This is a genomic window from uncultured Merdimonas sp., from assembly GCF_963929015.1.
Lineage (GTDB): Bacteria > Bacillota > Clostridia > Lachnospirales > Lachnospiraceae > Merdimonas.
Window position 1 is genome coordinate 1 of sequence record NZ_CAWVHE010000007.1, and the last position, 44,594, is coordinate 44,594.

Below are 44,594 nucleotides of genomic sequence, written 5' to 3' on the forward strand. Positions count from 1 at the left end.
ACACTAGATCGCGTGTTATATTGAGCGGATCACAGATAAAAAAAGAGACTATATGGAAATGCTGCTTCTGGCCGATCCGCAGGAAAGTATGATTGACAGATACCTGGATCAGGGCGAGATGTATGTGCTCTACGATCAGGGACGGGCGGTCACGGCTGCTGTGGTGACGGATCTTGGCGGCGGGAAGTGTGAGTTGAAAAATCTATCCACCATACCAGAAGAACAGCGCAAAGGATATGGCAGGTACATGATCCATTTCCTGTGCGAACATTACAGCGGCCGGTATGATCTGATGTATGTGGGAACCGGCAACAGTCCGGACACCCTGGGATTTTATCATGCCTGCGGGTTTGTGAATTCCCATATTGTGGCAAATTTCTTTGTAGATAACTATAAGGAACCTATTTATGAAAACGGGATCCGCCTGACGGACATGATCTATCTGAAAAAGAAGCTGGATTCAGAACTGGACGTCAAGAAGGTGGTGGATCTGGCGGTAGAGGCGGGCCGTATCCTGTTAAAGAACGGAGCCGAGATCTTTCGTGTGGAAGAGACCATGGATCGGATCTGCAAGAAATTTCATGTGGATTACGTGGATACCTTTACTTTGAGTCATGCCATTTTTATTACGGCGGAAAAAGGAATGAATGAAGTTTATACAAAAGTAAAGAATGTTCCACTTTCCGGCGCGCATCTGGGAATCGTCACCGAAGTCAATGCGCTTTCCAGAGAGATCAGCGCAGGGAAGATTGGAATCGATGAGGCGTGGGAGAAATTGCGGCAGATTGAAAAGATCCCGCCGAAAAAAGGATATTTTCAGGTCCTTGCAGCCGGCGTGGGCAGTGCGGCGTTCGGATACCTTCTGGGCGCATCAGTGAACGAAAGCCTTGTCGCGTTTGGGATCGGATGTCTGTTGTATCTCTGGGTATTATTTGCAAAGAAGCTGCACATGTCAAAGATTATCGTAAATATCGTGGGCGGCGCGCTGATCACTTTGCTGGCGGTTCTTGCGCTGCACATACCGGCTTTTGGAGTCGCAAGGCTGGATGGTATGATCGTGGGCGCGATCATGCCTCTGGTGCCTGGGCTTGCGTTTACCAACGCGATCCGGGATATTGCGAACAGTGACTTTTTGTCGGGTACCGTGCGGATGATCGACGCCCTGATGGTATTTGTGTACATTGCGGTCGGCGTCGGTACGATGCTTAGCATTTATAATAATATGATCGGAGGGATAGCAGTATGATGGGAAATGCAGTCGCGAACCTGATCTGTCCGTTTCTTGGAACGGTTGCTTTTGCCGTACTGTTTAATGTCCCGAGAAAATATTATCTGGCAGGAGGACTGACCGGAACGGCAGGATGGCTGGCATATATTTCTATTTTGCATTTTGCTTCCGCTGCGATCGCGTCTTTTGTCGGAGCGTTTGTGGTGGTGTTTATATCCAGGATGCTGACTGTGCGGATGAAGTGCCCGATCACGGTATTCCTGATATCCGGTATCTTTCCTCTGGTGCCGGGAGCCGGTGTTTATTATACGGCCTATTACCTTGTGACCGACCAGATTGCTCTGGCAGGGGAAAGAGGGCTGGGGGCTCTGAAGATCGCCTTTGCGATCGTCCTTGGCATAGCATTTGTGGTTTCCATTCCAAGAGAGGTCTTTCAGGGACAGTATTGGAGAAATAGAAAAACAGAAAAGATGAGAACAGGAGAGAAACAATGAAAAGAGTAAGAACAAGATTTGCGCCCAGTCCGACAGGACGGATGCATGTGGGAAATTTAAGAACAGCGCTGTACGCGTATCTGATCGCAAAGCACGAGGGAGGAGACTTCATTCTCCGGATTGAGGATACCGATCAGGAGCGTTTCATGGAAGGGGCTCTGGATATCATCTATCATACGCTGGAAGAGACAGGACTCGTTCATGATGAGGGACCGGACAAAGACGGCGGCGTGGGACCTTATGTACAGAGTGAGCGAAATCAGTCCGGCCTGTATCTGGAATACGCAAAGCAGCTGATCGAACAGGGAAATGCCTATTACTGCTTCTGCGACAAAGAACGTCTGGATTCCCTGAAAACAAAGGTGGCGGACGGAGAAGGCCCGGAGATTGTAGTATATGACAAACACTGTCTGGGACTTTCCAAAGAAGAAGTAGAGGCAAATCTGGCGGCAGGCAAGCCCTATGTAATCCGTTTTAACATGCCGACAGAAGGAGAGACCACTTTTCACGACGAGATCTACGGAGACATCACGGTTCCCAACAATGAACTGGAGGATCTGATCCTGATCAAGTCCGACGGATATCCGACCTATAATTTTGCCAATGTTATTGACGATCACCTGATGGGCATCACCCATGTGGTGCGGGGAAATGAATACCTGTCCTCCGCGCCCAAGTACAACAAGATCTATGAGGCGTTCGGCTGGGAAGTGCCGGTTTATGTACACTGTCCGCTGATCACCGATGAGACTCACAAGAAACTGAGTAAGCGCTGCGGACATTCTTCCTATGAAGATCTGATCGAGCAGGGATTTGTAACAGAAGCAGTGGTAAACTATGTGGCTTTGCTTGGCTGGTGTCCGGAAGGAACAAAAGAGATCTTTTCTCTGGAAGAACTGGTGAAAGAATTTGACTACCGCCACATGAGCAAGTCTCCGGCTGTCTTTGATATTGTGAAACTGAAATGGATGAACGGCGAATATCTGAAAGCCATGGATTTTGACCGTTTCTACGAAATGGCAGAGCCTTACATCAAAGCTGTAGTAAAAAGAGACTGTGATCTGAAGAAAATCGCGGCGCTGGTAAAGACCAGGATTGAGATCTTCCCGGATATTACCGAACAGATCGACTTTTTTGAAGAACTGCCGGATTATGACGTGTCCATGTACTGTCATAAAAAGATGAAGACCAATGAGGAAAATTCTCTGAAGGTATTGCAGGATGTCCTGCCGCTTCTGGAAAACCAGGAAGACTTCAGCAACGACGCGTTGTTTGAACTTCTGAAAGGATATGTGGATGAGACAGGGGTAAAGACAGGATTTGTAATGTGGCCGGTGCGGACCGCTGTGTCCGGCAAACAGAATACGCCGGGCGGCGCGACAGAGATCATGGAGATCCTTGGAAAAGAAGAGTCTCTTAGACGGATCCGCAAAGGCATTGAATTATTGACAAAGTAAGGGGAATTTCATGAGTTTAAATCAGGCTCAGACAGAGGCGGTCGCCCATCACCGGGGACCTTGTATGGTCCTTGCCGGTCCCGGTTCCGGGAAAACTCTTACCATTGTAAAAAGAATTGAATATCTGATCCAGACGTATAAGGTAAGGCCAGAAGAAATTCTGGTCATTACCTTTACGAAGTATGCAGCCAGGGAGATGAGGGAGCGTTTCATCGCCCTGAAAAAAACCGGGCAGGGAACGGTGACCTTTGGCACCTTTCACGGGATCTATTATGGCATCCTGAAGTGGGCATACGGGATCCGGCAGATGGATCTTCTGCCGGAGGACCAGAAGGCGGAACTGATCCGTCTGGCTATGGAGGACGCCGGATGGGAAGAAACGGGCGAAGCGGAATCACAGAAAGAACAGATTCGGGAACTGGCAGAGGAGATCGCTTCTTTGAAGAATCAGGCGGTCCCGGCAGAATCCTTTTCTCCGGCATCCTGTGAAAAAGACAGGTTTCTTAAGATCTACCAGGCCTATGAATCCAGAAAAGACAGCTGTCATAAGATCGATTTTGAAGATATGCTGATCCGCTGCAGGGATCTTTTCCTGCAAAGACCGGATATCCTGAAAAAATGGCAGGAAAAATTCCGGTACATCCTGGTGGATGAATTTCAGGATATCAATCAGGTACAGTATGACGTGATCCGTATGCTGGCTTCGCCGGAGGATAATCTCTTCGTGGTGGGAGACGACGACCAGTCCATCTATGGGTTCCGGGGAGCCAGGCCCGGCGTGATGCGGCAGTTTATGAAGGATTATCCGGGGGCCAGAACCGTTCTTCTGGATATCAATTACCGTTCTACCGGTAATATTGTAAAAAGCGCCCTCCGGGTGATAGGAAGGAACCAAAACCGGTATGATAAGAAGATCCGGGCTCTGGCGGGAACCGGGGAAACAGTCCATGTGCAGGAGGTAAAAGACCCACTGGAAGAAAGCAGATATGTGGCGGAGGAGATCAAAAAACGGCTGGAGCAAAGCATCCGTCCCTCCCGGATCGCGGTCCTGTACCGGACCAATGTAGACGCAAGGGCTTTATCCGAGACACTGACGGAATATCAGATCCCTTTTTTCATGCGGGAGAAGATCCGCAATATCTATGACCATATGACTGCCGTTGATATCAGCAGTTATTTTCATCTGGCAATGGGAGACCGGCAGAGGAAATATTTCCTGCAGGTGGCAAACCGTCCCAACCGCTACATCGGGAGAGACGCCATGAAGGAACCGGACATTTCCTATGAGTCGCTCCGGAACTTTTACTGTGACAAAGAGTGGATGATGGACCGGATCGACCAGTGGGAGTGGGACATGAAGATGCTGAACGGGGAAAACGCCGTTCGCAGCCATTCAGTATATCCGCAAAAGCATAGGATATGATGAATTCCTGAAAGGGTATGCAGAGTTTAAAGGACTGGATAAAGAGGAGCTTTTTGGGGCGCTGGATGAGATCCAGCAGGCCGCGAAGCAATACAAAGATTTGGAAAGCTGGTTTGCCCATGTGGAAGATTACCGGAAAGCGCTTGGAGCGCAGAAGCAGGAAGGGGCTGACGAAAACAGCATCCGGCTGATGACGGTCCATGGCGCGAAGGGGCTGGAATACGATACTGTGTTTCTGATCCATGCCAACGAAGGGTGCATTCCTTATAAAAAGGCAAAAACACCGGAAGAGATTGAAGAAGAGCGGAGGCTTTTCTATGTGGCCATGACAAGGGCCAGGAAGAAACTGACCATCAGTTATGTGAAAGAAAAAAACGGAAAGGAACAGCGTCCTTCCCGTTTCGCAGAGGAATTATTCCTCGTCTAAGTCTTCAAACTCCTGGGTGTCCATCCACTCGTCAAACGCATCAGCGACGGCTTCGTATTCGTCGTCATCCTCGATGTTCTCAAGCTCCGGCTCTTCTTCGCCGTGGTCGATGTAGCGGTAAAGATATACATCGCCATCCTGCGGTTCGCCGTCGGCTCCCAGGGGAAGAAGGGCGATATAATCCTTTTCGCCTGCGGAAAAGATGGTGAGGACGGCGCATTCCACTACTTCATCGTTATCCAGAGTCAGTGTGACTGTCATATACTCATCCATGGTATGAATCTCCTTTGTTTTGTAGATACTCTTAATGTAACAAAGGAACGGAGAAAAAGCAAGAATGAAGAGTGGTAAATTTATCGAAAATAGTGTAAAATAACCATAAGTATGTGCGGCAGATGCACAGGGAGGAATCGAGATGTTAAAAAAAAGAATGTATATGGTCCTGGCGTTAATACTCGCCTGTGTGTTTCTTTTTTCCGGATGTAAACAGAATGTAGGAACACCGGAGGACAATGCTCTGCCGGAAGAAGAGCAGGGGACAGAGGATGGAGACGAAGAAAGCGAAGATACATATGTCTTTGGTTTTACTGCCATTGATATGGAGAATCCTTACTTCATCACACTTGAGGCTGCCATCCGGGAAGTGATCGAGGAGCATGATTATCAGATGATTACCAAGGATCCTGCTTCAGATCCGGAACTTCAGGCTTCCCAGATACAGGAAATGATCCGGGAAGGCGTGGACGCAGTATTTGTCTGCCCCGTGGACTGGGAGCAGATCACGCCCTCGCTGGAAGCGCTGAAAGAAGCAGGCGTTGCCATCATCAATGTAGATACGCAGGTGAAAGAGATGGGGTATGTAGACGCCTATGTAGGATCGGACAACTACGAGGCCGGCTATATCTGCGGTCAGGATCTGGTGGAAAAGTGTCCGGATGGAGGGACTGTTGCGATCTTAGAATGTCCGACCCAGAATTCCATCAATGACCGCATCACCGGATTTGAAGAGGCGCTGGCGGATGCAGACAGTGGATTTGTGGTTGTTGCAAGGGAAGATACCAATGGAGAATTTGAGAAAGCGCTGGAAGCTTCCAAACAGATCTTTGAGGAGTATCCTGATGTGACTGCCGTGATGTGCGGCAATGACCAGCTGGCAGTAGGCGCCAAGACCGCGGCGAATCTTGCAGAGTTAAACCAGGTGATCATCTATGGAGTGGACGGTTCACCGGATATTAAAAAAGAGCTGAAAAAGGCAGGAAACCAGATTGCAGGAACTGCGGCTCAGTCTCCCATTAACATGGGAAAGACCGCCGCGCAGACCGGGATCAACATACTGGAAGGAAAAGATTATGATACAGAGATTTATGAAGAAGTGTTCATGATCGATGCAGAAAATGTAGATATGTATGGCGTAGACGGATGGCAGTAGAAAAGATACGAAATGACGGAACAGAGAGGGCAGACAGATGAGAGCAGAGAAAGGAAAACCATTACCGCTTGGCGTTAGTGTTTCGGAAGGAGAAGTGAATTTCTCCATTGCAGTTCCTGAAGGGAAGCGGTGTGAGCTGCTTCTTTATGAGGCGGGAAGGAACAGACCCATCCGGTGCTTTGAGATGAACGAGTCTATTGGAGAAGTGCGTTTCCTGAAGCTGACCGGACTGGATCCGGAGAATTATGAATATAATTACCGGATTGAGGATGAGATTGTAACAGATCCTCTTGCACGCGCGCTTGCCGGACGGGAAACCTGGGGAAAAGAGAGGAGCCTGGCTAAGCATGAGATCCGGGGCGTGCTGGGAGAGAAGGAATATGACTGGGAAGGGGACAGGCCTTTGCATCTGCCGGAGCATCTGGTGGTTTCCTACAGTCTCCATGTCCGTGGATTTACCAGACATTCTTCCTCTCTGGCAAAGTACCGGGGCACTTTTGAAGGGGTCGTGGAAAAGATCCCTTATCTTGTGGATCTCGGGATCAATCAGATCCACTGCATGCCGGTATATGAGTTTGAAGAAAACGGGGAAAAGACCAATTACTGGGGATATGGTCCGGCCTGGTTTTTTGCGCCCAAAAGTGCTTATTCTGCCTGCGGAGACGGACGGAAATCTTTAAAAGACATGGTAAAAGCCTGTCATACGTCCGGAATTGAAGTTATCCTGGAGATGCCTTTTACCGGCGATATGCAGGGACAGCTCATGACAGAGTGTCTTCGATACTATTGCCTGGAATATCATGTAGATGGATTTATCCTGAATCCATATACGGCGCCTGTGGAAGAAATCCTTGCCGACCCTCTTCTGAAAGGAACCCGTATCCTGACTCACGATTCCGGTTATCAGACCGTGATGCGCCGGTTCCTGAAAGGAGACGAAGGGATGGTCCGTGATGTGATCTACTGGCTGAAACATCAGTCACAGAAAGACGGCCATTTTAATGCAGTCACAGAACAGTGCGGTTTTACGCTTCAGGATCTGGTTTCCTATGATGGAAAACACAATGAAGCAAACGGGGAAGATAATCAGGATGGCCCTGATTATAATTACAGCTGGAACTGCGGGGCGGAAGGTCCTTCCCGGAAGAAGGCGGTGACAGAACTGCGGAAAAATCAGGTGAGAAACGCCTTCCTTTTGCTGCTCACTTCACAGGGGGTTCCCTGCATTCTGGGCGGCGACGAGTTCGGAAACAGCCAGATGGGCAACAACAATGTATATTGTCAGGATAACCCGGTGGGATGGCTGAACTGGACGGGATGGAAAAGTCATCCGGAACTGCCTGCGTTTGTAAAAGAACTGATTGCGTTTCGGAAAAGGCATCCGGTTCTTTGTCCGGAGAAAGAGATGACAGGGATGAGCTATGGGAATAAAGGCGTCCCGGATGTGTCTTATCACGGAGAGAATGCCTGGAAAGTCCCGGTTGAAATATCCAGCAGACAGCTGGGCGTGTTCTATAACGGGAAGGACAGGAACGATCAGGAAGAGAGTCTGTTTATCGCTTATAATATGCACTGGCTGGAACATGCCTTTGCGCTGCCGGCTCTTCCAAAAGGGAAAAAATGGTATCGGGCGGTCTCTTCCGGCGAGGGTGTGCTGGAAACACCTCTGGAGGTCGAAGACCAGAGGATCACAGAGATCCAGGCAAGGACCATTGCTGTTTTTGTAGGAAGGTAAATAGTAAATGAAAAAGATGGAAAAAATCGCCTGTCTGAATGGATTTCATCTGAAATGTATTGCCATCCTGTCGATGGCGGTGGATCACACAGGGGCGGTTCTGTTTCCCGGAGAACTGTGGTTTCGTTATGTGGGGCGTCTTGCATTTCCTGTTTTTTGTTTTTTGATCGTAGAAGGCTTCCGGCATACCCATGATGTATACAGATATATGACGCGGCTCGCAGTGTTTGCGCTTTTGTCGGAAATACCATACGACCTGGCTTTTCGGGGTATTTTTCTGGAAGGAGATTACCAGAATGTATTTTTTACCCTGCTGATAGGTATTGGCATGATGAAACTCTTGTCCATGACAGCTCTTTGGCCGGAGAAGGTGGTTATCGTCCTTTTTGCCATGTGGCTCTCTGTGATCGTGAGAAGTGATTATAACTATCGGGGGATCCTTCTGATCTTTATGTTTTATGTATTTCGGGAACAAAGAGTTTTTGCCGCTGCGGCAGGCGGACTCTGGAACTTTCTGTACCAGGGCGTCATTCAGAGATACGGCGTTATATCTGTCATTCCGATCCTTCTTTATAACGGGAAACCGGGAAGACGGATGAAATATTTCTTTTATATTTTTTATCCGGCTCATCTTTTGCTGCTTTATGGGATCAGCAGAGTGGTTGCCGGATCATGGCAGTGAGGAAAGGACGGATGGATATGAAGGCAATTTCACACCTGCGAACCATCAATCATCACAAGTGGCTGGTTATGAAGGGATGTTTCCGGGTCGGTCTGTACAGACAGGGACTTCTTCATGACCTGTCTAAATATTCTCCGTCAGAATTTCTGGTGGGATGTAGGTATTATCAGGGGAATCGAAGCCCCAATAATGCAGAGCGGGAAGCCACCGGATATTCCAGGGCCTGGCTCCACCATAAGGGGAGGAACAAGCATCATTACGAATACTGGATTGATTACAGCGCTGACCCGGGCGAGGGGATTGTCGGGCAGAAGATGCCGGTTAAATATGTGGTGGAAATGTTTATAGACCGTGTAGCTGCTTCTAAGACTTACAAAGGAGAAGTTTATAAAGACCAGGATCCTCTGATTTATTATGAGCAGGGCGCGGCGCGGCTTGGCAAGATGATCCATCCGGATACGGCTGCGCTTCTTCGTTTCCTGTTGCAGATGCTGGCAGATACGGGAGAGGAGAATACTTTCCGATACATAAAACAGAATATTTTGAAAAAGCATAGAAAAAACCCTTGAAAAGCTGTGCTTTCAAGGGTTTCATTAAAATATCAGATGCGGAAGATGGGACTTGAACCCACACGGCACGAATGCCACAAGATCCTTAGTCTTGCTCGTCTGCCAGTTCCGACACTTCCGCGAACCGGACTTAAAAACTGTCCGAAAAGTATAATACTATAACAGAAAATAAAAGTCAACACTTTTTTAAAAAAACATAAGGAGGAGGGATTGTATGCTTGAGAAAGTGGATTTGGAGAAAAAGATGGAAAAAGAAGAATACCGGAAATATATGGATATTCTGACTCCAAAGCTTGGGAGGCTGCAAAGAGAGTGCCAGGAAAGAAAGATTCCGGTTATGATTGCTTTTGAAGGCTATGGAGCGGCGGGGAAAGGCGTGCAGATCGCAGAACTGATCCAGGGTCTGGATCCCAGAGGGTTTCAGGTCTATCCGGTGAAAAACGAGACGGAAGAAGAAAAGATGCATCCCTTCCTGTGGAGGTTCTGGACAAAGATGCCGGCAAAAGGCCGGATCGCCATCTATGACAGCAGCTGGTACCGGAAAGTACTGGTTGACCGGTTTGACGGAAATACAACCGAAGAAGAAGTGGAACGCGCGTACCGGTCGATCTGTTCCTTTGAAGAACAGCTGACTGCAGATGGGATGATCATCATTAAGATTTTTCTTGCTATTGATAAAAAAGAACAGAAGAAACGTCTGGACAAGCTTCTGGATTCCAGGGAAACGGCCTGGAGGGTCAGTAAGGGGGATCTGGAAAGAAACCGGCATTTCCGAACATACCAGGAGATGAATGAGGAGATGCTTTTACGCACAGACTCTGCTTATGCGCCCTGGCACATTGTGGAAGCGACGGACCGTAAGTTTGCTACAGTAAAAATATACAGTATCGTAACACAGGTACTGGAAAGTAAGATTAAGGAAGCAGAGGAAACTATCAGAAGGGCGCAGTCCTGTCAACTGACAGTTAAGGAAATGGAGGATCGTGTGCCTTCTGTATCTGTGGAAGAACAGGCGTTAAAAGAGTCTGTTCTGACCAAAGCGGATCTGACCTTGTCATATACAAAGGAAGAATATAAAGAAAAGCTTCCGAAGCTCCAGAAAAAGCTGAAAAAGCTTCATGGAGAGCTGTACCGGCGCAGGATCCCTGTGGTCCTTGGATTTGAAGGATGGGATGCCGGAGGGAAGGGAGGCGCCATAAAAAGGCTGACACAGAAAATGGATCCCAGAGGATATGTGGTCCATCCCACCGCGTCTCCGAATGATATCGAAAAGGCACACCATTATCTGTGGCGCTTCTGGACGGATATGCCAAAGGCAGGACATGTGACCATTTTCGACCGGACCTGGTATGGAAGAGTGATGGTGGAACGGATCGAAGGATTCTGCAGTAAGGCGGAATGGCAAAGAGCCTATAAAGAAATCAACGATATGGAGCGGGATCTGGCAGAGGCAGGAGCGATCGTGCTGAAGTTCTGGATGCAGATTGATAAGGATGAGCAGGCCAGAAGATTTAAGGAACGGCAGGAGAATCCGGAAAAGCAGTGGAAGATCACAGATGAAGACTGGAGAAACCGGGAGAAATGGGAGCAGTACGAAGAAGCGGTGAATGAAATGCTGATCCGTACGTCTTCTCCACATGCACCCTGGATCGTGGTGGAGGGAAACTGTAAATACTATGCCAGGATCAAAGTGTTGGAAACCGTAGTGGAAGCGATTGAGAAAAAACTGGAGGAAAAGAAATCATGACAATACGGGAGCAGATGGAAATCCGGGAGACGCAGCTGTTAAGTCCATACGCTGCGTTAAGCAGCAGGTCTGCCGGTCGGGAGCGCAAGGAAGAAGAGTGCGATATCCGCCCCGTGTTTCAAAGAGACAGAGACAGGATCCTGCACTGCAAGGCTTTTCGCAGGCTGAAGCAGAAGACTCAGGTGTTTCTTCTCCCAAAGGGAGATCATTACAGAACCAGACTGACGCATACGCTGGAAGTGTCGCAGAATGCCAGAACCATTGCAAAAGCGCTGCGCCTCAACGAGGATCTGACAGAGGCCATTGCCCTTGGCCATGACCTGGGGCATACGCCTTTTGGCCATGCAGGAGAGCGGGCGCTGGATCAGATCTGTCCTTCTGGATTCCGGCACAATGAGCAGAGCGTGCGGGTGGTAGAACGGCTGGAACGTCAGGGCGAGGGCCTGAATCTGACATGGGAAGTAAGAGACGGCATCCGCAATCACAAGACAAGCGGGACGCCGCATACACTGGAAGGACAGATCGTACGGCTGTCCGATAAGATCGCTTATATCAATCATGATATTGACGATGCGATCCGGGGCGGCATCTTAAAAGAGACAGACATTCCCCGAAAGATCCGTAAGGTGCTTGGGGATTCCACAAAGGTGCGGCTGGATGCGATGGTACATGATGTGATCACTTCCAGTATGGAACAGCCGGAGATCCGGATGTCGCCGGAAGTGTCAGAAGCCATGATGGACCTTCGCAGATTTCTGTTTGAAAGTGTGTATCAGAACCCGGTGGCCAAAGGGGAGGAAAAAAAGGCCATCCATATGATTAAAAACCTTTATGAAATTTATGAGGCCCATCCGGAATATCTTCCCGAACAGTTCTTAAAAATGGCCGGTCCGGACGGAGAATCAAAAGAGCAGATCGTATGTGATTATATTGCCGGCATGACGGATACGTATTGTGTAAAAAAGTTTGAAGAATATTTTATCCCGGAATCCTGGAAAATTTAAAGGAAATGAGACGGTTTTGTCGAATTATATATAAGGGAGCATTTGTCATCGAAGGGAAATGAGCGTTTAAAATGTATTACAGCGATGAAATTATCGAAGAAGTGAGATCCAGAAACGATATTGTAGATGTGATCTCCTCTTATGTGAAACTGCAGAAGAAGGGAAGTTCATATTTTGGGCTTTGTCCTTTTCATAATGAAAAATCGCCGTCTTTTTCGGTCAGCAGACAAAAGCAGATGTATTACTGCTTTGGCTGCGGGGCAGGAGGCAACGTATTTACATTTTTGATGGAATATGAAAATTTTACGTTTGTGGAAGCGCTGAAATATCTTGCAGACAGGGCGGGAGTAGAGCTCCCAAAGCCGGAATATTCTGCAGAAGAGCGCAGGAGAGCGGATGAAAAGGCGATCCTTCTGGAAATCCAGAAAAAAGCGGCGCAGTTTTATTATGTACAGCTTAAAAGCGAGCAGGGGCAGCAGGCAATGAAGTATCTGAAGGGGCGCCGGCTGGATGATGAGACCATTAAGGCGTTCGGACTTGGGTATTCCAGCAAATACAGCAACAGTCTGTATCAGTTTCTGAAATCACTGGGATATCAGGACGACATGCTGGCCCGGTCAGGGCTGATCACCATGGATGAAAAACAAGGCCCTCACGATAAGTTCTGGAACAGGGTTATGTTTCCGATCATGGATGCGAATAACCGGGTGATCGGATTTGGGGGGCGCGTCATGGGAGATGCCAAACCCAAATATCTGAACTCTCCGGAGACGCCTGTCTTTGACAAGAGCAGGAATCTATACGGACTGAACCGGGCGAGGACGACCAGAAAATCCTATTTTCTTCTCTGCGAAGGATATATGGATGTCATTTCTTTGCACCAGGCAGGATTTACAAATGCAGTGGCGTCACTGGGCACTTCGCTTACGCCGGGACATGCGTCCCTGATCAGAAGGTATGTGCAGGAGGTGTACCTGACTTATGACAGTGATGAGGCAGGTACAAAGGCTGCTTTGCGTGCGCTTCCTATCTTAAGGGATGCAGGCATCACAGCCCGTATCATTCGGATGGAGCCTTACAAAGATCCCGATGAGTTCATAAAAAATCTGGGCGCGGCTGCGTTTGAAGAACGGATAGAAAAAGCGCGGAACGGATTTATGTTCAGTCTGGAAGTGCTGGAAAGAGAGTATGACCTGAAATCTCCGGAGGGAAAAACTGCTTTTATGAATGAAGCGGCCCGGAGACTGGGGAGGTTTGAAGAAGAGATCGAGCGCGGCAATTACATTGAGGCTGTGGCGGAAAAATACCGCGTAGGCGTGGAAGAACTCCGAAGGCTGGTCGGGAAAATGGCGATCCGGGACGGACTTGCCAATCCGGCAAAACGGCCGAAACCGGCAGGAATGAAGGAGAAAGAGGACGGGATCCTAAGATCCCAGAAGATCCTGCTTACCTGGCTGCAGTCGGATGAGCGGATATTCCGGCAGATTGAGCGGTACCTTTCTCCGGAAGATTTTTCGGAAGGAGTGTACCGGGAAGCAGCCAGGCTCCTGTTTGAGCAGTATCGGCAGGGAGAAGTGAATCCTGCACGGATCATGAATCATTTCACCAATGAAGAGGAACACCGGGAGGTGGCGTCCCTTTTTCATACCAGGATCGAAGAACTGACTTCCGAGCGTGAAAAAGAAAAGGCATTAAAAGAAACGCTGATCCGTGTGAAAAACCACAGCATCGAAGAGGCCGGCAGTCATCTGGATCCCACTGATATGGGCGGGCTGCAGCGTCTGATGGAGGCCAAGAGAAATCTGCAGGAGCTTAAGGAACTGCATATTTCCATTAATTAAGGATAAAATATAAACAAGCTATGAGAGGATGGGCACTACATGGAAGAAAACATCAAAAAATTTGAGGAGAAACTAAAAGAACTGGTAGCGTCGGGGAAAAAGAAAAAAAGTATCCTTGAGATCCAGGAAATCAATGATTTCTTTTCAGATATGGAACTGGAACCGGATCAGATGGAGAAGGTGTTTGAGTATCTGGAAGCCAACAACATTGATGTACTGCGGATCAGTGCGGATACTCCGGATGATCTGGATGACCTGGATGATTCGGACATCGTACTTACAGATGAAGATGAGGTGGATATCGAGAAGATCGATCTGTCAGTACCTGACGGGATCAGCATCGAGGATCCGGTCCGTATGTATCTGAAGGAAATCGGGAAAGTGCCGCTTCTGACTGCGGACGAGGAAGTGGATCTGGCAAAGCGGATGGCTGATGGGGACGAGGACGCGAAGAAGCGGCTGGCCGAGGCAAATCTTAGGCTGGTTGTCAGTATCGCAAAGCGCTATGTCGGACGGGGGATGCTGTTCCTTGATCTGATCCAGGAGGGAAATCTGGGACTTATCAAGGCTGTTGAAAAGTTTGATTATCATAAAGGATTCAAATTCAGTACTTATGCGACCTGGTGGATCCGCCAGGCAATCACCCGTGCCATTGCGGATCAGGCAAGAACTATCCGGATTCCCGTTCATATGGTGGAGACGATCAACAAGCTGATCCGTGTATCCAGACAGCTTTTGCAGGAGCTGGGACGGGAGCCTGCGCCGGAAGAGATCGCGGCACAGCTGGACATGCCGGTTGACAGAGTCAGGGAGATCCTTAAGATCTCACAGGAGCCGGTGTCCCTGGAGACGCCGATTGGAGAAGAGGAAGACAGCCATCTTGGAGATTTTATCCAGGATGATAACGTACCGGTGCCGGCAGAGGCGGCCGCACAGACCTTACTGAAAGAACAGCTGGACGAGGTGCTTGATACCCTGACAGAGAGAGAACAGAAAGTATTAAGGCTTCGGTTTGGCATGAATGACGGCCGGGCAAGAACGCTGGAAGAAGTGGGAAAAGAATTTGATGTGACAAGAGAGCGTATCCGTCAGATCGAGGCAAAAGCTCTTCGGAAGCTTCGTCATCCCAGCCGCAGCAGAAAATTAAGAGATTATCTGGATTAAGAAAGAGGCGCCTATGGAACTATCAAAAAGACTTGGAGCAGTTGCCGGTCTTGTGACAGAGGGCGCCTCTGTTGCAGATGTGGGAACTGACCACGGCTACATACCAATCTATTTAATGGAAGGAGGGATCGCTTCCAGAGTGATTGCTCTGGATATCAAAAAAGGCCCCCTGGAAAGAGCGAGGATGCATATCGTGGGGCACGGGCTGAAAGACCGGATTGAATTAAGACAGTCTGACGGCTTAAGAGAAGTAAGACCAGGAGAAGCGGATACTTTGATCGCCGCCGGCATGGGTGGTGCGCTGGTGATCCATATTCTTGAGGACAGTCCGGAAACCGTTAGAGAGATGCGGTCCTTTATCCTGCAGCCACAGTCGGAGATTGATAAAGTGCGAAGATATCTGAACCGGTCCGGATATTACATAGAGCAGGAAAGAATGGTGGAAGAGGCCGGGAAGTTTTATCCTGTGATGCGGGCGGTCTACGGACAGAGGGAAGACTACGAAGAGTATGAATACTTCTATGGGAAAAGACTGCTGGAGAATCGGGATGCGGTTTTGTTTCGGTATCTTCTGCGGGAAAAGCGGATACGGGAAAGCATTCTGGAACAGCTGGGACGACACAAGACCAGTATGACGGCAAGAGAAAGAGAAGCGCAGGTTCGCGCGGAATGGCAGATGGTGCAAAGTGCTCTGTCCTGTTATGAAAATGAGGATGTGTACAGAGAACCGGGAAAAGGAGGAGTCTGGCGATGAAATGCAGAGAGATTATACATAAGATTGAGGAAGTTTTTCCGAAAAGTCTTGCACTGGAATGGGATAATGTAGGACTTCTTGCCGGCAGTTCTGAAACCGAGGTCCGGAAGATCTACCTGGCGCTGGATGCTACAGAAGAAGTCATCGAAGCCGCAAAAGGCGCGGATCTTCTTATCACTCATCACCCCATGATCTTTTCTCCGCTTAGAAGGGTGACGGATGCGGATTTTATCGGGAAACGTCTGTTGACGCTGATACAAAGAAATACTGCATATTATGCCATGCATACTAATTATGATGTAGGGAGAATGTCTACTCTGGCCGCAGAGTACCTGGGGCTGTCCGATCCGGAGATCCTGAAAGTAACCGGAGAAGCGCAGAGGCCTGCAGGGATCGGAAGGGTTGCGGATCTTACATGCCCGGTATCTCTGGCGGATTATTGTGAAGTGGTGAAACGGGCGTTTGACCTTTCCCAGGTACAGGTGTTTGGATCGCCGGACCGGAAGATCAGACGCGTAGCCATATCACCCGGATCTGGAGAGAGCATGATCGAACCGGCCCTGTCCATGGGGGCAGACGTACTGGTTACCGGCGATATCGGCCACCATGGAGGGATTGACGCCGTAGCTCAGGGATTGTCGATCATTGATGCGGGACATTATGGCATAGAACACATTTTTGTGAAGGATCTGAAACAGTTTCTGGAACAGAGGTTTCCGGAGCTGACAGTTGTGGCAGATGTGGAAAGACATCCTTTTGTAATGCTATGAGGATCGAAGAACAGGAAAAGGCAGTAAGGAGAGGTCTATGGAAAGAGAAATGTATCATGTGCAGATCGGCGATGTGATCCGGGAGTATCCTGGAGGCACCACATATCTTGAGATTGCCAGAGAATTTCAGAAGGATTACCCGGATGATATCGTACTGGTCATGGCAGACGGAAGACTCCAGGAGCTGGGAAAGGAACTGACCGGGGACTGCGTGCTCGTGTTCGAGACAACGGCCGGACAGGTGGGACACAAGACATATAAACGAAGCATGAGTCTGATGCTGGTAAAAGCAATTTATGATGTGGGCAGACATGAAAATATTGAAAAAGTCAGGATCCATTATTCTGTCAGCAAAGGATATTACTGTACCATTACCGGGAATATCTGCGTGGATCAGGAATTCCTGGACCGGGTGAGCGCCCGCATGGAAGAGATGGTGGCTCTGGATCTTCCGATCCGGAAGCGGTCCATTCACACCGATGACGCGATCGCTTTGTTTCGGCAGCATGAGATGTATGATAAGGAGCATTTATTTGAATACCGGCGGGTATCTAAGGTCAACATTTACAGTATAAATGAATTTGAGGACTATTTTTACGGCTATATGGTTCCTAGCACCGGATACCTGAAATATTTCAAACTGTTTCTGTATGATGAGGGATTTGTGATCCAGATGCCTGTAAGGAGCGCGCCAAAGGTGGTGCCGCCTTTTGAACCACAGCATAAATTGTTTCAGGTATTAAAAGAATCCACCCGCTGGGGCGACATGCAGGGAATTGAAACGGTGGGAGATCTGAACGATCAGATTACCCGTGGCAATGTAAACGAGATTGTTCTTGTGCAGGAAGCTTTGCAGGAAAAGAAGATTGCTCAGATCGCAGCCCGGATCGCTGCGGATCCGCAGATTAAATTTGTGCTGATCGCCGGTCCGTCTTCTTCCGGGAAGACCACGTTTTCTCATCGCCTGTCTGTGCAGCTTCGGGTAAACGGAATGACGCCTCATCCTATTGCTGTAGATAATTATTTCGTGGAACGGGAAGAAAACCCCAGAGATGAACAGGGCAATTATGATTTTGAAAGTCTTCAGGCTGTAGATATTGCGTTGTTTAACCGGCAGCTGCAGCAGATGCTGGCGGGAAAAGAAGTCATGACTCCGACGTTTAATTTTGTCACCGGCCACAAAGAGTACGGGAAGACGAAAATGCAGCTGGGAGCAAATGATGTGCTTGTGATCGAAGGTATTCACTGCCTGAATCCCATGCTTACAGAGCAGCTGGCGGATAAAAATAAATTTAAAATCTATATCAGTGCGCTGACACAGTTGAATATCGATGAACACAACCGGATCCCTTCCACGGATGGAAGACTGCTTCGGAGGATTGTGCGGGACGCCAGGACCAGAGGAAGCCTGGCCGGCGACACCATACGCATGTGGCCGTCGGTCCGTGCAGGGGAAGAACGGAATATTTTTCCGTTTCAGGAGCAGGCAGACGTCATGTTCAATTCCGCGCTGATCTATGAGCTGGCAGTTTTAAAGCCCTATGTGGAGGCAAGACTGTTTGCCATAGGAAGGGATGAACCGGAGTACATAGAAGCAAAACGGCTGTTAAAATTTCTGGATTATTTCGTGGGAATCGGAAGCGAAGCCGTCCCGACGAATTCTCTTCTTAGAGAATTCATCGGGGGCGGATGTTTTCAGATCTGACGGGAGTAGAATTCCTGAAGAGTGTTAAGTCTGGCAGGCAGATTACGAAGCATGGCGTCTGCAATGGTAATTGCGGCCATAGATTCTACCACCACCACAGCCCTGGGGACGATCACCGGATCGTGGCGTCCCCGGACGGCGATGGTGGTGTTTTTTCTGTCACGGGTAACGGTCTGCTGCTCTCTGGTGATAGAAGGAGTAGGCTTTACCGCAGCGCGGATGAAGATCTGGCTTCCATCGCTGATGCCGCCAAGGATGCCGCCGGCATGGTTGCTTGTTTTGAATATGCGATCATTTTCAATGGAAAAGGAGTCGTTGTTCTGACTGCCTTTTGCATTCGCAACCGCAAAGCCGTCGCCAATTTCCACGCCTTTTACGGCGCCGATGGACATGACCGCTCTTGCAAGAAGCGCGTCCAGTTTATCAAAAACAGGATCGCCAAGCCCGGCAGGGATGCCGTTTACCAGGCATTCGATGATCCCACCGGAGGAGTCTCCCTCTGACATGCAGGACTCCAGATAGTCAGAGGCCTTCCCGGCGTAAAGATTGCTTGGCATATAGAGACTGTTGTCTGGAATTTCAGTAAGTTTGATTTCCTTTTCAGGTATCCTTACAGGCCCGATGGCCCGGGTGTAGGCGGTCAGCTGAACGCCAAGTGAATGCAGGAGTTTGCAGGCTACAGCTCCGGCGGCCACACGCCCGATGGTTTCCCGCCCGGAAGAACGGCCGCCGCCCCGGTAATCGCGGAATCCATATTTGGCGTCATAAGGATAGTCGGCATGGCCGGGCCGGTAGACATCCCTGATACTGGCATAGTCGCGGGACCGCTGATCCTGATTGAAAACGACTACAGAGATGGGAGTGCCGGTGGTTTTTCCTTCAAAGACCCCGGAGAGGATCTGGACTGTGTCCGATTCCTGCCTTTTTGTGGTGTAGCGGCTCTGACCTGGCTTTCTGCGGTCCAGATATTTCTGGATGTCCTCTTCGCAAAGTGACAGTCCTGCCGGACAGCCGCTGATCACGGCTCCCAGGGCAGGGCCGTGGGATTCCCCCCAGGTGGTTACAGTAAATAAAGTTCCAATTGTTGATCCGGACATTTCAGAACCCCTTTCTTTTCTTTGATAATTTTACATTATATAAAAAAGAAATCAGGCCTGCAATCAAAAAATGCTAAAAAAAGGCAGTAAATCTTCATTTTTTTTTCTGTTTTTATGCTGTACTTTTAAATATCTGCATATTATAATAGGGTAGTATGAGTATAGAAAGAGAAATTTGTCGATAAATGTAGAGGAGTAGATATTCAATGGGGTATAAAAAGGATTTCAGAGCTGACTTCACAGATGAGGATTTTGAGGATGAAGAAGACTTTTTTTATGATGAGGAATCCGAGGATGAAGCTTTTTTTGTAGAGGACGAAGAGTTCGGGGAAGACGATGATCCGGAAGAAGACGATTCAGAAGAGGACGATCCGGAAGAGGACGGAGAGTTTGAGGAAGAGGACGATCCCGAAGAGACAGACGTCCGAAAAGCTGCAAAAAGAAAGAAAAGAAAGAAAGTAGCGCTGATCACGCTGGGAAGTATTTTTGGCATCCTCTTTCTTGTATATGCTGGATTTGCCATTTATTTCCGCAGCCATTTTCTGTTTCACACACAGATCAACGGCACAGATTTTTCTCTGAAAAGTGTGAAGCAGGTAGAGAGCTATATGGAAAAGCAGGTCAAGGATTATGTGTTGACTCTCAAAGAATCTGACGGCGGTTCCGAGACGATCCAGGGAAGCGATATTTCTCTGAAATATGTTCCCGGAGAAGAGCTTGAGAATCTGGTAAAAGATCAGAATTGTCTTTTGTGGGTCATCTCTTTGTGGGACAGGCCGGAGATTGAGGCAAAGGTTGGCGTAGAATATGAGGAGCAGGCATTGGAGCAGGCCCTTGCATCACTGGATTGTCTGGTACAGGAAAATCAGGTGGCTTCTGTGGACGCTCATCCGGAGTTTCAGACAGACCGGTTTGTGATCGTGGATGAAGTCGTTGGAACACAGATTGATACGGAAAAATTCCAGAAGGTTGTAAAAGAAGCGATCAATGGATTTTTGCCGGACGTGGATCTGATGGAGAGTGGCTGTTATATCCTTCCCAGATTTACGAAAGAGTCGGAAGAAGTGGTAAATGCCGTAAATACGATGAACAGCTACCTCGGCGCATCGGTTACATACGACTTTACGCCTTATACAGAAGTCGTGGATGCATCGGTGATATCCCAATGGGTGACCGTTGACGCCAATATGAATGTCACGTTCAATCAGGATGCGGTAAAAGCTTATATTCAGACACTGGCAGAAAAGTATAATACAAAAGGGAAAACCAGGACGGTTACTACTGCAACCGGAAATACGGCCACAGTAGAAGGCGGAAGTTATGGTTGGCAGATTGATCAGGAAGCAGAGTTCAATGCGCTGATCTCGAATATCCAGAATGCGGAAGTTGTTACCAGAGAACCGAATTATGCGTCCCGGGCAGTTTCCCATGAAGGCAATGATTTTGGAAGTACCTTTGCAGAGGTGGACCTGACCAATCAGATGGTGTATTTTGTGCAGAATGGACAGGTGGTGCTCTCGTCTCCATGTGTAACGGGGAATCCAAACAAGGGGTACGATACGCCTCAGGGCGTGTATTCCCTTGCTTACAAAGCGCTGGATCAGGTGTTGCGGGGAGAAAAGCTTCCGGACGGGTCTTATTCCTACGAAAGTCCTGTAAAATACTGGATGCCGTTTAACGGGGGGATCGGGTTCCATGACGCTACCTGGCAGCCGACGTTCGGAGGCTCCAGATATCTGACCGGAGGTTCCCACGGATGTGTAAATATGCCTTACGATGCGGCGGGACAGCTTTATAATCTGATTTCATCTGGAACACCGGTAGTATGTCATTTTTAAAGGGGTATATATGTATCAGTTATTAAAGAAAGACGGAAAGGCGAAAAGAGGAAGATTTACTACAGTACATGGGGTCGTTGAGACCCCTGTATTTATGAATGTGGGAACAGTGGCCGCGATCAAAGGCGCGGTTTCTACAGACGACCTTCGGGGGATCAAGACACAGATTGAATTATCCAATACCTATCATCTCCATGTAAGACCGGGGGATCAGGTGATCCGTAAGCTGGGTGGCCTTCACAAGTTTATGGCCTGGGACAGGCCGATCCTGACAGATTCCGGCGGTTTTCAGGTGTTCTCTCTGGCAGGGCTTCGCAAGATCAAAGAAGAAGGCGTTTATTTTCATTCCCATATAGACGGAAAGAAGATTTTCATGGGACCGGAGGAGAGTATGCAGATCCAGTCGAATCTGGCGTCCACGATCGCGATGGCCTTTGACGAGTGCCCTTCCAGCGTGGCGGACCGGGAGTATATGGAACGGTCCGTAGCCCGCACGTCCAGATGGCTTATGCGCTGCAAGAAGGAGATGGAGAGGCTCAACAGCCTTCCGGATACCATCAACCGGCAGCAGATGTTGTTTGGCATCAACCAGGGAGGCATCTACGAGGATATCCGGATCCGCCATGCAAAGGAGATCGCGGAACTTGATCTGGATGGTTATGCCATCGGTGGCCTGGCGGTAGGGGAATCCCACGAAGATATGTATCGGATCCTGGAGGCGGTAGTCCCCAATCTTCCTGAAGAGAAGCCCACATATCTGATGGGGGTTGGAACACCGGTGAATATCCTGGAAGCAGTGGATCGGGGCGTGGATTTCTTTGATTGTGTATATCCAAGCAGAAATGGAAGGCACGGACATGTCTATACCAACCATGGAAAGTTAAATCTTTTTAATGCCAGATATGAACTGGATGACCGTCCGATCGAAGAAGGGTGCCAGTGCCCGGCCTGCCGGACGTATTCCAGGGCTTATATCAGACACCTTCTGAAAGCAAAAGAAATGCTGGGAATGCGGCTGTGTGTTCTTCACAATCTGTATTTTTATAATACCATGATGGAGGAGATCCGTGCGGCGATCGATGCCGGGGAATATCAGGCGTATAAGAAACGAAAGATGGCGGGACTTACAGGTGATAAATCCTAAAAATTCCATGAATTGCAGGAAATTACTTGAAGAAATCGGTTTTATTGTGTATGATAGCAATAGCGTTTTTAGATAGTAGGAGGAATAGTATATGTACGCATTAGCATCACAGAGTTCAGGCGGAAGCTGGGTATTGCTTATCCTTGTATATGCAGTGATTTTTGCAGGCTTCTGGTTATTTTTATCAGACCACAGAGAAAAGAGCAGAAAAGAGTGCAGGCGATGATCTCAGAGATGGAAGTAGGAGATACCGTTCTTACGACCAGCGGATTTTATGGTGTGATCATTGACATCAGCGATGAGGATGTGATCGTGGAGTTCGGAAGCAACCGTAACTGCCGGATCCCCATGCAGAAAGCAGCAATCGCCCAGATTGAAAAGGCGAACGCAGAATAAGCAAAAAATATCAGACATATCAAAAGGCACTGCCCGGGTGGCAGTGCCTTTTTTTGCAGACAATTCAAACCGTAAATTTTAGCTCACTAAAGTCTTGAAACATGTATAAAAATGCGATAATATTAATGTTATAGTTTCTTTAATAGGAAGGGTGTAGTGAATGAATCTGAAAATCGGAATTATCAAAGGGGACGGGATCGGACCGGAAATCGTGACCGAAGCCCAGAAAGTCCTGAATAAAATCGCAGAGACATACGGACATACCTGTGAGTATACAGAGCTTCTGCTGGGCGGTGCGTCTATTGATGTGCACGGCGTGCCGCTGACAGATGAGACGGTAGCCGCGGCAAAGCAGTGCGATGCCGTGCTTATGGGATCCATCGGCGGTGATGCAAAGACTTCGCCGTGGTACCAGTTAGAACCATCAAAGAGACCGGAAGCCGGACTGTTGCGGATCCGTAAAGAGCTGAACCTGTTTGCGAATCTAAGACCCGCAGTGTTGTACGAAGAACTGAAGGGGGCCTGCCCGCTGAAAGAATCCATTACAGAAGGCGGATTTGACATGATGATCATGCGGGAGCTGACAGGAGGACTCTATTTTGGCGAACGCAAGACCGTAGAAGTGGACGGTGTTCTGACTGCCTTTGATTCCCTCACCTATAATGAAGAGGAGATCCGCAGGATCGCAAAGAGGGCCTTTGACATTGCCATGAAACGCCGGAAAAAAGTAACCAGCGTTGATAAGGCAAATGTGCTGGATTCTTCCAGACTCTGGAGAAAGGTCGTAGATGAGGTTGCAGGAGAATATCCGGAGGTTACACTCGAACACATGCTGGTAGATAACTGCGCCATGCAGCTGGTAAAAGATCCAAAACAGTTTGATGTGATCCTGACAGAGAATATGTTTGGCGACATTTTGTCAGATGAGGCAAGCATGGTGACCGGATCCATCGGAATGCTGGCAAGCGCCAGCTTAAACGAGACAAAGTTCGGACTTTATGAGCCAAGCGGAGGATCTGCTCCGGATATTGCAGGAAAAGGCATCGCAAACCCGATCGCCACCATACTTTCTGCAGCCATGATGCTCAGATTCAGCTTTGATCTGGATCAGGAAGCTGATGCAATAGAACAAGCAGTGGAAAAAGTCCTGAAAGAAGGATACCGGACCATTGACATTATGTCCGAAGGAAAGACTCAGATCGGCACTGCCGGGATGGGAGATCTGATCGTAAGTTTCATTAGGAGGTAAGAACATGAGAAGTGATACAGTTACAAAAGGAAAACAGCAGGCGCCCCACCGTTCTTTGTTTAACGCGCTGGGGTTGACAAAAGAGGAGATGGAGCGTCCTCTGGTGGGAATTGTCAGCTCCTATAATGAGATCGTGCCCGGGCACATGAATCTGGATAAGATTGTGAATGCCGTGAAGCAGGGAGTTGCCATGGCAGGCGGAACGCCGATCGTATTTCCGGCAATCGCCGTCTGTGACGGGATTGCCATGGGCCATATCGGCATGAAGTATTCTCTGGTGACCAGAGATCTGATCGCGGATTCTACAGAGGCGATGGCTCTGGCGCATCAGTTCGACGCGCTGGTAATGGTGCCAAACTGTGATAAGAATGTGCCGGGACTTCTGATGGCTGCGGCCAGGATCAATGTTCCGACGATCTTTGTCAGCGGCGGTCCGATGCTGGCCGGCCGGGTCAAAGGCTGCAAGACCAGTCTCTCCAGCATGTTTGAGGCGGTCGGAGCCAATGCGGCAGGCAAGATCACGGATGAGGAGCTATTGGAATACGAAAATAACACCTGTCCCACCTGTGGTTCCTGTTCCGGAATGTATACGGCCAACAGCATGAACTGCCTGACAGAGGTACTGGGCATGGGCCTTCGCGGCAATGGAACCATCCCTGCCGTATATTCCGCAAGGATCCGGCTGGCAAAAGAGGCCGGTATGCAGGTGATGGAACTGTGGAGAAAGAATATCTGCCCCAGAGACATTATGACAAAAGAAGCCATTTTAAATGCGCTGACTGTGGATATGGCGCTTGGCTGTTCCACCAACAGTATGCTCCACCTTCCGGCGATCGCCCATGAAGTGGGAATGGATTTTGAGATTGATTTTGCAAATGGCATCAGCGAGAAGACGCCAAACCTCTGTCACCTGGCGCCGGCAGGACCTACCTATATGGAAGATCTGAACGCGGCGGGCGGCGTATACGCCGTTATGGCAGAATTAAATAAAAAGAATCTCCTGCATACGGAATGTATGACCGTTACAGGAAAGACAGTCGGGGAAAATATCGCAGGCGTTGTCAACAAGGATCCGGAAGTGATCCGGCCCATTGACCACCCGTATTCCCAGACCGGCGGCCTTGCCGTGCTGAAAGGCAATCTGGCGCCGGACGGAAGCGTAGTGAAGCGCTCCGCTGTTGTGGACGAGATGCTGGTACACGAAGGACCGGCCAGAGTCTTTGACTGTGAAGAAGACGCCATCGTTGCGATCAAAGGCGGCCAGATCCATCCGGGAGATGTGGTGGTTATCCGTTATGAAGGACCCAAAGGCGGCCCGGGAATGCGGGAAATGCTGAATCCCACCTCTGCGATCGCTGGTATGGGACTTGGTTCCAGCGTAGCCCTTATCACGGACGGAAGATTCAGCGGCGCATCCAGAGGCGCATCCATCGGCCATGTATCTCCGGAAGCGGCAGTGGGAGGTCCCATTGCGCTGGTAGAGGAAGGCGATATCATCAAGATCAATATTCCGGAACTGTCTCTGGAGCTTGACGTATCAGAAGAAGAGCTGGCAAAGAGAAAAGAAAAATGGCAGCCCAGACAGCCCCGGGTAACCACAGGATACCTGGCCCGCTATGCGGCGATGGTGACTTCCGGAAACCGGGGAGCTATCCTGGAAGTACCAAAGAACTAGTCCGGGAATATTGTAAGAACAGGAGTGAGAAAGTATGCAGCTTACAGGAGCAGAAATTGTAATAGAATGTTTAAAAGAGCAGGGCGTGGATACGGTCTTTGGATACCCGGGCGGCGCGATCCTGAATGTTTACGATGCGTTATATCAGCATCAGGATGAAATCCGGCATATCCTGACCTCCCATGAGCAGGGAGCATCCCATGCGGCAGACGGATATGCGCGGGCAACCGGAAAGGTAGGCGTGTGTCTGGCAACCAGCGGACCGGGCGCGACCAATCTGGTAACCGGCATCGCCACAGCCTATATGGATTCTATTCCTATTGTGGCGATCACCTGTAATGTGGGAGTCCCGCTTCTTGGAAAGGACAGCTTCCAGGAGATCGACATTTCCGGTATCACCATGCCCATTACCAAACATAATTTTATCGTGAAAGATGTGGAACAGCTGGCCGATACCATCCGCAAGGCCTTTGTCATTGCGAAGAAAGGCCGTCCGGGTCCGGTGCTGATCGATATTCCCAAGGATGTCACTTCCAATCAGGCAGAGTATGAGAAAAAAGAGATCTCTGCGGTCTGTCCTTCGGAAGACCTGTGTGAAAAAGACGTGGAAACAGCGCTGGAACTGATCCGGGAGGCGAAAAGGCCCTATATCTTTGTAGGAGGAGGCGCGGTCCTTTCCAACGCCAGTGAAGAACTTTACGAGTTTGTGAAAAAAGTGGACGCTCCGGTCTGTGATTCCCTGATGGGAAAAGGCGCGTTCCCGGGAACAGATCCCCTCTACACCGGAATGCTTGGCATGCATGGAACGAAAACTTCTAATTACGGGGTCAGTGAGTGCGATCTGCTGATCGTGGTGGGAGCAAGATTCAGCGACCGGGTGACAGGAAATGCAAAGAAATTTGCAGAGCATGCAAAGATCCTTCAATTTGACGTGGACGTGGCGGAGATGAATAAAAACGTGCTGATCACCGAAGGCGTGGTCGGCGATATCAAGGTGATCCTCAAACGCCTTAATAAGCGGCTGGAACAGCAGGATCACACGGAATGGATCCAGAAGATCAGTGAATACAAAGAAAAATATCCGCTCACTTATCACACAGACCTGCTGACCGGACCCGGCGCTGTGGAGGAAATCTACCGGCAGACCCACGGAGACGCCCTGATCGTTACAGAGGTCGGTCAGAACCAGATGTGGGCCGCCCAGTATTATAAGTTTACAAAGCCAAGGACGCTTCTGACGTCAGGCGGCCTTGGAACCATGGGCTACGGTCTGGGCGCGTCCATCGGCGCGAAAACCGCAAGGCCGGATAAGACCGTGGTCAATATTGCCGGGGACGGATGCTTCCGTATGAATATGAACGAGATCGCCACAGCGGCCAGATATCAGATCCCTGTGATCCAGGTGGTGCTGAACAATCACGTGCTGGGCATGGTGCGTCAGTGGCAGGATCTCTTCTACGGGAAGCGTTACTCCGCAACCGTACTGAATGACTCTGTGGACTTTGTGAAACTGGCGGAAGCCATGGGCGCCACAGGCATGCGCGCGACAACGCCAGAGGAGTTCCGGGAGGCATTTGCAAAGGCGCTTACAGCAGACGGGCCGGCAGTGATCGACTGCCAGATTGACAGCGATGAGAAAGTATGGCCTATGGTGGCGCCTGGCGAAGCGATCAGCAAAGCCTTTGACGAGGAGGATCTGGAAGCAGGAAAGAAACAGTAAACCGTGCAGATGCACAGACGGATAGACAGATAGACAGATAGTCAGAAAGGCATGAGAGATGGGAAGAGTATATAATTTTTCCGCAGGACCGGCCGTCCTGCCGGAGGAAGTCTTAAAGGAAGCAGCAGATGAGATGCTGGATTACCAGGGCACCGGAATGTCCGTGATGGAGATGAGCCACCGGGGAGCAACCTTTCAGAAGATCCTGCATACGGCGGAGGCTGACTTAAGAGAACTGATGGGAATTCCTGACTGCTATAAGGTATTATTCCTGCAGGGCGGCGCATCGCTCCAGTTTGCCATGCTGCCCATGAACCTGATGAAAAACCGGTCTGCAGATTTTATCCTGACCGGACAGTGGTCAAAGAAAGCTTACCAGGAGGCTTCGAAGTACGGGAAAGCCAATGTCATCGCTTCTTCGGAGGACCGTACCTTCTCTTATATACCGGACTGCCGGGATCTTCCGGTGTCAAAGGACGCGGATTATGTATATATCTGTGAAAATAATACGATCTACGGGACAAAATACAAGGAACTGCCGGACACAAAGGGGAAGATCCTTGTGGCGGATGTGTCCTCCTGCTTTTTGTCAGAGCCTGTGGATGTGACAAAGTACGGAGTACTCTACGGCGGGGTACAGAAAAATATCGGGCCGGCCGGCGTGGTGATCGTGATCATACGGGAAGATCTGATCACAGACGACGTGCTTCCGGGTACGCCCACTATGATGAAGTATCAGACTCATGCAGACGCCGGCTCCTTATACAATACGCCGCCTGCCTATGGGATCTATATCTGCGGCAAGGTCTTTCAGTGGCTGAAACGAAAAGGCGGTCTTGCTGTCATGAAAGCATACAATGAGAAAAAAGCAGCCATCCTTTATGAGTATCTGGATCAGAGCAGGATGTTTCACGGAACGGTAGAAAAAAAGGACCGTTCCCTTATGAATGTGCCGTTTGTGACCGGCGATCCGGAACTGGACGCACGCTTTGTAAAAGAAGCGGAAGCGGCCGGTCTGGTCAGTTTAAAAGGACACCGGACCGTAGGAGGCATGCGCGCAAGTATTTACAATGCCATGCCCATAGAGGGAGTAGAGGCATTGACCAGGTTTATGAAGAAATTTGAAGAGGAGAACGGATAACCATGTATCAATATCATTGCTTAAATCAGATTTCGGATGTGGGGATCCGGGAATTTTCAGAAGAATATGTACCAGTCAGCCGCGTGGAGGATGCGGACGCCGTGCTGGTGAGAAGCGCGTCTATGCAGGAAATGGAATTTGGCACCCGGTTAAAAGCAATCGCAAGAGCCGGAGCCGGAGTAAATAATATCCCTCTGGAACGCTGCGCGGAAGAGGGAATCGTGGTCTTTAATACGCCGGGAGCCAACGCGAACGGCGTCAAGGAGCTGGTGATTGCCGGGATGCTTCTGGCATCCAGAGATATCATCGGCGGGATCAACTGGGTCCAGGAAAATGAAGAGGACGGCAATATAGCCAAAGACGCGGAAAAAGCCAAGAAGGCTTTCGCCGGCTGCGAACTGGACGGTAAAAAGCTGGGAGTGATCGGCCTTGGAGCCATCGGCGTGCTGGTGGCAAACGCTGCGGTAAGTCTGGGGATGGACGTATATGGATATGACCCCTATATGTCGGTGGATTCTGCATGGAACTTAAACCGCAGCATCCATCATGCGAAAACAGTAGATGAAATCTATAAAGACTGCGACTATATCACCATCCATGTCCCGGCCATGGACAGTACCCGGGGCATGATCGACGGGAATGCCATCAGCCTGATGAAAAAAGGCGTGGTATTGTTGAACTTTGCAAGAGATGTACTGGTGGTGGAAGAAGCCGTGATCGATGCGCTGGTGGCCGGCAAGATCAAACATTATGTGACAGATTTTCCAACCCCGGTGATTACCGGAGTGAAAGGGGCGATTGTGATCCCGCATCTGGGGGCATCTACGGAAGAATCGGAAGATAACTGTGCCAGAATGGCGGCAAAGGAGATCCGCAGCTATCTGGAACACGGAAATATCAGGCATTCTGTCAATTATCCGGATTCAGACATGGGACTTAAAGGGGAAAATACCCGGATCCTGCTTCTGCATCATAACATTCCCAACATGCTGGGACAGTTTACCCGGATCCTGGCGGAAGATAATATCAATATCGCAGACCTTTCCAATAAGAGTAAAGGCGGGTATGCATATACTATGATCGATATTGATTCGGAAATCACCCAGGAAGCCATTGAGGAACTGAAAGCAGTAAAAGACGTGCTGAAGGTGCGTGTGATCAGATAGAAAACAACGGGAGTATCCCAAAGTTTGTGTAAACCTTCAAACTGATGTAAGATAGACTTACCAGTTTGGAGGTTTATTTTATGGCAAGGAAAAAAGATACCCCACAAAAAGCAGCTCTTCGGGAAATGATGGGCAACTACCTGAAAGAAAACAATGTAAAGGTCAAGGATGGAACGGATGTCAACTCTATCATGCGGGATATGATGTCCATCATCCTGGAAGGTGCCCTGGACCAGGAGATGGATGAAGAATTAGGTTATTCAAAGTATGATTACCGTAACAAGGAAACCGATAATTCCAGAAACGGGCACTCTCAGAAGACCATGCATACCAGCTATGGTGACATGGAAATTGACATTCCCAGGGACAGGAAAGGCGAGTTTGAACCGCAGATTGTCAAGAAATATCAGAATACTATCACTCAGGACATGGAGGAGAAGATCATCTCCATGTATGCGAAAGGAATGACTACGAACGATATCGAAAGCCATATGCGTGAATTGTACGACATTGAGATTTCTGATAGCACTATTAGCCGGATCACAGATAAGATCCTTCCCATCGTAAAAGAATGGCAGGAAAGACCTTTGGAAGAAATCTATGCGGTTGTTTTTATGGATGCCATCCATTACCATGTGCGCAATGAAGGCCGGATTGTAAAACGTGCTGTTTATATCGCTATAGGGATCGATATGGAAGGTCACAAAGATGTGCTTGGCATGTATGTCGGGCAAAACGAAAGCGCAAAGTTCTGGCTTTCGATCCTAAACGGTCTGAAGAATCGCGGCGTGGAAGATATCCTGATCGCATGTGTAGACGGTCTGACAGGCTTTCCCCAGGCAATTGAAGCTGTTTTTCCGGATACGGAGATCCAGCAATGCATTATCCATCAGATCCGGAATACGACAAAGTTTGTTTCCTACAAGGAGCTCAAACCGCTGATGGCTGATCTGAAGCGTGTATATGCAGCCCCAACAGAAGAAATCGCACTGGCTGAACTGGATGGCTTTGATGAGAAATGGAGCGGGAAATATCCCAAAATCGCAAAATCATGGAAGGACAACTGGGCGAATCTTTCAACGTATTTCAAGTATCCTGAAGCGGTCCGCCGCTTAATCTATACCACGAATGCCATTGAGGGATTTAACCGGCAGCTGCGGAAGGTTACGAAATCTAAGACGGTATTCCCTTCCGATGAGAGTCTCCTGAAAATGCTGTATCTGGCTATGATGGATATCACGAAAAAATGGACTGGACACCGACAGGATTGGGGGCAGATTCATTCGCAGCTGGAGATATTTTTCGAAGAACGATTATCTGGATCATAAGCTGTTTCTGGCCTGACAGGGCTGGCTGGGCCAGCCCTGCTTGACATGTCCGGAAACGGTATTATAATACAAACAAGGGCAGAACCTCAAAAAATCGGCTCTGCCCAGAGTAACTAACAACATATCTTATATCAGTTTTTTGGGTTTACACAAAACTTGAAACGGTCTCAAAACAACAGCAAAAAACCTGCCGGAGAAGTCTGCAACACGATTTCCCGGCAGGTTTTTCTTGTTATTTTCCAGACAGCTGTTTTGTGTGCCTGTCCAGAAGTTCGTGGATCCGGCTTGTGGGATCCAGTACTTTTCCGATGGTGATATCATGATTAAAGGCATCGATGATCAAAGCGATAAATTTGCTCATGTCTGCCGCTACAAAATACGGTTTTGCCAGGGCCTCCGGCGGAAGATAGGTAAGGTTCGTCGTGATGACCCGGTCAATATATCCCTTGTTGTAATACTCGTCGAATTTTTCAAATCCATCGGTAAATAATCCGAAGGTGGTGCAGACAAATACCCGGTCAGCGCCACGGTCCTTCATCTGTTTTGCCACGTCCAGCATACTTTCTCCGGAAGAAATCATATCGTCTACGACGATCACATTCTTTCCTTTGATATCTTCGCCCAGGAACTCATGAGCCACGATAGGGTTCTTGCCGTTGACGATTGTAGAATAATCCCGGCGTTTGTAGAACATACCCATATTCACACCCAGGACATTGGAAAAATAAACGGCCCGGTGCATTGCGCCCTCGTCCGGACTTACGATCATCAGATGTTCCTTGTCGATCGGAAGATCCGGCTCCGCGCGGAGCAGCGCCTTCATGAACTGATAGGGCGGATTGAAGTTATCGAAACCATGAAGCGGGATCGAGTTCTGGACTCTGGGATCATGTGCGTCAAAAGTGATGATATTGCTGACACCCATGTCGGTCAGCTCCTGCAGGGCAAGAGCGCAGTCCAGAGATTCCCGCTTGGTCCGTTTGTGCTGACGGCTTTCATAAAGAAACGGCATGATTACATTGAGGCGGTGTGCTTTGCCGTTGGCGGCTGAGATGATCCGTTTCAGATCCTGATAATGGTCGTCTGGAGACATATGGTTGGGATGACCGTTTACCGTATAAGTAAGGCTGTAATTGCAGACATCCACCATGACAAACAGATCTTTTCCACGGACGGTCTCGGAAATCATCCCCTTTGCTTCGCCGGTCCCGAATCTGGGACAACGGCAGTCCACCAGATAATTGTCAGACTGATAATGTGAAAAAAGAGGGGAATCCAGGGATTCCTTTTTTGTATCTTTCCGAAACTGTACGATATAGTCGTTGACCTTGCGCCCCATTTCCCTGCAGGACTCCAGGGCCGCGATTTTTAAGGGGGCGACAGGGAGCGCTTCTTCCATTAATTCTGTATATGACATAATAATCTCCTGTTCTGTAGTAATAGCAGCGGTGAATCCGCTATTTCATTTATATCACCTTTTCCATAAAAAGGTCAACTACTGATTGGACGAAATGAGAGTTGTAGGGTATAATAAAAAAAGAAAGAGTGAAGACGAGGAGAATACTTATGGAGCATAAACATAAGATCAGCGGTGTAGAACCAGGAAGTATTGCGGATGAACTGGGGATTGGCCCCGGAGATCTGCTTTTGTCTGTCAACGATCAGCTGATCGAAGATGTATTTGATTATCATTTTCTTATCCATGATGAAGAACTGGTCCTTCTGATCGAGAAACCGGACGGAGAAGAGTGGGAACTGGAGATTGAGAAAGATTACGATGAGGATCTGGGGATGGAATTTGAGCAGGGACTGATGGATGAATACCGCTCCTGCAGAAATAAATGTATGTTCTGCTTTATCGATCAGATGCCGAAGGGAATGCGGGAAACCCTGTATTTTAAGGACGATGATTCCAGACTTTCCTTTTTACAGGGAAATTATGTAACGCTGACCAACATGAGCGAACATGATATTGACCGTATTATCCGGTATCATCTGGAGCCTATCAATATATCTTTTCATACCACGAATCCGGAACTTCGCTGTAAAATGCTGCACAACCGGTTCGCAGGCGAGGCACTGAAAAAAGTGGACCGGCTTTATGAGGCCGGGATCGAGATGAACGGACAGATCGTTCTCTGTAAAGGCATCAACGACGGAGAGGAGCTGGAACGGAGTATCCGGGATATGAGCCGGTATCTTCCATATCTAAGAAGCGTCTCCGTGGTGCCGGTGGGGCTTACCAGATACAGGGAAGGGCTGTATCCGCTTAAGTCTTTTACGAAAGAAGAGGCAAAAGGCGTGCTGGAGATCATCCACCGCTGGCAGAAAAAGCTGTTTGAAGAGTATGGGATCCATTTTATCCATGCCGGGGATGAATGGTATCTTCTGGCAGAAGAGGAGATCCCGGAAGAAGAACGGTATGACGGATATCTGCAACTGGAAAACGGCGTCGGTATGATCCGACTTTTGCGGGAAGAATGTAAAGAGGTCTTCCGGGCGCTTCCGGGCGATGCGAAAAGCCGCCGGGTGTCGATTGCCACGGGAATGCTGGCGTATGCGGAGATCTGCAGGATTACAGAGGAACTCCCGAGCAAATATCCCCGGACGGAAACGCTGGTCTATCCGATCCGCAATGACTTTTTTGGCGAAAAGATCACTGTATCCGGACTCATTACGGGAGGCGATCTGATGAAGCAGCTTAAGGGAAAAGAGTTGGGAGAGCGGCTTCTTCTTCCCTGTAATATGTTTCGCAGTGAGGAAGACGTCTTTTTGGACGATGTCACACTGGAAGACGTGCAAAAAGCTTTACAAGTAAGAACAGATATTGTAAAATCAAGCGGACAAGATCTGATAGAAGCAATATTGGGAATGCAGATAGATACAGGAGGCAATCATGAGTAAACCAGTAGTGGCTATCGTAGGAAGGCCAAATGTGGGAAAGTCCACACTTTTTAATGTGCTGGCCGGAGAAATGATCTCCATTGTAAAGGATACGCCGGGAGTGACCAGGGACCGGATCTATGCGGAGGTCTCCTGGCTGAATCACGAGTTTACCCTGATCGATACCGGCGGTATCGAACCGGACAGCAGGGACGTCATCTTATCACAGATGCGGGAACAGGCACAGATCGCCATTGATACGGCAGATGTGATCATCTTTATAACCGATGTGCGCCAGGGACTCGTAGATGCGGATTCCAAGGTGGTCAGACATGCTGCGCCGTTCGGGGAAACCTGTGGTCCTGGTTGTAAATAAAGTGGACAGTTTTGATAAGTTCATGGCTGACGTCTATGAATTTTATAATCTGGGAATCGGTGATCCGATCCCCATCTCCGCAGCGTCCAGGCTTGGGCTTGGAGACATGCTGGATGCTGTGGTCCGCGATTTTCCGGAACATCAGGAGGAAGAAGAGGAAGACGACAGGCCGAGGATTGCCATTGTAGGCAAGCCGAATGTGGGAAAATCTTCTATCATAAATAAACTGCTCGGCGAACAAAGAGTGATCGTTTCGGATGTGGCGGGCACCACCAGAGACGCCATAGACACAGAAGTGGTCCACAACGGAAAAGAATATGTCTTTATTGATACAGCCGGACTTCGCAGAAAAAACAAGATCAAAGAAGAACTGGAGCGCTACAGTATCATCCGTACCGTGACGGCTGTGGAGCGGGCGGACGTTGTTCTGATGGTGATCGACGCGGTGGAGGGTGTTACGGAGCAGGATGCCAAGATCGCCGGGATCGCCCATGAGCGTGGAAAAGGCATTATCATTGTAGTTAATAAGTGGGACGCGATTGAAAAAAATGACCGGACGATGCGGGAATATGAGGCGGAAGTACGAAGAGTCCTTTCTTATATGCCTTATGCACAGATCATGTATGTGTCTGCTCTTACCGGGCAGAGATTGATGAAACTGTATGATATGATCGATATGGTCATTGAAAATCAGACGATGCGCGTTGCAACCGGCGTACTTAATGAGATCATGACAGAAGCAGTAGCCATGCAGCAGCCGCCTTCTGATAAGGGAAAGCGTCTGAAGCTTTATTATATTACCCAGGTAGCAGTAAAGCCGCCTACTTTTGTGATTTTTGTAAATGATAAGGAACTGATGCATTTTTCTTATACCAGATATCTGGAAAATAAAATACGGGAAGCATTTGGATTTCGCGGGACTTCGTTAAAGTTCTTTATACGGGAAAGAAAGGAAAAGGATCAGGCATGATAGAACGGGTGGTATGTTTACTGATCGGATATGGCTTTGGACTGTTTCAGACAGGATATCTCTATGGAAAACTGCATCATATTGATATCCGGAGTCAGGGAAGCGGAAATGCGGGAACAACCAATGCTCTGAGAGTACTGGGGTGGCAGGCCGGTCTGATCACATTTCTTGGCGATGCGCTGAAATGTATATTTGCAGTGGTCGCGGTACATCTGATTTTTGGAAGATCGCATCCGGATCTGACGCCGCTGTTTGCCATGTATGCAGGTATGGGCGCGGTGTTCGGACATAATTATCCCTTCTATATGAAGTTTAAAGGGGGAAAGGGGATCGCAACCACCGCGGGACTTCTGGCAAGCACCCTGCCGCTTCCTATGGTGCTGATCTGCCTGGCGGCATTTCTGATCGTCGTAGCGCTGACCAGATATGTGTCTGTGGGATCGCTTCTGGTCGTCACAATTTATCTGATTGAGATTATTGTATATGGACAGGCGGGAGGGTTTCAGGTTCCCAAAGAAGCGCTGTGGGAAATGTACGGGATCGCCGCTTTGCTTCTCATTTCAGCGGTGTTTAAGCACCGGGCAAATATCCGTCGTTTATTATCCGGCACAGAAAATAAATTAAGTGTCGGAAAGAAAAAGTCATAAAAAGTCATAACAGAAAGGGAGGATACGCTATGGCAAATGTAGGAATCATGGGAGCGGGAAGCTGGGGGACTGCTCTTGCCCTGCTGTTGCATAAGAATGATCATAAGGTAACCGTATGGTCCATCAGTGAAGAAGAGGTGGAGATGCTTTCCACCAGACGGGAACATGTAAGTAAGCTTCCGGGAGTTCCGATCCCGGAGGATATGGTATTTACATCTGATCTGGAAGGAGCGGTAAAAGACAGGGATTTTCTTGTGATGGCGGTTCCGTCGCCATTTACCAGGAATACGGCCAGATCAATGAGCCCGTATATTCCCACAGGCCAGATTATCGTAGATGTGGCCAAAGGGATTGAAGAAGATACTCTGATGACATTGTCGCAGCAGATTGAACAGGAGATCCCACAGGCAGATGTTGCAGTGCTGTCCGGGCCAAGCCATGCAGAAGAAGTGGGCCGGGGCATTCCCACCAGCGTGGTGATCGGCGCGAAGTCAAAAAAGACAGCGGAATATCTGCAGTCCATGTTTATGAATGAGGTGTTCCGCGTTTATACAAGTCCTGATATTCTCGGTATGGAGCTTGGAGGATCCTTAAAGAACGTGATCGCTCTTGCGGCCGGGATTGCGGATGGTCTTGGCTATGGCGACAATACCAAGGCGGCTCTTATTACCCGCGGGATTGCAGAGATTGCAAGACTGGGTGTAAAGGCGGGAGGCGCGCTGGAAAGTTTTACAGGGCTTACCGGCATCGGAGATCTGATCGTTACCTGTGCCAGCGTCCACAGCCGAAACCGCAGAGCCGGATATCTGATCGGACAGGGAATGTCCATGCAGGAGGCTATGGATGAAGTAAAGATGGTGGTGGAAGGCGTATATTCCACCAAAGCGGCCGTAAAGATGGGCAAGAAATATGGTGTCTCCACACCGATCATTGAAGAAGTAAATAAAATACTTTTTGAAGGAAAAAATCCGGGTGAAGCAGTAAAAGATCTGATGCTGCGTGACAGCAAGCCTGAGATATCCACATTAACCTGGAAAGAATAAAAAGGAACAGAAAGAATCGTTCTAGAACAGATCCCCCTTGCATAGACTGTTATCAGCACAGCAAGGGGGTTTTTTTATGAATACAGATCAGTTATATAGAGATATTCAGACCAGGACTGGCGGCGAGATCTATCTTGGAGTCGTGGGACCGGTGAGAACCGGGAAATCTACATTTATCAAACGGTTTATGGATGTGCTGGTTCTTCCACAGATTGAAGATGAAGCCAGACGACTTCGGGATACCGATGAACTTCCGCAGTCCGCATCCGGAAAGACGATCATGACAACCGAGCCCAAATTTGTTCCAAAAGATGCTGCCAGGATCCGGCTTTCCGGCGAGGGTGAGGTTCGTATCCGTCTGATCGACTGCGTGGGTTTTATGGTTGACGGCGCATCCGGACACATAGAAGGGGGGAAAGAACGGCAGGTAAAAACCCCCTGGTCCGACCGGGAGATTCCATTTTCAAAAGCAGCGGAGATTGGGACAAAGAAAGTGATCTGCGACCATGCCACCATTGGGATTGTGATCACGACAGACGGCAGTATTACAGAAATTCCCAGAGAAAATTACCTTCCTGCTGAAAAAAAGACCATTCAGGAATTAAAACAGATCGGGAAACCATTTGTGATACTGGTCAATTCCAGGAAACCGGACGGAGAAGCAGCAAAACGAACGGCAGAAGAACTGGAAAAGCAGTACCAGACCAGAACACTTCCCGTAAATTGTGAACAGTTAAGCGGAGAGGATATCCACCGGATCCTGGAAGCAGTATTGCTTGAATTCCCGGTTGCAGAAGTAGAGTTTTATCTGCCAGGGTGGGTGGAAGTACTTCCGCTGGAACATAAGATCAAACAGGAAATCCTTACAAAAGCAAGAGAGATCATGAAAAAGCTGAACCAGATGGGCGATGTATCATCCCTGGATCTTAGCATGCAGGAAGACGCAGTTGCAGGAATCGTCTCGGATCATCTGGAACTGGATACCGGAAAAGTCGGATTTCGGGTAAAAGTGCCGGATCAGTATTATTATAAGATGTTAAGTGAGATGACCGGCGTGGAGATCCGGGGACAGTACGGTCTGATCACAGTTTTAAAAGAACTGGCTAAAGCGAAAGAAGAGTATGGAGAGATCAAAGACGCGTTTTTGGCCGTAAAGGGAAAAGGATATGGAGCGGTCAGTCCAGGCAGGGAAGACATCCTTCTGGATGAGCCGACGGTCATTCGGCAGGGGAATAAGTATGGCGTAAAGATCCGCTCCCAGGCTCCGTCTATCCACCTGATACGGGCAAATATAGAGACGGAGATCGCGCCCATTGTCGGGACAGAGCAGCAGGCTTTAGATCTGATCCGTTATCTGAAGGATGCAGGAGACGGGCCGGAAGGGATCTGGAAGACAAATATTTTCGGAAAATCAATAGAAGAGCTGGTGATGGACGGAATGAAGAGTAAACTGGCGATGATCAATGAGGCCAGTCAGGAGAAGCTCCAGGATACCATGCAGAAAATTGTGAACGACAGCAACGGCGGACTGGTCTGCATTATTATCTGATGGATTTTTTATTGCATTCTTCAGATAAAAGAGTTAATATGGATGATAACAGTATACGAATCAGAAAAAAGACGGAGGTACGATATGAAAGTTGCTATCATTACAGCGAATACAGATATATATAAAGAACGACAGGAAAATACGAGCGGAGAGATCATCCGGGATATGGTGACGGAGGCCGGGCTTGAGATCGTGTTCCTGCGCGCGCTTCCCAGGGACCGCAAAGTTCTGAGTACCGTGATGCAGAGAATGGCAGACAATCATCTGACAGATCTGATCCTTGTTACCGGAGGCTCCGGCCTTAGCGCCGGGGACTGCACGCCGGAGGCAACCAGAGATGTGATCGAACGGGAGGTGCCGGGGATCGGGGAAGCAATCCGCGCGCATGCGGCAGAACTCACCAAACGCGCCATGTTAAACCGCGGGATTGCAGGAATCCGCCAGGATGTTCTGATCGTGGATCTGCCGGGAAGGCCGGAGGCTGCAAGAGAAGCGCTCCACTATCTGATGCCTGAGCTGATCCACGCAGTGAAGGTGATCAAAGGAGAACTTTAAAATGCTGGTAAAGATTTATACCGACGGGGCTGCCAGAGGCAATCCGGAGGGTCCTGGAGGGTATGGAACAGTGCTGGAATACATTGATCCGAAGGGGAGCCTTCACACAAAGGAGATTTCCGAAGGATATCGAAAGACTACCAACAACCGCATGGAACTGATGGCTGTGATCGCAGGACTGGAGGCGCTGAACTGTCCCTGCCAGGTAGAGGTTTATTCAGATTCCAGATATGTGGTGGATGCGTTTAACCAGCACTGGATCGACAGCTGGCTGAAAAAGGGATGGAAGAGAGGAAAAAATGAACCTGTGAAAAATGTGGATCTGTGGAAGCGCCTTCTGGCGGCCAAAGAACCGCATGAGGTGAAGTTCATCTGGGTCAAAGGCCACGACGGACATCCTCAGAATGAAAGATGCGACACGCTGGCAACAACAGCTGCTGACGGGAATGACCTTTTGGAAGACACAGGAGTTCAGGAATAGCAATACGACAGGCACGGTTCCAGAGAATCGTGAATCCATACAGATGAATCATGCAAGTAAGACAGGTAATCGCATCTGCAGGCGCCGAAAGGCCGCAGATGAGGAAAGTCCGGGCTTCACAGGGCAGGATGCCGGATAACGTCCGGTGGAGGCGACTCCAAGGAAAGTGCAACAGAAATGAACCGCCTTCTTTCAAAAGAAGGTAAGGGTGGAAGGGCAGTGTAAGAGACTACCGCCTTTCTGGCAACAGAGAGGGCACATGTAAACCCCATCCGAAGCAAGACCGGATAAAGACAATGTGGCGGCCCGTCACGTCTTAGGTAGGTCGCTTGAGCCCATCGGCGACGATGGGCCTGGATAGATGATTACTCAACGACATAACCCGGCTTATCGTCTTGCTTGCATCACATAAAAAAGAGCGGCAGATCTCTTTATCGAAAACTGCCGCATCCGCAGAATCCTGGAAATCAGGATTCTTTTTTTATTTATTATTTTTCTTTTTCCGGCGCATCGGTCCATCGTATTTTTCTTCGCAATATTTGCACCGGTAGATTTCTTTTTCGGATCCGTAAGAACAAAGACATGATCCAGCTGCTGTTCAATAGAAGTGATGCATCTTGGGTTTTTACACCGGATCACATTGGTGATACGAGATGGCAGATGCAGGCTTTTTTTGGCAACAACCTGGGAGTCTTTGATGATGTTTACGGTAATATTATGATCAATAAAGCCAAGGATGTCCAGATCCATAAAGTCGATGGGACATTCAATCTTCATAATGTCCTTTTTGCCCATTTTACTGCTTTTTGCATTTTTGATGATGGCAACGCAGCAGTCCAGTTTGTCAAGATGCAGATATTTGTAGATATCCATACTTCTTCCGGCCTGGATATGGTCCAGTACAAATCCTTCTTCGATCCGTCCCACAGACAGCGTGTTATTTACCATATTGCTCTCCTCCTAATCTAATCGACTTTGATTTCCAGTAATGTCAGTATCAGCGCCATTCTTATGTAGACGCCGTATTTTGCCTGTTTAAAGTAAGCGGCGCGCGGATCGTCGTCCACTTCTACAGAGATCTCATTTACCCTGGGAAGAGGATGGAGTACATACATATCTTCAGGAGCAAGCTCCATTTTTTTTGCGTCCAGGATGTAGAAGTCTTTCATGCGTACATAATCTTCTTCATTAAAGAAGCGCTCTTTTTGTACGCGCGTCATGTAGAGAAGATCCAGATCCGGCAGGGCGTCTTCCAGACGGACAACTTCTTCGTAAGGAACATTCTTGCGGTCCAGGACATCCGAGCGGATGTAACTTGGCAGACGCAGTTCTTCCGGTGAGATCAGGATGAATTTTACACCCGGATATCGAACCAGTGCATGGATCAGGGAGTGAACGGTACGGCCGAATTTCAGGTCGCCGCAAAGACCGATGGTCATGTGATCCAGATGCCCTTTCAGAGAGCGGATCGTCAGAAGATCCGTCAGGGTCTGCGTCGGGTGCTGATGTCCGCCGTCGCCCGCATTGATCACCGGGATATCGGAATGCTGGCAGGCCACCATGGACGCTCCTTCCTTTGGATGGCGCATGGCACAGATATCTGCGTAACAGGAGATCATCCGGATGGTGTCGGATACACTTTCTCCCTTGGTCGCAGAACTGGAGTCAGCTGTAGAAAAACCAAGTACGCTTCCTCCTAAGTTGAGCATTGCAGCCTCATGACTTAAGCGGGTGCGGGTACTTGGTTCATAAAATAAAGTTGCAAGTTTTTTTCCTTCACAGGCGTGTGCATATTTTGCCGGATTCTTTTCGATATCTCCAGCCAGGTCCATCAGCTGATCCAACTCTTCCACAGAAAAATCCAGCGGACTCATCAAATGTCTCATAAAAACCTCCTCAATGTATGCTTGTAGCTAGGTCAAAATCCTTCATACATCATATAATAAATGGAGAAGATTTTCAACGTCTGATGAAAATTTTTTGGACAAACCGTCCTGCCATGTACTATAATAGTTTTTAGTTTCAAAAAAGGAGAGCGGATCAATGACGTCACTGACAGAATTGCGAAACCGGCTGGATCAGATCGATGATCAGATTGTTCGCCTGTTTGAAGAACGGATGGACTTATGCAGCCAGGTAGGAGAATATAAAATACAAAACGGGAAAAAGGTATTTGACCGAACCCGGGAGAATCAGAAACTGAAGGACGTAGAAAGCAAGGTATCTACAGAATTTAATAAAAAGGGGATTCACGAGCTCTATGAACAGCTTATGTCTATGAGCCGGAAGCTGCAGTATCAGCAGCTGGTAGAGGCGGGCGCGCTTGGAAGGCTGCCGTTTATCAGCGTGCCCTCTCTGCATGCAGATACGGCGAGGATCGTATTCCCCGGAACGGAAGGGGCGTACAGTCAGGCGGCGACCACCACATATTTTGGAGAAAACTGCAATTGTTTCTATGTGCAGACTTTCCGGGACGCTATGGAAGCGATTGAAGAAGGAGCGGCGGATTTTGCTGTTCTTCCGATTGAAAATTCTACAGCCGGATCAGTGGATGAGATGTATGACCTTTTGGTGGAATTTGAAAATTACATTGTAGGAGAGACGATCATCCCTATAGAGCACATGCTAGCGGGGCTTCCGGGGACGACGCCTGCTGATATCCGGAGAGTATATTCCAAAGGCGTGGCACTGATGCAGACCTCCAGGTTTCTAGAAGAACATCCGGACTGGCAGCAGATCAGTGTGGCGAATACAGCCATTGCAGCGAAAAAGATCATAGAAGACGGGGATAAAAGCCAGGCGGCAGTCTGCAGTGCTTATGCGGCAAAAGCTCACGGTCTGACAGTGCTACAGGAAGGGATCAATGACGATCCCGATAATTCTACCCGGTTTATCGTAGTCACAAACCAAAAGATCTTTCTGGAAGATGCCGGAAAGATCAGTATCTGTTTTGAGCTTCCCCATACCAGCGGTTCCCTTTATCATCTTTTGTCTCACTTTATTTACAATGATCTGAATATGACAAGGATTGAGTCGCGGCCTGTGAAAGGACGGAACTGGGAATACCGGTTTTTTATAGATTTTGAAGGGAACCTGGCGGATGCGGCCGTAAAAAATGCGATCCGCGGCCTTCGGGAAGAAAGCAGGAGTCTTAAGATCCTGGGAAATTATTAGGGAGTGGTATGATGAAAGCAAATGAGTTGATTTTATATAAAAACATGCAGGACGAGCAGATCCTGAAAGACATGGTGTTTCTGATGGAGGAATACAAAAGTGATTATTATAACCGGGAAGATATTCTGGCGCTTTTGTCCGAGGTGACAGGAGATATCCTGGAACTATCGGTGAACCATGGGTTTGAGGGGAATCTCTGGCAGGATTATCTGACATATCTGCTGGTCATCAGTGAAAACGGGTACAGCACCTCCTGTGAGATCACCGGAAAGACAGAGGGAAGTATTCATGTGGCGGCGCTCCATGATTTCCGGATCTTCCGGGAACTTTTTCAGTATGATTTCCGGGAAATGGAGGAGGAGCTTGGCACAGATCTTCTGACCCTGATCTGCAATTACCGGGGGGACAGTGGCCACGGTAAGATCTTTAACCGCAGGATCCGGGATCGCATCTGTGATCTTAGCAAAAGTCTTGCACAGGCGGAAACACCGGAGATCTTTCAGGAAAAGGTGACACAGTTCTACCGGGAATTCGGTGTGGGAAAATTTGGCCTTCACAAGGCATTTCGGGTAGAACACAGACCGGAAGGTGTAGAGATCATTCCGATCACAAAAATCGCCCATGTTCACCTGGACGATCTGGTAGGATACGAATCAGCCAAACAGAAGCTGGTGGAAAATACAGAAGCGTTTGTAAAAGGGCGGAAAGCCAATAACTGTCTGTTGTATGGTGATGCCGGAACGGGGAAGTCTTCTTCGATCAAGGCCATTTTAAATCAGTATTATGACCAGGGCCTTCGGATGATCGAGATTTACAAACACCAGTTTCAGGATCTGAACGCGGTAATCGCACAGATCAAAAAACCGGAATTATAAATTTATTATTTACATGGATGATCTGTCTTTTGAGGAGTTTGAAATTGAATATAAATATCTGAAAGCTGTGATTGAGGGCGGTCTGGAGCGGAAACCGGACAATATTCTGATCTATGCCACATCCAACAGAAGACATCTGATCCGGGAAACCTTCCGGGATAAGGAGGACAGGGATGAAGAGCTGCATACCAACGATACGGTGCAGGAAAAGCTCTCGCTGGTGGCAAGATTTGGCGTAACCATATATTATGGAAAGCCGGAGCGCAAAGAATTTCAGGAAATCGTTCGTCAGCTGGCCAGAAGAAATCAGATCAATATGCCGGAAGACCAGCTTTTGCTGGAAGCAGGCAGATGGGAACTGAATCACGGAGGGCTATCCGGGAGAACGGCTCAGCAGTTTATTGATCATCTGTCCGGAACCTTGTAAAATATAACAGCCATACAGGTTAATCCTGTATGGCTGTTATATTGGAAATATCAGAGTCAATGATCAGGGAATAATTGGTGTGATAGATGACAAATCCGGGTCTTGCACCATTTACCTTTTTCACATGTTTTCTTTCGATGTAGTCAATCTCCACTTTTTGAGAACCCCGGTTTTTGGAATAATAAGCGGCAAGTCTTCCGGCTTCTTCAAAGGTGCGGTCCGGAATATCGCTTCCGTCTGTTTTCAGGATCACATGCGATCCCGGGACTCCCTTGGCGTGAAACCACCAGTCGCTGCCTGTGGCAAAGTGGAAGGTAAGCTCTTCGTTCTGAAGATTATTTTTCCCCACATACATGTGGAATCCATCCGAAGAAAGATAATGAAGAGGACGACTGAGAATCTTTGCCCTTTTTTTAACACGCGATCTAGTG

General features: G+C 48.7%; 36 protein-coding genes, 1 tRNA gene, 1 other RNA gene and 4 pseudogenes. 35 read left to right on the forward strand and 7 right to left on the reverse strand.

What is annotated here, in order from left to right:
• The first annotated feature begins 52 nt into the window (after window positions 1–52).
• From ABGT54_RS04140 to ABGT54_RS04160, 5 genes are all read left to right on the forward strand, one after another.
• Window positions 53–1,246, forward strand: coding sequence for a GNAT family N-acetyltransferase (locus ABGT54_RS04140; protein ID WP_346662961.1), 1,194 nt, complete (start codon window positions 53–55; stop codon window positions 1,244–1,246).
• Entirely contained in the window at window positions 1,243–1,722 is a 480-nt protein-coding gene (locus ABGT54_RS04145) for a threonine/serine exporter family protein (protein ID WP_346662962.1), read from the forward strand. The genes ABGT54_RS04140 and ABGT54_RS04145 overlap by 4 nt, the downstream gene beginning before the upstream one ends.
• A complete protein-coding gene (gene gltX, locus ABGT54_RS04150; protein ID WP_346662963.1) occupies window positions 1,719–3,179 on the forward strand; it encodes a glutamate--tRNA ligase in 1,461 nt (486 codons plus the stop codon). The genes ABGT54_RS04145 and gltX overlap by 4 nt, the downstream gene beginning before the upstream one ends.
• A 10-nt stretch (window positions 3,180–3,189) precedes the next feature.
• Window positions 3,190–4,602, forward strand: coding sequence for an ATP-dependent helicase (locus ABGT54_RS04155; RefSeq protein WP_346662964.1), 1,413 nt, complete (start codon window positions 3,190–3,192; stop codon window positions 4,600–4,602).
• Window positions 4,603–4,702: 100 nt separating this feature from the next.
• Window positions 4,703–5,029, forward strand: coding sequence for a 3'-5' exonuclease (locus tag ABGT54_RS04160; protein ID WP_346662965.1), 327 nt, complete (start codon window positions 4,703–4,705; stop codon window positions 5,027–5,029).
• On the opposite strand, the gene ABGT54_RS04165 is transcribed toward ABGT54_RS04160, so the two are convergent.
• A complete protein-coding gene (locus ABGT54_RS04165) occupies window positions 5,015–5,302 on the reverse strand; it encodes a DUF1292 domain-containing protein (RefSeq protein ID WP_346662966.1) in 288 nt (95 codons plus the stop codon). The two genes, ABGT54_RS04160 and ABGT54_RS04165, sit on opposite strands and share 15 nt — an antisense overlap.
• Before the next feature lie 142 nt (window positions 5,303–5,444).
• Between ABGT54_RS04165 and ABGT54_RS04170 the strand changes: the two genes are divergently transcribed.
• Genes ABGT54_RS04170 through ABGT54_RS04185 form a run of 4 tightly spaced genes read left to right on the forward strand, consistent with a single transcriptional unit; the run spans window position 5,445 to window position 9,444 of the window.
• Entirely contained in the window at window positions 5,445–6,458 is a 1,014-nt protein-coding gene (locus ABGT54_RS04170) for a sugar ABC transporter substrate-binding protein (protein WP_346662967.1), read from the forward strand.
• 37 nt (window positions 6,459–6,495) lie between these two features.
• Entirely contained in the window at window positions 6,496–8,193 is a 1,698-nt protein-coding gene (locus ABGT54_RS04175; RefSeq protein ID WP_346662968.1) for an alpha-amylase family glycosyl hydrolase, read from the forward strand.
• Between the two features lie 7 nt (window positions 8,194–8,200).
• A complete protein-coding gene (locus tag ABGT54_RS04180; RefSeq protein ID WP_346662969.1) occupies window positions 8,201–8,875 on the forward strand; it encodes a TraX family protein in 675 nt (224 codons plus the stop codon).
• A 17-nt stretch (window positions 8,876–8,892) separates the two neighbouring features.
• Window positions 8,893–9,444, forward strand: coding sequence for a DUF5662 family protein (locus tag ABGT54_RS04185; RefSeq protein WP_346662970.1), 552 nt, complete (start codon window positions 8,893–8,895; stop codon window positions 9,442–9,444).
• Window positions 9,445–9,481: 37 nt separating this feature from the next.
• Here the strand turns inward: ABGT54_RS04185 and ABGT54_RS04190 are convergent.
• Window positions 9,482–9,565, reverse strand: a tRNA-Leu gene (locus ABGT54_RS04190).
• 93 nt (window positions 9,566–9,658) lie between these two features.
• Between ABGT54_RS04190 and ABGT54_RS04195 the strand changes: the two genes are divergently transcribed.
• The 7 genes from ABGT54_RS04195 to ABGT54_RS04225 all read left to right on the forward strand — a co-directional run bounded on the left by ABGT54_RS04195 (window position 9,659) and on the right by ABGT54_RS04225 (window position 18,429).
• Window positions 9,659–11,191 (forward strand): phosphate--AMP phosphotransferase, encoded by a 1,533-nt coding sequence (locus ABGT54_RS04195; protein WP_346662971.1) that lies wholly within the window; start codon window positions 9,659–9,661, stop codon window positions 11,189–11,191.
• The gene (locus ABGT54_RS04200; protein ID WP_346662972.1) at window positions 11,188–12,195 is read left to right on the forward strand and encodes a deoxyguanosinetriphosphate triphosphohydrolase; all 1,008 of its coding nucleotides are present in this window, start codon (window positions 11,188–11,190) and stop codon (window positions 12,193–12,195) included. Before ABGT54_RS04195 ends, ABGT54_RS04200 begins: the two co-directional genes overlap by 4 nt.
• Window positions 12,196–12,266: 71 nt before the next feature.
• Window positions 12,267–14,036, forward strand: a complete 1,770-nt coding sequence (gene dnaG / locus ABGT54_RS04205) for a DNA primase (protein ID WP_346662973.1) — start codon at window positions 12,267–12,269, stop codon at window positions 14,034–14,036.
• A 39-nt stretch (window positions 14,037–14,075) separates the two neighbouring features.
• Window positions 14,076–15,200 (forward strand): RNA polymerase sigma factor RpoD, encoded by a 1,125-nt coding sequence (gene rpoD / locus ABGT54_RS04210; protein ID WP_346662974.1) that lies wholly within the window; start codon window positions 14,076–14,078, stop codon window positions 15,198–15,200.
• 13 nt (window positions 15,201–15,213) lie between these two features.
• A complete protein-coding gene (locus tag ABGT54_RS04215; RefSeq protein WP_346662975.1) occupies window positions 15,214–15,954 on the forward strand; it encodes a class I SAM-dependent methyltransferase in 741 nt (246 codons plus the stop codon).
• The gene (locus ABGT54_RS04220; RefSeq protein ID WP_346662976.1) at window positions 15,951–16,724 is read left to right on the forward strand and encodes a Nif3-like dinuclear metal center hexameric protein; all 774 of its coding nucleotides are present in this window, start codon (window positions 15,951–15,953) and stop codon (window positions 16,722–16,724) included. The genes ABGT54_RS04215 and ABGT54_RS04220 overlap by 4 nt, the downstream gene beginning before the upstream one ends.
• A gap of 37 nt (window positions 16,725–16,761) precedes the next feature.
• On the forward strand, window positions 16,762–18,429 hold the full coding sequence (locus ABGT54_RS04225; protein WP_346662977.1) for a nucleoside kinase: 1,668 nt from the start codon (window positions 16,762–16,764) through the stop codon (window positions 18,427–18,429).
• On the opposite strand, the gene aroC is transcribed toward ABGT54_RS04225, so the two are convergent.
• Window positions 18,420–19,526, reverse strand: coding sequence for a chorismate synthase (gene aroC / locus ABGT54_RS04230; RefSeq protein WP_346662978.1), 1,107 nt, complete (start codon window positions 19,524–19,526; stop codon window positions 18,420–18,422). The two genes, ABGT54_RS04225 and aroC, sit on opposite strands and share 10 nt — an antisense overlap.
• Before the next feature lie 206 nt (window positions 19,527–19,732).
• Between aroC and ABGT54_RS04235 the strand changes: the two genes are divergently transcribed.
• The 9 genes and pseudogenes from ABGT54_RS04235 (at window position 19,733) to ABGT54_RS04275 (ending at window position 31,183) form a co-directional block, all read left to right on the forward strand.
• The gene (locus ABGT54_RS04235; protein WP_346662979.1) at window positions 19,733–21,364 is read left to right on the forward strand and encodes a peptidoglycan binding domain-containing protein; all 1,632 of its coding nucleotides are present in this window, start codon (window positions 19,733–19,735) and stop codon (window positions 21,362–21,364) included.
• A gap of 10 nt (window positions 21,365–21,374) precedes the next feature.
• A complete protein-coding gene (tgt, locus tag ABGT54_RS04240; RefSeq protein WP_346662980.1) occupies window positions 21,375–22,508 on the forward strand; it encodes a tRNA guanosine(34) transglycosylase Tgt in 1,134 nt (377 codons plus the stop codon).
• Window positions 22,509–22,599: 91 nt separating this feature from the next.
• Window positions 22,600–22,904 (forward strand): annotated as a pseudogene (gene yajC, locus ABGT54_RS04245) (preprotein translocase subunit YajC).
• A gap of 160 nt (window positions 22,905–23,064) precedes the next feature.
• Window positions 23,065–24,153: a 3-isopropylmalate dehydrogenase gene (leuB, locus tag ABGT54_RS04250; protein ID WP_346662981.1), complete on the forward strand. Its 1,089-nt coding sequence runs from the start codon at window positions 23,065–23,067 to the stop codon at window positions 24,151–24,153.
• 4 nt (window positions 24,154–24,157) lie between these two features.
• Complete coding sequence (ilvD, locus tag ABGT54_RS04255; protein ID WP_204909254.1) at window positions 24,158–25,828, forward strand: dihydroxy-acid dehydratase; 1,671 nt, start codon at window positions 24,158–24,160, stop codon at window positions 25,826–25,828.
• Between the two features lie 34 nt (window positions 25,829–25,862).
• Window positions 25,863–27,548 (forward strand): biosynthetic-type acetolactate synthase large subunit, encoded by a 1,686-nt coding sequence (ilvB, locus tag ABGT54_RS04260; protein WP_346662982.1) that lies wholly within the window; start codon window positions 25,863–25,865, stop codon window positions 27,546–27,548.
• A 58-nt stretch (window positions 27,549–27,606) separates the two neighbouring features.
• Window positions 27,607–28,689 (forward strand): 3-phosphoserine/phosphohydroxythreonine transaminase, encoded by a 1,083-nt coding sequence (serC, locus tag ABGT54_RS04265; RefSeq protein ID WP_346662983.1) that lies wholly within the window; start codon window positions 27,607–27,609, stop codon window positions 28,687–28,689.
• 2 nt (window positions 28,690–28,691) lie between these two features.
• Window positions 28,692–29,855, forward strand: coding sequence for a phosphoglycerate dehydrogenase (locus ABGT54_RS04270; RefSeq protein WP_346662984.1), 1,164 nt, complete (start codon window positions 28,692–28,694; stop codon window positions 29,853–29,855).
• 125 nt (window positions 29,856–29,980) lie between these two features.
• Complete coding sequence (locus ABGT54_RS04275; protein WP_346662994.1) at window positions 29,981–31,183, forward strand: IS256 family transposase; 1,203 nt, start codon at window positions 29,981–29,983, stop codon at window positions 31,181–31,183.
• Window positions 31,184–31,415: 232 nt separating this feature from the next.
• Here ABGT54_RS04275 and ABGT54_RS04280 read toward each other — a convergent pair whose 3' ends face one another.
• Entirely contained in the window at window positions 31,416–32,600 is a 1,185-nt protein-coding gene (locus tag ABGT54_RS04280; RefSeq protein WP_346662985.1) for a ribose-phosphate pyrophosphokinase, read from the reverse strand.
• A 149-nt stretch (window positions 32,601–32,749) separates the two neighbouring features.
• Here ABGT54_RS04280 and ABGT54_RS04285 point away from each other — a divergent pair, with 149 nt between their 5' ends.
• The 8 genes and pseudogenes from ABGT54_RS04285 to rnpB all read left to right on the forward strand — a co-directional run bounded on the left by ABGT54_RS04285 (window position 32,750) and on the right by rnpB (window position 40,093).
• Window positions 32,750–34,087 carry a DUF512 domain-containing protein gene (locus ABGT54_RS04285; protein WP_346662986.1) on the forward strand — a complete coding sequence of 446 codons (1,338 nt, stop codon included), beginning with the start codon at window positions 32,750–32,752 and terminating at the stop codon, window positions 34,085–34,087.
• A pseudogene (gene der, locus ABGT54_RS04290) lies at window positions 34,080–35,412 on the forward strand (ribosome biogenesis GTPase Der). Before ABGT54_RS04285 ends, der begins: the two are co-directional and overlap by 8 nt.
• A complete protein-coding gene (plsY, locus tag ABGT54_RS04295) occupies window positions 35,412–36,059 on the forward strand; it encodes a glycerol-3-phosphate 1-O-acyltransferase PlsY (RefSeq protein WP_346662995.1) in 648 nt (215 codons plus the stop codon). Before der ends, plsY begins: the two are co-directional and overlap by 1 nt.
• A 29-nt stretch (window positions 36,060–36,088) precedes the next feature.
• Complete coding sequence (locus ABGT54_RS04300) at window positions 36,089–37,102, forward strand: NAD(P)H-dependent glycerol-3-phosphate dehydrogenase (RefSeq protein WP_346662987.1); 1,014 nt, start codon at window positions 36,089–36,091, stop codon at window positions 37,100–37,102.
• Window positions 37,103–37,178: 76 nt separating this feature from the next.
• Window positions 37,179–38,651, forward strand: coding sequence for a stage IV sporulation protein A (spoIVA, locus tag ABGT54_RS04305; RefSeq protein ID WP_346662988.1), 1,473 nt, complete (start codon window positions 37,179–37,181; stop codon window positions 38,649–38,651).
• Window positions 38,652–38,735: 84 nt separating this feature from the next.
• Window positions 38,736–39,206, forward strand: a complete 471-nt coding sequence (locus ABGT54_RS04310) for a MogA/MoaB family molybdenum cofactor biosynthesis protein (protein ID WP_346662989.1) — start codon at window positions 38,736–38,738, stop codon at window positions 39,204–39,206.
• 1 nt (window position 39,207) lies between these two features.
• Window positions 39,208–39,687 (forward strand): ribonuclease HI, encoded by a 480-nt coding sequence (gene rnhA, locus ABGT54_RS04315; protein WP_346662990.1) that lies wholly within the window; start codon window positions 39,208–39,210, stop codon window positions 39,685–39,687.
• Between the two features lie 53 nt (window positions 39,688–39,740).
• Window positions 39,741–40,093: RNase P RNA component class A (rnpB, locus tag ABGT54_RS04320), an RNA gene on the forward strand.
• 75 nt (window positions 40,094–40,168) lie between these two features.
• On the opposite strand, the pseudogene ABGT54_RS04325 reads toward rnpB, so the two are convergent.
• Window positions 40,169–40,635 (reverse strand): annotated as a pseudogene (locus tag ABGT54_RS04325) (aspartate carbamoyltransferase regulatory subunit).
• A 17-nt stretch (window positions 40,636–40,652) separates the two neighbouring features.
• The gene (pyrB, locus tag ABGT54_RS04330; protein ID WP_346662991.1) at window positions 40,653–41,573 is read right to left on the reverse strand and encodes an aspartate carbamoyltransferase; all 921 of its coding nucleotides are present in this window, start codon (window positions 41,571–41,573) and stop codon (window positions 40,653–40,655) included.
• Window positions 41,574–41,730: 157 nt separating this feature from the next.
• Here pyrB and pheA point away from each other — a divergent pair, with 157 nt between their 5' ends.
• Both pheA and ABGT54_RS04340 read left to right on the forward strand, forming a co-directional pair.
• Complete coding sequence (gene pheA, locus ABGT54_RS04335) at window positions 41,731–42,861, forward strand: prephenate dehydratase (RefSeq protein ID WP_346662992.1); 1,131 nt, start codon at window positions 41,731–41,733, stop codon at window positions 42,859–42,861.
• Between the two features lie 11 nt (window positions 42,862–42,872).
• Window positions 42,873–44,163 (forward strand): annotated as a pseudogene (locus tag ABGT54_RS04340) (ATP-binding protein).
• Window positions 44,164–44,182: 19 nt separating this feature from the next.
• Here ABGT54_RS04340 and ABGT54_RS04345 read toward each other — a convergent pair.
• Window positions 44,183–44,594: NFACT RNA binding domain-containing protein (locus tag ABGT54_RS04345; protein WP_346662993.1), on the reverse strand; the 412-nt coding region annotated here is incomplete at its 5' end.

What these genes read in the sequence shown, in the direction of transcription:
- gltX (WP_346662963.1), top strand. Translation starts at nt 1,719, where the DNA reads ATGAAAAGAGTAAGAACAAGATTTGCGCCCAGTCCGACAGGACGGATG.
- ABGT54_RS04170 (WP_346662967.1), top strand. Translation starts at nt 5,445, where the DNA reads ATGTTAAAAAAAAGAATGTATATGGTCCTGGCGTTAATACTCGCCTGT.
- ABGT54_RS04300 (WP_346662987.1), top strand. Translation starts at nt 36,089, where the DNA reads ATGGCAAATGTAGGAATCATGGGAGCGGGAAGCTGGGGGACTGCTCTT.
- ABGT54_RS04200 (WP_346662972.1), top strand. Translation starts at nt 11,188, where the DNA reads ATGACAATACGGGAGCAGATGGAAATCCGGGAGACGCAGCTGTTAAGT.
- ABGT54_RS04280 (WP_346662985.1), bottom strand. Translation starts at nt 32,600, where the DNA reads ATGTCATATACAGAATTAATGGAAGAAGCGCTCCCTGTCGCCCCCTTA.
- tgt (WP_346662980.1), top strand. Translation starts at nt 21,375, where the DNA reads ATGTATCAGTTATTAAAGAAAGACGGAAAGGCGAAAAGAGGAAGATTT.
- ABGT54_RS04195 (WP_346662971.1), top strand. Translation starts at nt 9,659, where the DNA reads ATGCTTGAGAAAGTGGATTTGGAGAAAAAGATGGAAAAAGAAGAATAC.
- ABGT54_RS04220 (WP_346662976.1), top strand. Translation starts at nt 15,951, where the DNA reads ATGAAATGCAGAGAGATTATACATAAGATTGAGGAAGTTTTTCCGAAA.
- ABGT54_RS04275 (WP_346662994.1), top strand. Translation starts at nt 29,981, where the DNA reads ATGATGGGCAACTACCTGAAAGAAAACAATGTAAAGGTCAAGGATGGA.
- spoIVA (WP_346662988.1), top strand. Translation starts at nt 37,179, where the DNA reads ATGAATACAGATCAGTTATATAGAGATATTCAGACCAGGACTGGCGGC.
- serC (WP_346662983.1), top strand. Translation starts at nt 27,607, where the DNA reads ATGGGAAGAGTATATAATTTTTCCGCAGGACCGGCCGTCCTGCCGGAG.
- ABGT54_RS04215 (WP_346662975.1), top strand. Translation starts at nt 15,214, where the DNA reads ATGGAACTATCAAAAAGACTTGGAGCAGTTGCCGGTCTTGTGACAGAG.
- pheA (WP_346662992.1), top strand. Translation starts at nt 41,731, where the DNA reads ATGACGTCACTGACAGAATTGCGAAACCGGCTGGATCAGATCGATGAT.
- leuB (WP_346662981.1), top strand. Translation starts at nt 23,065, where the DNA reads ATGAATCTGAAAATCGGAATTATCAAAGGGGACGGGATCGGACCGGAA.
- ABGT54_RS04145 (WP_346662962.1), top strand. Translation starts at nt 1,243, where the DNA reads ATGATGGGAAATGCAGTCGCGAACCTGATCTGTCCGTTTCTTGGAACG.
- pyrB (WP_346662991.1), bottom strand. Translation starts at nt 41,573, where the DNA reads ATGAGACATTTGATGAGTCCGCTGGATTTTTCTGTGGAAGAGTTGGAT.
- ABGT54_RS04235 (WP_346662979.1), top strand. Translation starts at nt 19,733, where the DNA reads ATGGGGTATAAAAAGGATTTCAGAGCTGACTTCACAGATGAGGATTTT.
- ilvD (WP_204909254.1), top strand. Translation starts at nt 24,158, where the DNA reads ATGAGAAGTGATACAGTTACAAAAGGAAAACAGCAGGCGCCCCACCGT.
- ABGT54_RS04155 (WP_346662964.1), top strand. Translation starts at nt 3,190, where the DNA reads ATGAGTTTAAATCAGGCTCAGACAGAGGCGGTCGCCCATCACCGGGGA.
- rnhA (WP_346662990.1), top strand. Translation starts at nt 39,208, where the DNA reads ATGCTGGTAAAGATTTATACCGACGGGGCTGCCAGAGGCAATCCGGAG.
- ABGT54_RS04165 (WP_346662966.1), bottom strand. Translation starts at nt 5,302, where the DNA reads ATGGATGAGTATATGACAGTCACACTGACTCTGGATAACGATGAAGTA.
- ABGT54_RS04180 (WP_346662969.1), top strand. Translation starts at nt 8,201, where the DNA reads ATGAAAAAGATGGAAAAAATCGCCTGTCTGAATGGATTTCATCTGAAA.
- ABGT54_RS04140 (WP_346662961.1), top strand. Translation starts at nt 53, where the DNA reads ATGGAAATGCTGCTTCTGGCCGATCCGCAGGAAAGTATGATTGACAGA.
- ABGT54_RS04185 (WP_346662970.1), top strand. Translation starts at nt 8,893, where the DNA reads ATGAAGGCAATTTCACACCTGCGAACCATCAATCATCACAAGTGGCTG.
- dnaG (WP_346662973.1), top strand. Translation starts at nt 12,267, where the DNA reads ATGTATTACAGCGATGAAATTATCGAAGAAGTGAGATCCAGAAACGAT.
- ABGT54_RS04225 (WP_346662977.1), top strand. Translation starts at nt 16,762, where the DNA reads ATGGAAAGAGAAATGTATCATGTGCAGATCGGCGATGTGATCCGGGAG.
- ABGT54_RS04270 (WP_346662984.1), top strand. Translation starts at nt 28,692, where the DNA reads ATGTATCAATATCATTGCTTAAATCAGATTTCGGATGTGGGGATCCGG.
- aroC (WP_346662978.1), bottom strand. Translation starts at nt 19,526, where the DNA reads ATGTCCGGATCAACAATTGGAACTTTATTTACTGTAACCACCTGGGGG.
- ilvB (WP_346662982.1), top strand. Translation starts at nt 25,863, where the DNA reads ATGCAGCTTACAGGAGCAGAAATTGTAATAGAATGTTTAAAAGAGCAG.
- ABGT54_RS04175 (WP_346662968.1), top strand. Translation starts at nt 6,496, where the DNA reads ATGAGAGCAGAGAAAGGAAAACCATTACCGCTTGGCGTTAGTGTTTCG.
- ABGT54_RS04285 (WP_346662986.1), top strand. Translation starts at nt 32,750, where the DNA reads ATGGAGCATAAACATAAGATCAGCGGTGTAGAACCAGGAAGTATTGCG.
- ABGT54_RS04310 (WP_346662989.1), top strand. Translation starts at nt 38,736, where the DNA reads ATGAAAGTTGCTATCATTACAGCGAATACAGATATATATAAAGAACGA.
- rpoD (WP_346662974.1), top strand. Translation starts at nt 14,076, where the DNA reads ATGGAAGAAAACATCAAAAAATTTGAGGAGAAACTAAAAGAACTGGTA.